This window comes from Candidatus Hydrogenedentota bacterium (genome assembly GCA_012730045.1).
Lineage (GTDB): Bacteria > Hydrogenedentota > Hydrogenedentia > Hydrogenedentales > CAITNO01 > JAAYBR01.
This window is the reverse complement of sequence record JAAYBR010000096.1, coordinates 1-43,328: the sequence shown is the minus strand read 5'-3', so window position 1 is coordinate 43,328 and position 43,328 is coordinate 1. Positions and strand designations below refer to the sequence as shown.

The 43,328-nt window shown below is 68.2% G+C and carries 36 protein-coding genes; 18 read left to right on the top strand and 18 right to left on the bottom strand.

Features of this window, described 5'->3' with window-relative positions; genetic code table 11:
* Nucleotides 1-569: 569 nt before the first annotated feature.
* Complete coding sequence (locus GXY15_10010) at nt 570-3,188, top strand: DEAD/DEAH box helicase (protein NLV41544.1); 2,619 nt, start codon at nt 570-572, stop codon at nt 3,186-3,188.
* 4 nt (nt 3,189-3,192) lie between these two features.
* On the opposite strand, the gene GXY15_10005 is transcribed toward GXY15_10010, so the two are convergent.
* Entirely contained in the window at nt 3,193-4,137 is a 945-nt protein-coding gene (locus GXY15_10005) for an ADP-ribosylglycohydrolase family protein (protein ID NLV41543.1), read from the bottom strand.
* Nucleotides 4,138-4,494: 357 nt separating this feature from the next.
* Here GXY15_10005 and serC point away from each other — a divergent pair, with 357 nt between their 5' ends.
* Both serC and GXY15_09995 read left to right on the top strand, forming a co-directional pair.
* Entirely contained in the window at nt 4,495-5,580 is a 1,086-nt protein-coding gene (serC, locus tag GXY15_10000; GenBank protein ID NLV41542.1) for a 3-phosphoserine/phosphohydroxythreonine transaminase, read from the top strand.
* Nucleotides 5,581-5,606: 26 nt separating this feature from the next.
* Nucleotides 5,607-6,467, top strand: a complete 861-nt coding sequence (locus tag GXY15_09995) for an SDR family oxidoreductase (GenBank protein NLV41541.1) — start codon at nt 5,607-5,609, stop codon at nt 6,465-6,467.
* Here GXY15_09995 and GXY15_09990 read toward each other — a convergent pair.
* The 4 genes from GXY15_09990 to GXY15_09975 all read right to left on the bottom strand — a co-directional run bounded on the left by GXY15_09990 (nt 6,461) and on the right by GXY15_09975 (nt 11,550).
* Nucleotides 6,461-7,006, bottom strand: a complete 546-nt coding sequence (locus tag GXY15_09990) for a hypothetical protein (protein NLV41540.1) — start codon at nt 7,004-7,006, stop codon at nt 6,461-6,463. The genes GXY15_09995 and GXY15_09990 overlap by 7 nt on opposite strands.
* A gap of 31 nt (nt 7,007-7,037) precedes the next feature.
* Complete coding sequence (locus tag GXY15_09985; GenBank protein NLV41539.1) at nt 7,038-8,105, bottom strand: glycosyltransferase; 1,068 nt, start codon at nt 8,103-8,105, stop codon at nt 7,038-7,040.
* 19 nt (nt 8,106-8,124) lie between these two features.
* Nucleotides 8,125-9,291, bottom strand: coding sequence for a sulfate adenylyltransferase (gene sat / locus GXY15_09980; GenBank protein ID NLV41538.1), 1,167 nt, complete (start codon nt 9,289-9,291; stop codon nt 8,125-8,127).
* Between the two features lie 207 nt (nt 9,292-9,498).
* Nucleotides 9,499-11,550, bottom strand: coding sequence for a UvrD-helicase domain-containing protein (locus GXY15_09975; protein NLV41537.1), 2,052 nt, complete (start codon nt 11,548-11,550; stop codon nt 9,499-9,501).
* A 248-nt stretch (nt 11,551-11,798) separates the two neighbouring features.
* On the opposite strand from GXY15_09975, the gene GXY15_09970 reads away from it, so the two are divergent.
* A complete protein-coding gene (locus GXY15_09970; protein NLV41536.1) occupies nt 11,799-12,878 on the top strand; it encodes a hypothetical protein in 1,080 nt (359 codons plus the stop codon).
* A gap of 24 nt (nt 12,879-12,902) precedes the next feature.
* On the opposite strand, the gene GXY15_09965 is transcribed toward GXY15_09970, so the two are convergent.
* The 8 genes from GXY15_09965 to GXY15_09930 form a co-directional block, all read right to left on the bottom strand.
* Complete coding sequence (locus GXY15_09965; protein ID NLV41535.1) at nt 12,903-14,258, bottom strand: hypothetical protein; 1,356 nt, start codon at nt 14,256-14,258, stop codon at nt 12,903-12,905.
* 42 nt (nt 14,259-14,300) lie between these two features.
* On the bottom strand, nt 14,301-15,419 hold the full coding sequence (locus tag GXY15_09960; protein ID NLV41534.1) for an aldose 1-epimerase family protein: 1,119 nt from the start codon (nt 15,417-15,419) through the stop codon (nt 14,301-14,303).
* Between the two features lie 95 nt (nt 15,420-15,514).
* Nucleotides 15,515-16,531 (bottom strand): tRNA (adenosine(37)-N6)-threonylcarbamoyltransferase complex transferase subunit TsaD, encoded by a 1,017-nt coding sequence (gene tsaD / locus GXY15_09955; protein ID NLV41533.1) that lies wholly within the window; start codon nt 16,529-16,531, stop codon nt 15,515-15,517.
* Nucleotides 16,528-17,925 (bottom strand): hypothetical protein, encoded by a 1,398-nt coding sequence (locus GXY15_09950; protein NLV41532.1) that lies wholly within the window; start codon nt 17,923-17,925, stop codon nt 16,528-16,530. The genes tsaD and GXY15_09950 overlap by 4 nt, the downstream gene beginning before the upstream one ends.
* Before the next feature lie 259 nt (nt 17,926-18,184).
* Nucleotides 18,185-19,003: a glutamate racemase gene (locus GXY15_09945; protein ID NLV41531.1), complete on the bottom strand. Its 819-nt coding sequence runs from the start codon at nt 19,001-19,003 to the stop codon at nt 18,185-18,187.
* Nucleotides 19,000-19,665: a GerMN domain-containing protein gene (locus GXY15_09940; GenBank protein ID NLV41530.1), complete on the bottom strand. Its 666-nt coding sequence runs from the start codon at nt 19,663-19,665 to the stop codon at nt 19,000-19,002. The genes GXY15_09945 and GXY15_09940 overlap by 4 nt, the downstream gene beginning before the upstream one ends.
* A 19-nt stretch (nt 19,666-19,684) precedes the next feature.
* Nucleotides 19,685-20,962, bottom strand: coding sequence for a hypothetical protein (locus GXY15_09935; GenBank protein NLV41529.1), 1,278 nt, complete (start codon nt 20,960-20,962; stop codon nt 19,685-19,687).
* Nucleotides 20,963-21,119: 157 nt separating this feature from the next.
* Nucleotides 21,120-24,374 (bottom strand): sigma-70 family RNA polymerase sigma factor, encoded by a 3,255-nt coding sequence (locus GXY15_09930; GenBank protein ID NLV41528.1) that lies wholly within the window; start codon nt 24,372-24,374, stop codon nt 21,120-21,122.
* 286 nt (nt 24,375-24,660) lie between these two features.
* On the opposite strand from GXY15_09930, the gene GXY15_09925 reads away from it, so the two are divergent.
* Nucleotides 24,661-25,143, top strand: a complete 483-nt coding sequence (locus GXY15_09925; protein NLV41527.1) for an SHOCT domain-containing protein — start codon at nt 24,661-24,663, stop codon at nt 25,141-25,143.
* A 157-nt stretch (nt 25,144-25,300) separates the two neighbouring features.
* Here the strand turns inward: GXY15_09925 and GXY15_09920 are convergent, their stop codons facing one another.
* Both GXY15_09920 and GXY15_09915 read right to left on the bottom strand, forming a co-directional pair.
* Nucleotides 25,301-25,909: a transposase gene (locus GXY15_09920; protein NLV41526.1), complete on the bottom strand. Its 609-nt coding sequence runs from the start codon at nt 25,907-25,909 to the stop codon at nt 25,301-25,303.
* Between the two features lie 193 nt (nt 25,910-26,102).
* Nucleotides 26,103-26,762 carry a hypothetical protein gene (locus GXY15_09915; protein ID NLV41525.1) on the bottom strand — a complete coding sequence of 220 codons (660 nt, stop codon included), beginning with the start codon at nt 26,760-26,762 and terminating at the stop codon, nt 26,103-26,105.
* 433 nt (nt 26,763-27,195) lie between these two features.
* Between GXY15_09915 and GXY15_09910 the strand changes: the two genes are divergently transcribed.
* The 3 genes from GXY15_09910 to GXY15_09900 all read left to right on the top strand — a co-directional run bounded on the left by GXY15_09910 (nt 27,196) and on the right by GXY15_09900 (nt 31,340).
* On the top strand, nt 27,196-29,079 hold the full coding sequence (locus GXY15_09910) for a family 20 glycosylhydrolase (GenBank protein ID NLV41524.1): 1,884 nt from the start codon (nt 27,196-27,198) through the stop codon (nt 29,077-29,079).
* 154 nt (nt 29,080-29,233) lie between these two features.
* Complete coding sequence (locus tag GXY15_09905; GenBank protein NLV41523.1) at nt 29,234-30,829, top strand: thiamine pyrophosphate-binding protein; 1,596 nt, start codon at nt 29,234-29,236, stop codon at nt 30,827-30,829.
* Entirely contained in the window at nt 30,816-31,340 is a 525-nt protein-coding gene (locus GXY15_09900) for a pyruvate ferredoxin oxidoreductase (GenBank protein ID NLV41522.1), read from the top strand. Before GXY15_09905 ends, GXY15_09900 begins: the two co-directional genes overlap by 14 nt.
* A 9-nt stretch (nt 31,341-31,349) precedes the next feature.
* On the opposite strand, the gene GXY15_09895 is transcribed toward GXY15_09900, so the two are convergent.
* The 3 genes from GXY15_09895 to GXY15_09885 are packed head-to-tail and all read right to left on the bottom strand — an operon-like array spanning nt 31,350 to nt 35,023.
* Complete coding sequence (locus GXY15_09895; protein ID NLV41521.1) at nt 31,350-32,552, bottom strand: Gfo/Idh/MocA family oxidoreductase; 1,203 nt, start codon at nt 32,550-32,552, stop codon at nt 31,350-31,352.
* Between the two features lie 10 nt (nt 32,553-32,562).
* Nucleotides 32,563-33,438 (bottom strand): sugar phosphate isomerase/epimerase, encoded by an 876-nt coding sequence (locus tag GXY15_09890; GenBank protein ID NLV41520.1) that lies wholly within the window; start codon nt 33,436-33,438, stop codon nt 32,563-32,565.
* Between the two features lie 49 nt (nt 33,439-33,487).
* The gene (locus GXY15_09885; protein NLV41519.1) at nt 33,488-35,023 is read right to left on the bottom strand and encodes a long-chain-fatty-acid--CoA ligase; all 1,536 of its coding nucleotides are present in this window, start codon (nt 35,021-35,023) and stop codon (nt 33,488-33,490) included.
* Here GXY15_09885 and GXY15_09880 point away from each other — a divergent pair.
* The 10 genes from GXY15_09880 (at nt 35,022) to GXY15_09835 (ending at nt 43,133) form a co-directional block, all read left to right on the top strand.
* On the top strand, nt 35,022-35,561 hold the full coding sequence (locus tag GXY15_09880; GenBank protein NLV41518.1) for a helix-turn-helix transcriptional regulator: 540 nt from the start codon (nt 35,022-35,024) through the stop codon (nt 35,559-35,561). The two genes, GXY15_09885 and GXY15_09880, sit on opposite strands and share 2 nt — an antisense overlap.
* Nucleotides 35,562-35,577: 16 nt before the next feature.
* Entirely contained in the window at nt 35,578-36,888 is a 1,311-nt protein-coding gene (locus GXY15_09875; protein ID NLV41517.1) for a hypothetical protein, read from the top strand.
* 44 nt (nt 36,889-36,932) lie between these two features.
* Nucleotides 36,933-37,166 carry a thioredoxin family protein gene (locus tag GXY15_09870; protein ID NLV41516.1) on the top strand — a complete coding sequence of 78 codons (234 nt, stop codon included), beginning with the start codon at nt 36,933-36,935 and terminating at the stop codon, nt 37,164-37,166.
* 30 nt (nt 37,167-37,196) lie between these two features.
* Nucleotides 37,197-37,577: a zinc-binding protein gene (locus tag GXY15_09865; protein NLV41515.1), complete on the top strand. Its 381-nt coding sequence runs from the start codon at nt 37,197-37,199 to the stop codon at nt 37,575-37,577.
* Between the two features lie 9 nt (nt 37,578-37,586).
* Complete coding sequence (locus tag GXY15_09860; GenBank protein NLV41514.1) at nt 37,587-38,411, top strand: thioredoxin family protein; 825 nt, start codon at nt 37,587-37,589, stop codon at nt 38,409-38,411.
* Between the two features lie 13 nt (nt 38,412-38,424).
* Complete coding sequence (locus GXY15_09855) at nt 38,425-39,126, top strand: cytochrome C biogenesis protein (GenBank protein ID NLV41513.1); 702 nt, start codon at nt 38,425-38,427, stop codon at nt 39,124-39,126.
* Between the two features lie 21 nt (nt 39,127-39,147).
* Nucleotides 39,148-39,606, top strand: coding sequence for an arsenate reductase ArsC (locus tag GXY15_09850; GenBank protein NLV41512.1), 459 nt, complete (start codon nt 39,148-39,150; stop codon nt 39,604-39,606).
* Entirely contained in the window at nt 39,599-40,408 is an 810-nt protein-coding gene (arsM, locus tag GXY15_09845; protein ID NLV41511.1) for an arsenite methyltransferase, read from the top strand. The genes GXY15_09850 and arsM overlap by 8 nt, the downstream gene beginning before the upstream one ends.
* Nucleotides 40,409-40,448: 40 nt before the next feature.
* Nucleotides 40,449-41,594 (top strand): ACR3 family arsenite efflux transporter, encoded by a 1,146-nt coding sequence (arsB, locus tag GXY15_09840; GenBank protein NLV41510.1) that lies wholly within the window; start codon nt 40,449-40,451, stop codon nt 41,592-41,594.
* A 174-nt stretch (nt 41,595-41,768) separates the two neighbouring features.
* Nucleotides 41,769-43,133, top strand: coding sequence for a Gfo/Idh/MocA family oxidoreductase (locus GXY15_09835; GenBank protein NLV41509.1), 1,365 nt, complete (start codon nt 41,769-41,771; stop codon nt 43,131-43,133).
* The last annotated feature ends 195 nt before the right edge of the window (nt 43,134-43,328 follow it).

Sequence of the window (43,328 nt, the reverse complement as noted above, 5' to 3'; positions counted from 1 at the left end):
CCCCGCACGCGACTAAGGGCGCAGGCATGCCTTGGCGGCTCCCCCCTATTGTGCGAGTGGTTCCGGAGGGGGGAACCACCGATGAACACCGATGAACACCGATAAAGCGTGCGGAGGCAGGGGGGGGGCGGGGCCAGAGGAGCCCTTTCTTCAACAACATTCCCGCCTTCGGCGGTCTGGGGCTCGCCATGACGCGGTTGCCGCTGCGGGAACGGAGGGGACTCGGCTGGCGGGATGCCTGCGGTACGGGAGCGCGCCCCGCAGGCCTCCTCCGTACCGTCGGCGTCCCGCCGGCCTTGTCTTTTTTTTAGCGCGTGAGACGGTCACGCCGTGAAATGAAGAGGGCGCGGCAAGCAGCGCCTCTACCAGCCCATGCCCCGGGCATACACGAAAACACCGGGCCATCCTCTTGCAGGGGCGCTGCTTGCTGCGCCCTGGAGCGTAGACGACGGCTGTCCTCCTGTCCGGCACTCTGGGCCGCGCATTCTTCTTGACAACTGAAAGGATTTTCAGTATACTACCCTTTGGACGCCGGCCGCGGGGTGCGGGCGGCTCTGGAGGATGGTGCAATGGACATGATGCGGCTGGCGGAATACGGGGCTTCGGGACGCGCGGTGGCGCGGTGGCGGGAGACGCAGGGGGAGCGGCTGCTGCCGCTGCAGGCGCGGGCGGTGACGGAGTATGACCTGTTCCGGGGGGGCAACCTGCTGGTGCAGGCGCCGACGAGTTCGGGGAAGACCTTCATCGGCGAGATGGCGGCGGTGGACGCGGCCATGAGCCGGGGCAAGGCGGTGTATCTGGTGCCGCTGAAGGCGCTGGCGGAGGAGAAGTTCACCCTGTTCCGCGAGCGCTACGGCGCGCTGGGGCTCCGGGTGATCGTCTCGTCGCGGGACCACCGCGAGCATGACGAGGCCTTTTCCAGGGGCGGGTTCGACCTGGCCGTGGCGGTGTATGAGAAGTTCGCCCAGCTGCTGACCACGCGGCCGGAGCGGCTGAACGAGCTGGGGGTGGTGGTGGCGGACGAGATGGACCTGCTGGCGGACCCGGACCGGGGCGCGGAGGCGGAGGTGCTGCTGACGGCCCTGGCGGTGTCGGGGCGGCGGGTGATCGGCCTGTCGGCCTCGCTGGGCGGGGCGGACCGGGCGGCGGAGTGGCTGGGGGCGCGGCTGCTGCGCGAGGAGCGGCGGCCCGTGGAACTGCGCTACGGCGTGCTGCACGACGGGGTGTACAAGTACCGGACGCACAACGACCGGTCGGAGGGCGAGGAGCGCCTGGTGGAGACGCCCGGCGCGTCCACCTGGGAGGCCCTCACGCAGAACGTGCGCGCCCTGGCGGAGGCGGGGGAGGGCTGCCTGGTCTTTGTGAAGTCGAAATACGAGGCGCGCCGGGGCGCGGAGCTGCTGGCGGGGCGGGTGCGCCTGCCCGCCGCGCCTGCGGCGCAGGAGGCGCTGTCCGCGCTGGAGCCCACGCGCTGCCGCGACCTGCTGCGCCACACGCTGAACGGCGGGGTCGCCTTCCACAACACGGACCTGACGCCCGCCGAGCGCCGGGTGGTGGAGGCGGCCTTCCGCTCCGGGGAGGCGCGCATCCTCGTGTCCACCGGCACGCTGGCGGCGGGGATGAACCTGCCCGCGGCCAACGTGTTCCTCAGCGCGGACAAGTGGATTTACCACCCCCGCTTCGAGCTGCCCTGGCGCGCCCCCATCGAGTACGGCGAGTACGAGAACATGAGCGGCCGCGCGGGCCGTTTCGGCGCGGGGCGCGCCTTCGGGCGCTCCGTGCTGGTGGCGGCGGCGCCCTTCGACCAGGAGAGCCTGTGGCGGTGCTATGTGCAGGCGGCGCGGCCCGCGCTGGAGACGCCGCTGGCCGGCGCGCCCCTGGACGACCTCTCCCTGCGGCTGGTGGCCGCGCGGATGTGCCGTTCCGCCGCGGAACTGGAGGCTTTTTTCGCGCGCACCCTGGCGGCCCGGGTGGCCTGGGCCGGGAAGCGGCGTCCGGAGGAGCTGGGGTTCCGCGTGGAAAACGCCGTGCGGCGCTGCATGGAGGCGGGGGCGCTGCGGACGGCCGCCGGGGAGGGCCGCGCGGCGGCGGACGCGGCCTTTTCGCGGGAGACGCCCCTGGAGACCACGCCCTTCGGGCGGGTGACGGCGGCGCGGGGGATCAGCCTGGCCACGGCGGACGCGCTGCGCCGGTGGGTGCGCCTGTCCGGCGACCGGACCTGGCTTGACCTCGACTTCCTGCTGGCGGCGGGATTGACGGCGGAGGGCCGCATGCTGCATGTGACCCTCACGGCGCGGGAGTACGAGCACGCCGACTATCCGGGACGGATCAAGTGCGCGGCGGCCTCGCAGGAGATGCAGGCCGACACGCCGCTCAACCGCCTGCGGTCCTGCCGCCTCACGCCGTTTTTTGACGAGGTGCGCGCCGTGAAGGCCGCCCTCATGCTCGACGAGTGGCTGCGCGAAACGTCCCTCGCGGACATCGAGGAGGCCCTGGAGACCACGGCGGGGCAGGTGCTCGCGTCGGCGGAGCAGGCCGCCTGGCTGGCCGACGCCGCCGCGGGCCTGGCCGACGCCCTCGCCGCGCCGCAGGCGCTGGTGGACCGGCTCGACGGCCTGTCCGCGCGGCTGGCGCGCGGCGTGGGGGACGCCGCGCTGGCCCTCGCGCGCGGGGTGGGCGCGCCGCTGGACCGCGCCGCGCTTCTCGCGCTGGGCGCCGCCGGGCTGACCACGCCGGAGGCGGTGCATGCCGTGTCCGACGAGGCGCTGGGGCGGCTGCTGAACCCGGCGCAGGCGGCGGCCCTGCGCAAATGGGCGGGCACCCCCGAATCCGCCGCGCCGGAGACGGCCCCCCCGGAGGCCGTGCTGGTGGTGGACGACCGGCGGCCGGGGGAAATCCGCATCCGCGGCCGGGTCGTGCTCCTTCAGGACAAGCAGTACCGGCTCATCCGCGCGCTGGCGGCGGCCCCGGGCGAGTGCGTGCCCTACGACCGGCTCTACGGCGAGGTGTGGGGGGACGCGGTGGTGGAGGACAACCAGATGCACTTCCAGAAGAACATGCTGCTCAAGCGGATCGCCGCGGCGGCGGGGGACTGGCGCGGCGTCATCCGCACCGTGCCCCGGCGGGGCTTTCTGCTGGAACTGCCGCCCGAACAGGTCCGTTGCCTGCTGCTGGACGGCGTGGCGTGACCGCCTACCGCGCGAGGAGGGCCTCCGCCAGTTCCAGGGCGTCCACGGGCCAGTAGCATTCCGGCCGCGCGCGGTGCACGCCCGGCCTGCCGGCTTCGGGGCGGCAGTCCAGGATGTCGTCCACCCACCGCTGGGGCACGGCGTCCAGCCCGTGCACCGCGCCCAGCAGGGCGCCGCAGATGGCCGCGTTGGTGTCCGTGTCCCCGCCCCGCATGACCGTGTCCACGATTCCGTCCTCCAGCGAGGGGGCGTGGAGCATCTGCCACACGGCGTTCTGAAACGCAATGAGCACCCACCCCATCTGGGAAAGGTACTCGGCGGGCGGGTTGTCGGCGGCGGCCGTGAGGGCGTCGCGGAGCGGCGCCGGCACTTTCCATTCCTTTGCCCACGCGAGCATGCGGGCGTACAGCGCGTCCGGGGCGGGCCCCGCGTCCACGGCGTGCGCGACGGCCAGGGTGTACAGCACATTGGCCCCGACGCAGACGGGGTGGGGGTGCGTGAGGGCGGCGTCCGCGGCGGCCCACGCCGCCACATCATCCTCCGGCCGGCCCGCGCCGAAGATGCCCAGCGGGCTCACGCGCATCAGGGCCCCGTTCGCCTGGCTGTCCCGGTTCAGAAAGCCGCGCAGCCCCGAGGAGACCGTGTTCCCGATGTCAAAGGGGTGGGAGTGCAGCCAGTCCACATACGCCCCGCGCACCGCGCCCGGGTTGAAGACACCCCGCTCCGCCAGCGACCGCGCCAGGGCCAGGGCCATTTCCGAGTCGTCCGTCGGCTGCCCCGCCAGGGTGTTCCAGGAGCCGCCGTCCTCCAGATCCCACACCCCGTCCGGGTGCTCCTCCCGGATTTCCCCCGGCCGCATGAACTCCACCAGCGATCCCAGAGAGTCCCCCGCGAGCTGCCCCAGCAGACACCCCCGCGCCCGGTCCAGCCGGGCCGCATCCACACCCATGTCCTTTGCCACCGGTCCATCCTCCACATTCAAGGCCCCAGACCATGCCCCGGGCAGTGCCGCCCGTCCATGATAGCACGTTCCGCCCGGCATAACGCCGCGCGCGCGGAAAACGCGGACAGGGAGGCGCAAGATGCCCGCCCCCCCGTACATCTTGTCCATGCCGTCCCCCTCGTCCACGCCGGCGAAGCGTCAACTTGGGAACGGAGGGAACACTGGGGTATAATTCCGCCCATTCAGCGCGGCGACGGCCATCCCGCCCTTGGGGCTGGTCACTCCCTTCCGGCACCGCCGGGAGGCGGGACGGGTGACCGATCTCCGCGCCAACCCGCACGAACAACAGGGAGACCCCCACAGATGGCACGCGTTTTTAACTTTTCCGCCGGCCCCGCCACCCTGCCCCTTCCAGTGATCGAACAGGCCAAGGCCGACCTTCCGGTTCTTCCGGGGGCGGGCGCCTCCATCATGGAGATCAGCCACCGGTCCAAGACCTTCCTCAAGATTCTGGAGGAGACCCAGGCGGACCTGAAGTCCCTGCTCGGCCTTTCCGACGATTACCATGTGCTCTTCACCCCCGGCGGCGCGACGCAGCAGTTCACCATGCTGGCGATGAATTTCCTCGCGGGGAAGAAGGCGGACTATCTGCACGTCGGCTCCTGGGCCTCCAAGGCCATGAAGGACGCCGGGCGCTTCGGCGCGGTCCGCGCCGCGTGGTCCGGCAAGGCGGACAACTTCGTGCGCATGCCCGGCGATGCCGAGCTGGACCTCGACCCCGGGGCCGAATACGTCCACATGACCTCCAACGAGACCATCCAGGGCATCCAGTTCGCCGCCGAGCCCGACGTGAAGGGCAAGCCGCTCTTCTGCGACGCCTCGTCCGACTTCCTGTGCCGCCCCTTTGACCCGCGCAAGTACGCCCTCATGTACGCCGGCGCCCAGAAGAACGTCGGGCCCTCGGGCACGGCGGTCGTGCTGCTGCGGGCGGACATGCTGGAGCGCGTTCCGGCCAACCTGCCGCCGCTCCTCGACTACAAGGTGCTGGTCGAGAACGACTCCATGTACAACACGCCGTCCACCTTCACCATCTACATCATCGGCCTGGTCATGAAGTGGCTCCGCGACGAGATCGGCGGGCTGGAGAAGATGGGCGAGCTCAACCGGATGAAGGCGGCGATGGTGTACGACGCCATTGACAACAGCGGCGGCTTCTACCGCGGCCACGCCGAAAAGGCGCACCGTTCGATCATGAACGTGACCTTCCGCGCCGGGACCGAGGAGCAGGAGGCGCTGTTCATTGACCAGGCGAAGAAGGCGGGCCTGGACGGGCTGAAGGGCCACCGTTCCGTCGGCGGCGTGCGCGCGTCCATCTACAACGCCATGCCCGTCGAGGGGGTCAGGACCCTCTGCGACTTCATGGCCGAGTTCCAGCGCGTCAACGGCTGACGCGGAGAACCGGGAGACACCCGCGCATGGCGAATGCCTACATTGCCGGGTTTGGATATGTCGGGGCGGCGCTGGGCGCCGCCCTGACCGTTTCAGGCCACACCGTCTGGGGGCTGCGCCGCCGCGCCGAAACGCGCGGTGACGGTGTCCGCATCCTGACCGGCGACCTGTGCGCGGCGGGTGGGCCGCCCCTGCCCGATGTTCCGCTGGACTGGGTCTTCTACACGGCCTCGGCGGACGCCTCCACGCCCGAGGCCTACCGGCGGGCCTACGTGGACGGACCGCGCAGCCTCCTGCGCGCCCTCGCTGCGGCGGGACAGTCCCCCCGGCGGGTCCTCTTCACCTCCAGCACCGGGGTTTACCACCAGCAGGACGGCGAATGGGTGGACGAGACGTCGCCCACAGAACCCCAGACCTTCTCCGGACAGATGCTTCTGGAGGGGGAACGTGTCTTTCTGGAGGGCCCCTTTCCCGCCACGGTGGTCCGGCTGGCGGGCATCTACGGCCCGGGCCGCACCCGGCTTCTGGATGAGGTGCGCTCGGGTCGGGCGGTGATTTGTCCCCACGAGCGCCGCATCCTCAATCTGGTCCACCGTGACGACTGCGCGGGGGCGCTGGCCTTTCTGGCGGCGCAGGACGCGCCCACGCCCGTCTATTGCGCCGTGGACGATGCGCCCGCGCCGCGCGCCGAGGTGTTCTCCTGGCTGGCCGCGCGGGCGGGTGTGACACTTTCGGTGGACGCGTCCCCGGCCGAAACGGGGGCGCCGGTCATGCACGGGGGGTGCCGCCGCGTCTCGAACGGGCGGCTGCGGGGGGCGGGCTATGCGTTTCGCTTCCCGACATGGCGGGACGGCTACGGCGCGCTGATGACGGGAAGCGCTCAGTAGTCCTCGCGGACCAGCGCGGCCTCCATGTCCCAGGGCCGGCCGGTGGCCGGGCGGTTGTAGCCGAGGGAGAGATAGGTGCCGAAGGTGACCTCAATGCTGTAGATGCCCGGCGCGGGCAGTCCGGAGGCGAGACTCTCCAGAAACACAAGCAGTTTCTGCGCCGCGTGCACATCCGCCGAGGTTTCGGCGGCCGCGAGCATTTCCTGGTGGAGCTCGTTTGCCTGAACAATGGAGAGCCGCCGCCAGGTTCCCTTCCTGCCCCCGTCTCCGGAGAGGGTGTACCTGATTTTGCGCGCGGTGAAATCCACCTCTTTCGGATTGGCGTCGGGGTTCACGGTGTAGTCGCCGACCACGGTGAACGTTCCCGCCGAGAAGGCAAAGTCCAGGGTGAACCGGCTCAGCCGGAAGTCCACCCGCGTCTCCTCGTCCCCCCACTCGCCCAGCGACAGGATCGGGTCCTGGAACCCGGGCAGGGAGCAGCCCGCCGCCGTCAGCAGCAGGCAGAGGAACAGGGCGCGTGTGGCCAGCCGTGTCATCATGCCGGTATTCTGGTGCATTGGCGGGGAAATGTCAACCGGCCCGCTTGGCCGCCGACAGCAGTTTCCACGCGCACCGCCCCCATTCGTGGTCCTGCGCGACCACCCGCCCCGTGGCGACGCGCTCCCGCCGCTCGCGCGGCGTCTCCTCCGCCAGCCGCCGGAGGGTCTGCACGAGGGACGCGCTGCTCTCCGGGTCGCAGAAGAACGGCACGCTGCCGGACACCTCGGGGAGCGCCCCCGCGCGTGATGTGACCACGGGCGTCCCGGCGCGCAGCGCTTCCAGCACGGGCATGCCCGACAGGTCGTGCAGCGCGGGGTAGAGGAAAAACGCGGCGTGCTGCAGCAGGGCCGCGCGCGCGCGCGGCGGGCACGACTCCACCCGGATCACGGGCATGCCCCAGTCCTTGGGCTCGTCCGGCATCGGGGGGCCGGTCACCACCAGGGTGGGAGGAAAAAGCTCGGGGCGCTTCTTCGCCGTTTCAAGGACCGCCGGGAGCAGGGGGGCGGTGTAGGGGGTGAGCGCGGTCACGCAGTAGGGCGGGGCCACCAGGGGCGGCATCGGCTCGGAAAACAGGGGATGCACCCCCGGCGGGGCCACGGTAATGCGCTCCAGCCCGACGCCCAGCAGGCCCGCGCAGATGCGCTGCGCCTCCCGCGAGGGGCAGACAATGCCCTGCGCGTCCCGGCAGACTTTCGCCACATGCCGGGGCAGCGCGTATTCCACCACGCCGGACGGCCCCGTGCGCTTTCGCCAGGGGAGGAGGTCGAAGATGAACGCCACCCGGTCGTGGTCGGCCTTTCCGGCGGACAGCACGGAGGGATGCGCGACCAGCACATCCACCCGCGCGGCGGACGCGGCCCTGCGGAGACCGGGCCGGTAGGAACGGGAAAAAGGGAAAACGACACGCGGGGAAACCGGTGTCACACCGTCCCCCGCCGGGCCTCCGGGGGCGACCCCCGAGAAAACCCGGCATTCAATGTCCGCGTGTTTGGCGGCAAGCGCCTCGACTGTGCGGGCGAGGTACTCGGCCTCCAGCGGGTTCTCCACCGCGCCGGCACGCAGGGTCGCGTCGTTGGCCGTGCAAACACCAAGCAGCATGCAGTCTCTTTCCGCCGTGTCAGGTCGCGGACCCGTTTGCCCCCCGCGCCCACTCGATCAGCACGCTGGCCACCTCGGGGCGTGTGAACTCGGCCGGCGGCATCTCGCCGCGCGCGAGCATCTCCCGCACCTTGGTCCCGCTCAGGGTGACGCGGTCCTCCGGGCCGCCCGGGGCCGTCTTGGAGGTCGCCATTTCCCCCGTGCGCTTCGAGTAGAAGGAGTGGTCGAAAAACATGGGCGTGATCGCCAGCGCCGCCGGGTCAATCTCGTCGAAGATGTGATGCGCGTCATAGGTGCCGTAATAGTTGCCGACGCCCGCGTGGTCGCGGCCGACGATGAAGTGGGTGCAGCCGTAGTTCTTGCGCACGATGGCGTGCATCACCGCCTCGCGGGGCCCCGCATAGCGCATGTTCACCGGCATGATGGACAGCATGACGTGCTCGCGGGGATAGTAGTGCTCCATGAGCACCTCGTAGCATTTCATGCGCACGTCGCCGGGGATGTCGTCGCTCTTTGTCGTGCCCATGAGCGGGTGGATCAGCAGGCCGTCGCAGGTCTCCAGCGCGCACTTGGTGATGTACTCATGCGCCCGGTGGATCGGGTTGCGCGTCTGGAACGCCACGATGCGCCGCCACCCGCGCTCCGCGAAGGCCGCCCTGGTCTCCACGGGCGTCAGGTTGTGCTCCTGATGCTCCACGCGGCGGTCCTTCAGCACGTCGAGTTCCCCCGACAGAAACACGTCGCCCAGCCCCATCGTGTACGCCACGCCCGGATGCGCCGTGTCCCGGGTGCGGTACACCTTCTCCGAGACCTCCCCCTTGTCGAGGGAGAACTTCTCCGCCAGGTGCAGCACCGCCACCGCCTCGTCCCGGTCGTCCCGGATGAGTACGGGCGCGCCGGTCTCCAGCCTGTCCGCCTGCTCCGCGGACACGGCCAGCAGGATCGGAATGGTCCACGGAATCCCCGCAGCCAGCTCCATCGTGTCCAGCACCCGCCGGGTCTGCTCTTCGTTCATGAACCCGGTCAGGGGGCTGAAGATGCCCTTGGCAATGCAGTCCATGTCAAAGGCGGTGTACGCGTCCACCTGAATGCTGGCCATGCCGGCGGCGGATTCAACGATGTGTGCGGCCGCGTCGGCGGGCAGAAAACGGTTGACAAGCGTTCCCCCGTGGGGCTGTATGGACATGTGGTTTCTCCTAACGGTGAAAGGCCGAGGGCGAAAAGGGGAGTATAGCAGATGGCCGGTTTGGCGCGAAAGACGCGGTGCGTTTGCCAAAGAACACCGGCAGCCGGGAGGCTGCCGGGGGCAAAGGCGTCATTCAGCCAGATCCGGGGGCAATGCAGGCGTCTGGCTGAAGATCGCCGCATTTTCAGGGTGCTCCTCTGCCCGGAGTCACCGCTGTCGCCGCGGGCCGGATTTTCGCTTGCGCGGCGGCGGCGTGTCGGCAGGGGCCGGTTCCATGAGCGTGCGCGCGGCCTGCACACGGGTGTTCACCAGTTCCTGCGGCAATTCCAGCAGGAAACGGCTGGGTTTCGTGGTTTTCTCCCGGCCCCGGATGGTGCGCAGCACGGCCTCAAACAGCGTCACATGGCGCTGTCCGCGGGTGAGGGCCACGTAGAAGAGCCGGCGCTCCTCCTCCAGGCCGCCCTCCTTAACGCTGCGGTCGTGGGGGAGGGTGCCCTCCTCCATACCCACGATGAACACGAAGGGGAACTCGAGGCCCTTCGCGCTGTGGATGGTCATCAGTGACACAGCGTCCTGCCGCTGGTCCCCGTTGCGGTCGGGCCGGTCGCCTCCGTTCAGGCTGGAGGTGTCCAGGAACCCGGAAAGAGAGGGGTGGTCCGTGTCGGCCTCGTAGAGGGCGGCGGCGTTGACCACCGCCTCCACGCATTCCTTGCGGGCCTCGTACTGTTCCGGCGTGCGGCTGGTGCGCTCCAGCTCCTCCAGATAGCCGATCTCGGCGACCAGGTCGCGCAGGATGGCGCCCATGGCCCCGTCGCGTTCCCGGAAGCGTTTTCGGAAATGCGCCAAAATGGAGAGGAAACGGCGGATGCCCATCTCCGCCGCCCTGGGGGCGCTTCCGCGCTCCAGCATGGCGGCCAGCGCCATGCCCAGCGATTTCCCCTCGGCGCGGCAGAGGTCGTGGGCCTGGTGGAGCACCGCGTCCCCGATGCCGCGCCGGGGCATGTTGACCACCCGCAGGAAGGCCGCCTCGTCCCGGGGGTTCGCGATGATCTTCAGGTAGGAGAGAATGTCCTTCACCTCGGCGCGTTCAAAGAACTCCTGGCCGCCGTAGACGGCGTAGGGGACACCCGCGCGGCGCAGGGCGATTTCAAAGGGGCGCGACTGGAGGTTGGACCGGTAGAGAATGGCGAAGTCGGCGGGCTTCGCCCCGGCCTTCTCGCGGATGGTGCCGAGCCATTCCACCACCGCCCGCGCCTCCTCCTCCTCGTCCGCCACCACAAAATGGTCCAGCGGGCGCCCCTTGCCCAGGGCCGACCAGAGGTTCTTGGGGCGGCGCGCGGTGTTGTGCCCGATCACCTGGTTTGCCGCGGCGAGAATCGTCTCCGTGGACCGGTAGTTCTGGTCCAGGGTGATGACGCGGGCCTCGGGGAAGTCCTTCTCAAACCCCAGGATGTTGCGCACATCCGCCCCGCGCCAGCCGTAGATGGACTGGTCGTCGTCCCCCACGACGAAAAGGTTGCGGCGCTTCCGGACCAGGGCGGTCAGCAGCTCGTACTGCACCTTGTTCGTGTCCTGGTACTCGTCCACCATGACGTAGCGGAACCGTTTCTGCAGGGCGGCCAGCGAGTCCGGGTGCTCGGTCCACAGCCGCAGGGTCAGCGACAGCAGGTCGTCGAAGTCCAGGCTGTTCGCCGCCCGCAGGGCGGAGTCGTAGCGCGTGAAGACCTCCCGCATGTACTGGGCGTACTTCTCGTCCTTTCCTGCGGCGCCGTCCGCCGCCTGGTCCAGGGACTTGCCCGTGTTCTTGGCGAGGCTGATGGCGGACAGGAACAGGCCGGGGTCGAAACGCTCGTGCTGCGCGCCCAGGTCGTCCAGCACGCGCCGCAGCAGGGTGCGCGCGTCGCTCTCGCTGCTGATCGTGAAGTTGGACCGGTAGCCCAGCGCCGTGATTTCCCGGCGCAGCACCCGCACGCAGAAGGAGTGGAAGGTGCTGACCACCGCCCGGGCCGCCGCGTCGCGCCCGATCAGCTCCGCCACCCGCTCGCGCATCTCGCCCGCCGCCTTGTTCGTGAAGGTCACCGCGAGGATGTTCTCCGGCGCGGCGAGCCCGGAGGCGACCAGATAGGCGATGCGCCGCGTGATCACCCGGGTCTTCCCGCTGCCCGCCCCCGCCAGCGTCAGCACGGGCCCCTCCGTCTGTTCGACAGCGGCGCGCTGGGGCGGATTGAGGCCTGCAAGAAGCTTTTCGATGGAGGGCAAAAGAACACCTGTCCGGAAAGGATGTTTTGGGGGAAACGGCGGGGCCGTCGGGCCGCGTGTATTTTAGTGCATGAGAACGCGCGGATGCCATGTCGGCCGGAGGGGAACTTCCCCGGTTCGCGTTGTCCATGCCGTCCATAGGGTCCATCTCGTCCATCCTCCCTCTCCGGCACTTCGCCGCGGCGGCTCCGCATGCGGTAAAATGCCCCCGCGGCGCGCGGTCCACCGCCGCCGCCCAGGAGGTTCCCATGCGTTTGTTGTCAGCCGTGTTTGTTGTGTGCGCCCTCTCCCTGTCCGCAGCGGCTGGTGACGTGCCGGTGCTCTATTGCACCGACCTCTTTCATCCCCACGACGACCCCGACGACCACTTCGATGTGGCGACTTTGTATGCCCTGCCGGGCGTCAGGATTCTGGGGATTGTGCTGGATCAGGGCATGAAAGGGGAGCAGGCCCGGCGGCCCGGCGCCATCCCCGTGGGGCAGATGAACGCCCTCACGGGAAGGAAGGTTCCCGTGGCCGCGGGGCTCTGGCCCGCGCTCACGAGTCCCGATGACAAGGGGCTGGACCGGGGGCCGGAATGGCAGGGGGGTGTGGAGCTGATCTTGAAGACGCTGCGGGAGAGCCCCGAGCCTGTGGTCGTGCTGTCCGTGGGAAGCATCCGCGACGTGGTGGCGGCGTTCAACCGGGATCCGGAGCTGTGCCGCAAAAAGATCCGCCGCATTGGTGCCTTCATCGGCGACGCTTCCAGCCCCGACTTCGTCGAGTACAACGTCATGATTGACCCGCAGGCCTATGTCGGCCTGATGCGTTCCGGGTTGCCGGTCTACTGGGTGCCCTGTTTTGACGGCGGCGCGTGGCAGAACCAGGGCCACGCCTCGTTCTGGCAGGCGAACCACGGGGACCTGCTGCGCGGCGCGCCGCCGGAGCTGGTGCAGTTCTTTATCTACGCCCTGGAAAAGGAGACCGACGATCCCCTTGCCTTCCTGCGCCAGCCGGTGGACCCGGCGCGCCGCGACAAACTCTTCGCGGAAACGCGCAACCTGTGGTGCACCGCCGTGTTTGCGGCCCTGTGCGGGCAGCCCATCGTCAAGACGGACGCGGGATATGCGGTCCGGCCCGGCGGGGATGCCGCCACCGTGCCCGCCAACGACCTCTTCACCTTTTCCCCCGTGCGCGTCTCCGTGACCGGCGACGGGTTTGTCCGATATGGGGCCGGGGCGCGGGAAATGATGCGCTTCGAGGTCCGGGACCCCGGGGCCTACACGCAGGGAATGACAGCGGCCACCGCCGGGGTGCTTGCGGCGTTTCCGGTGCGCCCGGCGCGTTAGGGAAAGACCCGGAGCGGTGCGCGGCTACCCGTGCAATTCCCCCACACCGGCGGGGGGCGCGGTCTCGGCGATGAAGACCGGCGGCGGGCCGGGGTGTCCCGAATAGCAGACGCGGGCCATTTGCTCAATGAAGGAGAAGGTCTTCTCGCGCCAGACGAGGTTGACGGTGGCGCCGCCGAAACCCGCTCCGGTCAGGCGCGCGCCCAGGGCCCCCGCCTTGAGGGCCGTGTCCACCAGCCGGTCGAGTTCGGGGCAGCTCACGCCGAGGTTGTCGCGGCAGCTGTCGTGCGAGGCGACCATGAGGCGGCCGAAGGCCTCCGGGTCGTTCGCGATGAGGGCGTCGCGGGCATGCTCCACCCGGCGGTACTCGGCGGCCTGGTGGGTGACCCGGGCGTGCAGGTCCACCCCTTCAGGGGGCACGGTGACGTCCGGGAGGTGTTTCCGCGCCGCGTCTTCGGGGGAGAGGCCCAGGAGCCGCGCGATTTCCGGCAGGGTAAGCCGCCCCTCGGGGATGGCGCTCATGAACAGGTTTTCCGCCTCGCGCGTGGTGAGGCAGAGGGGGCCGGACCACAGGTCGCCCAAACGTTCCAGGGGCACCTCCTCGCCGAAGTCCTCGCGGAGCTGCCGGCGCACCAACGCGCAGGCCAGGGCGCACAGGCGCGGGTTAAGGTTGTATTTGCCCCGCGCCGCGCCGCTCTTCTCCGCCTTCACCAGGGAGTCGCACACCACCACGGCGCAGTCGTCGGGCAGGGGCGCGTGCTCCACGCGCAGGGGGAAGAAGTCTATCTTGCAGGCGTGGCCCGCGCTCCCGAGCAGGAGGACCGCGTGGTCCATGCCGCCTCCGCGCGTGCCCACGAAATGCTCCGCCTCCGCCAGGGCGGAGGCCAGCCGCAGCCGGTCCCGGATCGTTGCCGGGGCGCGGCCGGCGGCGTCCAGAAAGGCGAGGGCAGCGGCCACCACCAGGGCGGTGGACGAACTCAGGCCCGCCCCGGCGGGCAGGGTGGCGTCCACCAGCAGGTTCAGTCCGGCGTCCGGCAGGCCGGGGGCATACTGGCGCGCCCCGAGAAGCGCGGCCTTCACATAGTTCTCCCACGACCCGGCGGGGGAGGGGGACGGCTTGCCGGCGCCGTCAAACTCCACAGGCGGGTATTCGGGCCGCAGGTTGCGCAGCAGCACCCGGGTGTCGGCGCGGGGGGAGAAGAGCAGGCGCACCTCGTGCGCCAGCGTCATGGGGAGGACGGGAAGGCCGTTGTAGTCGGTGTGCTCCCCGATCAGGTTGACCCTGCCGGGGGCGCGCGCGAGACGCGGCGTCTCCCCGGGGAAGAGCCGCTGAAACGCCCCCCTGAGCGTCTCCTCTGAATGGACTGCCGTGTCGTTCACTGAAAAAAGAACCTCGGTGCGGATTCCGCCTCCCGCCGCGCGCTATTTGCCGCCCTTGAGCAGGTCGAGGGGTTTGCGGACATATTCGGTTTTGACGCGCCGCCGCATCTTGCGCAGCGCCTCGAGCTCCTCCGGCGACTCCACAACGCCGAACTCCAGGCCGAAGGCCCGCGACTCGCCGGGCTCCAGATATTCCAGCAGGCCCTGTTTCTCCGTCTCGGCGCGCCCCGCCACGCCGGAGGTGCACGGCTCCAGCCCGCAGACGTAGTCCTGCTCGCCCATCATCTTCCACTGCACGAAGCGCGGCAGCTCGTCCTTGAAGTACTTCACATAGACGCCGAAGCCGTCCCTGTTGACGATGGCCGCCGTGACCGCGCCCTCCTCGTCGGGCTCCATGTCGTGGTAGTAGCATTTCTCGGCATAGTCCGGCGTGGGCGGGTCCATGACGTTGTGCTTCTCCTGGCCGTCGCGCGCGTGGTCCGTGACCGGCGCCACCCGGCGGCTGGGCGCGTAGAGCCGCGACCCGCCGTCCACGGCGGGCCACCCCACGTTGCAGTGGTACAGCAGCATGAACGGCGACCGGCGGAAGCCCTCGTTGGTGAGCGTGTCCTGCACCCAGAAGCGCTTCTCGCCCATCACGGTGAAGACGTTGCGGGTGAGGGTGAGGTTTTCGCCGAAAACCACGGCCTCGCGCATCGTGCCCTCGACAGAGAGGAGGTAGTAGCCGTCCTCATCCCAGTCCTGCTCCACCTGGACGTTCCGCGCCGGGGCGTTGCCGATGCGGCCGTGCAGGCCCACGCCGCTCACGGCGCTGTCCGCCGCGGGCCCCCCCACATTGGAGAGGCCGCAGGTGGTGAGCAGGCCGCCGAAATAGCTGCGCAGCCAGCGGAAGCCCTCGGGCTCGTAGTACTGCGGCGCCACGTCGCCGCACACCGAGCGCCAGCCCATCGCCTTGCCGCAGAAACTCGCGGCGGAGATGTCCAGGCACCGGTCCAGCATGACCGTGAACTCCAGGCCCGAGCCGGTGTGGAAGACCGCCGCGCGGCTGGGCCGCTCGTTGCCATCCTCCAGCGCCACCATGCGGACCCCCGCGATCTGGTCCATGTTTCCCACGCGCCTGCGCAGGTCGTTGGGGCTGTGATTCTTCTTGGATGCTGCCATGGTTCGCTCCTCCTTGGGGTTGCCTGCGGCGCGCCGGCCGCTGTTTCGTCCACCAGCATACGAAGCGGCGGCGGTCAAGTCAATCGGAAAGGGACTCAGTCTTCCCGGGACGCGCACAGGGGCAGGGACGGGTCCGCCGCCGTGTCCAGCCCCCCCTCGACGAGGCCGTGCTCCAGCCGGGACGCGGCGGCGGCGCCGATCATGGCGGCGTTGTCCACGCAGTACTTCATGGGCGGGAGGAACAGCTCCGCAGGCAGCCGCGCCGCGCGCTCGCGCAGCAGGCGGTTGGCCGCCACGCCCCCCGCGATCACGAGGCGCTCCGCGCCCGTCCGGTCGAGGGCGCGCTCCGTCTTGGCGATCAGCAGGTCCACCGCCGCCTCCTGGAAACTCGCCGCCAGGTCGGCCCGGCCGGCGTCGGGGTGGTCGCGCAGGGTGTACAGCACCGCCGTCTTCAGCCCGCTGTAACTGAAGTCCAGGCTCTCGTCGCGGAGCATGGCCCGGGGAAACTTGAAGGCCTTCGGGTTGCCCCCCTCCGCCGCGCGCTGGATGGACGGCCCGCCGGGGTAGGGCAGGTCCAGCAGGCGGGCCACCTTGTCAAAGCACTCGCCCACGGCGTCGTCGCGCGTGGTGCCCAACAGGACATAGTGGTGCGGGCGGCCGCATTCGATGAGCTGGGTGTGCCCGCCGCTGACCACCAGCGCGAGGAAGGGGAACTTCGGCGGCTCGGCGTCGAGGAATGCGGAGAACAGGTGCCCCTCAATGTGGTGGACGGGGATGAAGGGCTTTTTCCATGCGTAGGCCAGTGCCTTGGCGAAGCCCAGCCCCACCAGCAGCGACCCCATCAGGCCGGGGCCGTTGGTCGCCGCGACGGCGTCCACCGCCGGGGTTTCGCCGGGGGCGGGCGTCAGTCCGGCCTCGTCCAGCGCGGCGACGGCCAGGGGGTATATGGCCTTGATGTGCTGGCGCGACGCGATCTCGGGGACCACCCCGCCGAAGACGCGGTGGATCTCAATCTGCGAGATCACCAGGTTGGACCGCACGGTCCGGCCGTTTTCCACCACGGCCACGCCGGTCTCATCGCAGGAACTCTCAAAGGCAAGCACCACGCTCATTGCACCAGCTCCGACATGCGTGTCAACACCACGCCCTCCTTTTCCAGTCCCGGAAGGATTTCCTCCAGCACGGTGACGGTGTTTCGGCGGAAGTGGCCGATGGCCACGGCGCTGCCGCGCGTCCGCGCGCGCTTGACCAGCTCCCGCACCTGGTTGCGGATGTAGGGAAGGCTGGCGTCGTTGTCCAGGAACACATCCCGGCGCGCCGCCTTGAGCCCCGCCGCCCCGGCGGCGGCGTGGGCCGCAGACTTGGCGGTGGTCATGCTGTCCACGAAGTACAGGTTCTTCTCCCGCAGCACCTCCATGAACCAGCCCATCCGCTCCGCGTCCTGCGTGAACAGGGTGCCGGTGTGGTTGTTCACCCCCACGAGTCCCGGAACTTGGGCCACGGCCTCGCGGGCGAGCCGGTGGATGGTTTCCCGGTCCATGGACGTCTCAACCTGGCCGGGGAATTTCCGCGCCGTCAGGCTGGATTCCATCGGCATGTGCAGCATCACCTCGAAGCCCTTCTCCGCCGCCTCCCTCGCCAGCGCCTCCGTCTTTGGCGCGTTCGGCAGGATCGCCAGCGTCAGCCGGTTGTCCAGCGTCAGCACCCGGCGCGTCTCCGGGCCGCCCCAACCGCCATCGTCGAGGATGATGGCCACCCGAACCGGCCCCTTCCCCCCGGCGGGGGGGGCCTTTTTCGCCGGTGCGGGCACCAGCGGAGGGGCGCTTTCTTGTGCGGGCGGAACCGGCTCCGGAAGGGGCGCGGGGGGCGGGGATGCAGGCGGCACGGGTTCGGCGGCGGTGCCCGCCACCGCCCAAGGCTCCTGCGCCTCCGTCACGCAGACGAGCTCCAGGCAGGAGCTGTGCTCCTGGCTTACCCGGAGGATGGCCCGGTGGGGCCCCCCCTGATAGGTCTCCAAATAGAACCCGTATTCGGCGGTCGCGGATTCCACCCATTCGGCCACCTGTTCCACGGCGATTTCCGGCGGAAGGGTGACGGTTAATTTCGGCGGCTGCGCCGCCGGGGACTGCCCTTCGGGAGCAAAATGGTCCTCCGGAACACCGCCTGTCAGGAGGACATGACGGACCAGGTCCGTGACGGCTTCACAGGCCGAAGGATCGGTCGGCGCGGATTCGGGTTCCTCGAGGGGGGGGGAGGAGCTTTCGGGGTCCGGGTCCGGAGGGAGGGAAAGCGCTTCCTGAGCGGCAGTTGGCGGTTCAGGCGGTGCTTTCACAACGGCGGGGACCTCCTCGGGCACCTCCGTCTCTTCGGGCTCTTCGGTCATCTCCACCGGGAGAAACACCACCTCCCCGATCAACTGCCCCCCCCGGAAGAGATGCAGGGCGGCATAGTCGTCCAGCCCGGGTGCCTCCACCACCGTCACCCCCAAACGGACGAATTCCGCCACAAACGCCGCCCGGGTGTCACCCCAAGAGCGCGCCCCGGAAAAGGGTGCGTTGAGAACAAAGGAGTCGGACGCATCCACACGGCCCTCCCGGATGGTGTCCGGGGCATAGCCCAGCCCTTCCAACAGGACGTGGCAGCGTTGCGCAATGGCGGATGCGCTTGTTGGGTCATCGGCATGGCCAGCGGGTACTAACAGGCAAATAAAGACAATAATAAACACAAACATGTGTGTTTTTGGCAACAAACTGGGCGGCATGAATCTAAACATCCACCCATTCCACCTGCGCGAGGGGGGTGCGCGGGCCCAGCATCCGGGCCCCCACCTTGGCAAAACTCTCCGGGGCGTCACTCGCGTAAAACTCCCGGCGGCCAGGGCGGGTTCCCGTCTGGAGCATTGCCCGGTCCTGGAGGGTTTCCACAACCGCCTTGGCTGTTTCTTTGGCGCTGTCCACGAGGCAAACCTTCGGACCCATGGCCTTGGCAATGACCCCGCGCAGGAGGGGGTAGTGGGTGCATCCCAGCACCAGAGTGTCCACCCCCCTTGCGGCCAGTCTGTCCAAATACCGCGATGCCACGGCTTCGGGGACGGGACCGGTGGTCCAGCCGTCCTCCACCAGCGGGACGAACAGCGGGCAGGCCTGGGAATAGACCCGGATGTCCGGGGAGAGGGCGGCAATGGCGCGGACATAGGCGCCGCTGGCAACCGTGCCCGGGGTGCCGATGACGCCCACGCGGCCCGTCTTGGTGCGGGCGATGGCGGCGCGCGCGCCGGGTTCGACCACGCCGATCACGGGAAGGGGCAGCTCATCGCGGAGGACTTCCAGCGCGTAGGCGGAGGCGGTGTTGCAGGCGACGACCAGCATCTTGATGCCCCGGGCCCGGAGGTGGGCGGCGCAGGAGCGGGCGTAGCGGATGACCGTGTCGGCCGACTTGGTGCCGTAGGGCACCCGGGCGGTGTCGCCCAAGTAGCAGAGATGCTCGCGGGGGAGGGCCTCGGCGATGCGGCGGAAGACCGTCAGCCCGCCGACCCCGGAATCGAACACGCCGATGGCGGGCTCTTTGGGGCCCCCCCCGCTCATTGCATCTGCGCCTGCACCCAGCCGGGGTCGGGCAGGACGGGCTGCGACCAGTCCAGATGCGCGGGGAACTGCTCCAGGGGCGGGGCACCCTCGATCAGAATGCGCACGGACCGGAGGCTTTGGTCGTCCGTGCCGCGCAGGGCCTCCTGCACGAGGGTGGTCGCGATGGCCTGGGTCAGCAGGGCCTCGCGGGCGGCGCTGCGCTGGCGCATCGCGCCCAGCGAAATCTCGTTCGAGAAGTCCACCACCAGCTCGCCGCCGTCCAGCAGATAGACGCCGCGGACGCGCGTGCCCTCGGGGAACACGGCGGCCAGTCCCGGCTGGCGGGGCCCCGCCACCAGCGCCGTCAGGGCCCTGCGGCAGTTCTCCACCGTGCGGGGGCCCCACTCCAGCGAGGCCGGCTCGGGCGCGAGCCCGCTCTCGTCCTCGGCGGCGAAATACAACTGGGCGGTTTTCAACGTCTCGGGCGTTGCGTTCGCAGCCCGCTCCCCGGCCGCGTCCCCGGCGGGGAGGGGGGCGGTGAGCGCCGTCATGGGGCTGCGCCCTGTCTTGATCATTTCGGCGGCCATCGCCGCGACGACCACGCACAGCACCAGCGTGGCCAGCGCCCACAGGGAAAGGGCCAGCCGGAACAGGATGCTCTTTTTCGCTCCGCTCTTCACGTGTGTACCATGCCTTTTGTCACGGGGTTTGTTCCCGGGCGTTGAACGCCTCCAGGGTCTGCGCCAGGGCGGCCGCCAGGGCGTCCGCGAGGCTTGCGGCCGCCGCCTCATCCGTCAGGGCGGCCTCGCCCTCCGCCGTGGCCAGGGTGCCGCACTCCAGGAGGATGCAGGGCACCGCCGCCGCCGTCTGCACCCGCAGGGGGGCGCTGTGCACGGCGGCCGGCTGGTTTGCGCCGGTGAGGGCGGCCGCCAGGCCGGCGGCCAGATCCGCCGCGCGCGCCGCGAGACCGTCGGCGTCGCCGCCCTCCCCGCGCACGGCGGGATGCAGCACGGTGACCGGGGCTGCGGGCGCTGAGGAGGCGCCGATGTGGATGCTTACGATCAGCGCGCCGGGCCGCACCCCCTGCGCCACCGTCCGCTCGCCGGCGGTCATGGTCTGGTCGTCGGCCCGCGTGAGGGCTGCGGGGATTTGGGAAAGCTCCGCGAACTTTGCGGCCACGCGCTGGGCCAGTGCCAGGGTCACGCCCTTTTCCTGGAGGCCGTTCGGGCCGGTGGAGCCGGCATCCGAGCCGCCGTGGCCGGGGTCCAGCACGAGCGAAACCACCGGACCTTTGACAAGCACCTCCACTGCGGGCCGTTCGGATTCCTCCTCCGCCGGGGGGGGCTGCGTTTCGGGTGCCGGGGTCATCTCCGGGTCTGCCGCCTCCGGCGGTTCAGGAACGAGCGGTTCCAGTGCGGGCGGTTCCTCCACGGGGGGGGCTTCGGCGGCGGGGGCTTCGGCGGCGGGGGTCAACGGCTCCACCGTTTCCAGCAGGGCGGCGGGATCCTCCTCCTCCAGGGGGGCCTCCAAAGGCGTGGACGGGGCCAGCAGGGCGGTGTCCGCGGGGGCGGGCCCGGCGAGCGAAACCGCCACCCCGAAGGCCTGCTGGAAAAACGGCGCGGCGTCCGCAAGGGACACAAAGGCGGTCCCCTGCTCGGCAATCAGGGGATGGTTGAGGGGGAAACGGGTCTGCCCCGCCGATACGGCGGGGTCGTTCAGCAGGGCGACAGCCTTGGCGCCCTCCAGCGACACTTCGACGCCGCCGTTCGCCACCAGCACCGTCGCCCCCAACTGGTCGGCCAGCTGGGAGAGGGAGACATACGTCACGCCGCCGATGTCCCGCTGCGCGGCCGACAGGCGCGCGGGGGTCTTCGCGGCGTCCTGCGCGGAAAGGGGCGGGCAGAGCGCCGCCAGCAGGGCGGCAAACACCACCGCAAGCAGCGGCGCAAAGGGCTTTCTTTCAGCAAGGGGACGCACTTGGGGGGGCTCCAGTGAAGACAATCCAACCCGACGGCGCACAAACCGCCGCTATTCTACCGGAAGCCGCCGCCCCGCGCAAAAAGCGGCGGAGCGTGCGGAAAGGAAAGGGGGGACGGCAGCCGTGCCGTCCCCCCGCCCGTCCGCTTCCCCTGGATTATTTTTCAAGGTTCTCCACCCGCACGAAGGGCGCGGTCCGCCGCGCCTCGGCCTCCCGGGCGGGTTCGTAGGAGATCCCGAACTGGTCATGACGCATGACACCGGCTGCCCCGGTGTCCGCCGCCGCGTCGTAGGCGGCGAGGGCCTCCTCGCGCCGCCCCAGCAGGTCCAGCAGATATCCCTGCCAAATGAGGGCCGAAGCCCGGAGAAGGGGGGTGTCCCGCGATTCTTCCTCCAGCAGGCCGAATACGCCGAGGGCCTCCTCATAGCGCTCCAGGTCGTAGAGGGCAAGCCCTGTCTTCAGCACCGCGTCCGGATCTGGAAGGGTACCGAGCGCCTCCGGCGTGTAGTTCTGCGCGATGGCAGTGTTGGAGGTGTGGTCCCAGCCCACGGCGTCCACAACCCGCGCCAAATCCGTTTCCGCCGCCGCCGCCAGCGTTCCTAGGCTGGTCAGCGTCCCGGCGGCGATCTCCACCTCTTCGGCTGTGTCCGTATAGGCCGTGGCGGTTTCCCGGTCGAGGAACTCCACCACGATGCCCGGATGCCGGCCTTCAGGCAAACTGGCGGGGAGCTGGAAGTAGCCCGAAGCATCGGTGGTGGCGGAGGCCCCGGCGGTGTTGGCTTCCCCCTCCTGCAAGCGGCACCGCAGTGCCGTGTTTGCCGCAGGGCGTCCGTCGGGATAGGTGAGCAGGCCTTCCACGCCTCCGGCAAGACGGCAGACCACGGTGACCTCGGGCACCGTCTCGCCCGGTTTTCCCGTGAACGCCCCGCTCACACCGATGGTGTCGGTCCTTGATCCGGTGCCCAGCCAGGCGAGGGCCTCAAGGCTCACGCCGGGCCGCAGGCCGTGGAAGACCACCCGCCCGTCCGCGCCGGAGACCAGCGCTCCGCCGCACCCTCCCCGGGCGCCCGCCATGCGCATGGCGGCCGCAATGCCCTGCCGCGGTTTGCCGTCCAGGCCCACATAGCGCACCGGGGCGGTGACGGGCGCATCCACCGCCAGGTCCAGCTCCCGCGTTTCCCCGGGGCCCAGGGTGACCGTGGCGAGTTCCTCTTCCGGCTGGTCCCAGGCGCTGCCGCCCTCCGTCATGTACAGGTGCCCCACGCTGAACTCCACGGGCGCGGTCAGGTTCGAGAGGCGCAGCTCATAGCGGCCGTCCGGAAGCGTCACGGCGGAACAGCCCCGCTTCGCCTGGAAATAGTCTTTCGCGCCGCCGCCGTAGACGGCAGCTGTGACGACCACGGGGCATGCCGGCCGGCCCGTGGTGCGGTCGGTGACCCGTCCGCGCAGCGTGGCGAAGGAGGTCGCCCCGAGGATGAGGTCTGCTCCCGCCGTCTCCCGCCCTGCCTGCACCCGGAGCCCTTTCTTCCCCGCGGAAACCTCCTCAACATGCATGGATTGGTCGTGTTGGCGCATCATTTCGGCAATCCGGCGCACCCCCTGTTCCGTGGGAAGCGTTCCGGTGTCCTCCTGTTCGGGGGGGATAACGGCCACCGAATAGGAGAAATCCGCGCCCAGGTCCGCCGCCCGGTAACCGCCGTCGGCCCCGGTCACAACGGTGACGGGGGGCGCCGGCAGCGGCTGAATCTTCGCCAGAACGAGGGACAGACCGCCGGGCCGTGCCTCCCCGGCAATGCGGACGGGGACGTTGGGCACGGGCCGTCCCTCGGTGTCGGTCACGGTGCCGGAGAGCACCCCGCCGGGGTTCAGGGCGAACATCGCGTTCTCTTCCCCTGTCGGCACCCTGGGGAAGAAACCCGTTCCATGCCCCTCCCCGACCACGCGGAAATCGCACAGGCCGCCATGCGGCAGGGCGACGCGGAACGCCCCGTCCTCGCTGGAGGCGGTGAAGACTAGCTTGACGCCCCCAATGTTTCCCGTGGTCACGCCCGTTTTCGCGGTTTCCGCGAGGCCCTCCAGATCGTATCCATAGTACAGGCAGTCCACGGAGGCCCCGGGCACCGGCGCGCCGTTCCCGTCAACGACCCGGCCCGCCACGAAATGGACCGCCGGGGACAGTTCCACGTTCACCCCCCGCAGGCTGCCGCCCTCCGACGGGTCGCAGAGGTGAAACGCCATGCAGAATCCGTCAGCGACGGCGTACAGCACCCCCGGCCCAAAGTCCCCCACTCCGGCGATCTGGTATCGGCCGTCCTGGCCGGTCCGGGTATGATAGTGCCCACACACATCGTTCCGGTCCAGTCCCCGGCCCACCTCCAGGAACACATCCGCGTTCGCAAGGGGATTGCCCTCGCCGTCAGTGACGCGTCCGGACACATGGGCCGGTGCGGCATGGATTTCCCGCGCGACGGCGGGCGCGGGGGACGCGGTCTCCGCCGCAGGCGTGACACCGGGGACCGCTTCCGGGGACGGCAACGCGGCGGCCGCGTCGGCCGGTTCGGGGGTTGCGGAAACGGCGGGGGCCGCCTCCGACTGATCCGTTTGATCCGTCTGCATCGCGAGGGGTGGCGGTGTCGCGGCATCCGGGGCGGAAGCGAACTGCAACGCCGCCTTTCCCCCGAGCAGGGTGAGTGCGATGGCGCCCGCCATCAGGGTGATCTTTCCGAACATAGTGCTGGTCCCTCCCTTCATTGAGGTTACTGACACGGCCGCGCCCCCCGTTCCCGCCGCACCCAGCCAGGGCGCGGTGCCGAACGGAATGGCGGCCAGAATGCCCCTCTCCAAGTCCCCGCTGTGCCTGCGCTTCTCCAGCGCCGGGGTCATGCGCTCCCACAGGGCGTCGCGCAGCAGGTTCCTCGCGCGTTCGGTGCGTTTTCGCAGGGCGGCGGCCGATATGCCCAGGGCCGCCGCAGCCTGCTCCGTTGAATAGCCCTCGGCGTAGCGCAGCAGGAGCGCCTCCCGGTACAGCTCCGGCAGCCCGTGCAGGGCGTCCCAGACCGCCTCCTCCAGTTCCCCGCGCGCCCCGGACCCGCTGTCCGGCACGGGCGCGGGAAGCGTCTCCCCGTAGCGGGCCAGGGAGTGCTCGCGCCGCGCCGCGCCCCGCAGCCACATCAGCGAATGGCGGCGCGCCAGCTGGCACAGCCACGCGCCGAGGGCGCGCGGGTTGCGCAGCGTGTCCAGCCGCCGGTATCCCTGCACGAACACCTCCTGCGCCACGTCCTCGCACTCGCTCGGGTTCCGCACATAGCTGGAGCAGACCGCCCACACGCACCCGCTGTAGCGGGACACAATCTGCGCGAACAGGCTTTCCTCGCCCGCAAGGATCCGTGTGACCAGTTCCGACTCGTTCATGCCAGCGCTCCCGGTTCGGCCGGTGTTTCCGGCCTCCATTATAAGGATGCCGCCGGGGGGACGGAATGCGACAAGTCGTGGATGGGATTCACGAGAGGACATCACGGGAAAAAAAGCGGCCAGGCTGGAGCCAAATCTCCCCAACAGTAGTTTCGTTGACTGGTCCGTGGAGGAAACGGCGCTTGATTTTCTGCCGCCTCTGCCGTATCCTGGTTTGCGGTGTGTGGGTGCCGCTTGTGGCGCGCCCGGGTGAAAACAGGTCTCAGCCGTATGAAGGAGGGGAGTGATGAAGAGGCAAAACATCTCGCCGGAGCGAAAGACGGTCTACTACGTTGGCCTGACGCTGATTATCCTGGGTTTCCTGAGTTTTGGATCCACCTTTGTGTCGTTCATCACACACTTTGGGGACTTCACCCACATGCAAGTCATCGCGAAATCCATCATGATACGGGCCTTCGGAGGCTTGGGCATGATGATGGTGGGGATGGTTCTTGCGGGCATCGGCTCCCGGGGGCTGGCCGGGTCCGGCTTGGTTCTTGATCCGCAGCGGGCGCGGGAGGACGTGGAACCCTGGGCCAGAATGGCGGGCGGCGTGATCAAGGATGCGGTGGAGGAGACAGGCATCCGTCTGGGAAGCGCGCCGCCGGAGAATGCCGACAACCCGGATTTCGACGAGAAGCTGAGAAAGCTGCACCAGCTTTACAAGGATGGGATCATCACCGAAGAGGAGTACCTGAAAGGGAAGGAGGAGATCCTCGGAGCGCTGTGACAGGATGTGCGGGCAGCCCTTCCCCCTTCGCGTTCTCGCATGCCGCCAGGAGGCGCACGCTCTGGAGTTATGCCGAGACCGTCGGCCCTTCATTTCCCTAAACCGCGCGCCCCCTGGGATCGCCAGGCTTCCCCCCGGCAGGTCTTTCTCCTTGTATTCACTCTCCTCCATAGCGGAGGACACCCCGTCCGGCACTGCTCCATTCATACTCCTGCGGAGACCGCGCCAGCCCCGCCTTTACGGGATTCCAGTGGATGTATTCCACGACATTGCGGAAATGGTCTGCGTTCCTGACAAAACGGTCCCAATACTCCCGGTGCCAGACTCTGCCAGCGGATACATTGCCCAACAACGGGGCCAGACGCCTTCCGGTGAAAGACTTCCATGACCACACAATTTTCCCCAGCGTCCAGCCGTTCAAGGGCTCCATCAGCGCATGCACATGGTTCGGCATGACCACCCAGGCCAGCATCCGGTACCTGTCCCCGTCAAACATCAGCAGGGCACTCTGCACAAGAAGGGCGGCGTCGGGCCGCCGCAGGATGCAAGAACCGTGGCCGGCGTCCGCAAGTTCCTCCAGCGACTTTCTGCGCTCCGGATCCCGCTGTTCCTCCGGCAGAAGAAAGAGTTCCCCCTCCATCCGGGTCAGGGCGGCGGCGGGCAGACTGTCCGCAAGCCGGAAGGTGACATGCTGCACGGTGTTTGGACAGTCGAAATGCGGCAGATAGCCCCGGGAATGCCAGTGAGGCTGTGTGATCTCCGTCATGGTGTTGCCTCCAGGAAAAGCAGAAGATGCCAGGCTGGAGCCTGGCGCTCCCAGGGTGCGCTCGCTCTGGGGTTATCCCCTGAGTTCCCGCCAATCCCGTATCGGGAGGTCGGCGAATGCTTCCCGACCATCGGTCCCTCCTTTGCCCAAAGCGCGCGCCCCCTGGGATCGCCGGGCTTCCCCCTGGCTCTTCTTATTGGTCATCGCCACCGCAGTCCAGATTGTTCCCTTTCCTTAATGGGGTTTCCGGTTTCTCGCCGAGGGACTCGGACGTCTTTTCCACCTCGTCAAGCGGTTTCTCTTTCTGAAGCATTCCCCTATACAATTCCCGGAGTCGCCATCGCGAGATCCTTCCCGAGTTCCCCGGCAACAGTGCTTTCACCATCATCTGTAGAGATAAAACAGGGATCACGATCAGGGTTCGCCACTTCCAGGCATGTCGCTCAAAGAGGGCACCAAAGAGTCTTTCTTGCGTTCCAGCTCCTTGCGGCAGATAGTAGCCAAGGTAATGCGCAGTCACACGGGAAACGTCCATGGGCATCGAAAAACTGTCGACCGGCATTCCTGCGAAGAACATATAGAATGGCCGCTTTCTACAAAGACTAAGGTGCTTTTCCGCCTTCTCCCGGAACCACTCGGGAAAGACCATCACAGCGGCTTCCGTTCCGCAGGGCGTCGGTTCGTCCTCCATGCACATGAACACCTCCCCGGGCCAGCGCACGCCTTCCGCAGACAGCATGGCCTCCACAAACCCGCGAAACTCCGGCACCACCTCCGCCAACATCGGGGTGAACCGGACGGTGACGGTGCCCTCGGGCCGTTCCACCCGTACGATGTGAACTGAATCATCCAAAAGCGGGACTCCCCTTGTTTGTCTCGATGATAGGTTCTGCGCGATGGTATTGGCAACTCTTTTGTTGCCTTGATAGCTCTGTGGTGAGAAGCGGCTCTTGGTGTTGTGGGGTGTCTATTCTCGAAAACCTCAAGAGGCCAGGCTGGAGCCTGGCGCTCCCAGGGGGCGTCCGCTCCCGGGTGTCCCTTGAGTTCTGGTCTTTCTTCTGTTGAGGCGGCGTCGGAATGTCCTAGACCATCGGCCCTTCGTTTCCCCGAACCGCGCGCCCCCTGGGATCGCCAGGCTCTAGCCTGGCAGGTCTTAATGCCCGCCAAAGCCGTTGGCGTGCAATGATCCGTTCCGACTCGCAACACATGCTTCTCCGCCGATATACTTGCGGTCTCACAGGGGAATCCCGGCGGGCGGGTTTCCCCAACCGGAGGAGCGTGGAACCATGAAGCACCTGGTTGTCGTATTGAGTGCGGGCCTTTTTCTGGCGGCGGGGTTGTCGGGGTGCCAGACGGGTGTGGGCACGCCGCCGCAGGCGGCGGGGGAGGGGGAGATGCACACCACGGCCGCGCCCACGGTGGACCTGGAAACGAAGCCCGCCACTTTTCCCGCGAACGAAGACCTGATCCTCCTGCCTATGCCGCGGTCGCTGGCGTTTCTTGAGGGTGCGCCCGTGAAGGCGGACGCGGCGGCGCCGGTGGTGGCGGTGGACGCGGCGGTGATGCCGCACGCGCAGGGGTACCTCCTGGAGGTGGGGGAGGGGGCCGCGCCGAAGGTGACGGCGCATGACGCCGCGGGGGCCTTCTACGCGCGGCAGACGCTGAAACAGCTGGCACGGCAGTATCCGGCGGGCTATCTGCCCCGGGTGCGCGTCGAGGACTGGCCGGATTTCCCGAACCGCGGGGTGATGCTGGACGTGGCGCGGGACAAGGTGCCGACGATGGACACCCTGCGCATGCTGGCTGACCTTTTCGCGGAGATGAAGTGCAACCAAATCCAGCTGTACACGGAGCACACTTTCGCCTACCAGGGCCACGAGACCGTCTGGAGGGATGCGTCGCCCATGACGCCGGAGGACATCCGCGCCTTCGACGCGTACTGCGGGGAGCGGTTCATCGAGCTGGTGCCCAACCAGAACTCTTTCGGCCACATGGGGCGGTGGCTTGACCACCCGGAATACGCGCATCTCGCCGAGAAGCCCGGTTCCGGCGACCTGTGCCCGGTGGACCCCGCCAGCGTGGAGCTGCTGCGCGGGATGTACGCCGACCTGCTGCCGAACTTCACCAGCGGGCAGGTGAACGTTGGGTGCGACGAGACGTGGAGCCTGGGCAAGGGCCGCAGCAAGGCGGCCGTGGACGCCCAGGGCGTGGGCCCCGTCTACCTTTCCTTCCTCAAGGAAATCCACAAGATTGTGTCCGGCCACGGGAAGACCATGCAGTTCTGGGGCGACATCATCATGCTGCACCCGGAGCTGATCCCCGAACTGCCGCGGCCCGTCATCGCCATGGAGTGGGGCTACGAGGCGGACCATCCCTTCGCCGACCACGGCAAGAAATTCGCCGCCTCCGGCATTCCGTTCTATGTGGTGCCGGGCACGTCGGCCTGGAACTCCCTGCTGGGGCGCACGGACAACGCGCTGGCCAACCTGCGCAATGCGGCGGTCAACGGCCTGGCGAACGGCGCCGTCGGCTTCCTGACGACGGACTGGGGCGACAACGGGCACTGGCAGACTCTGCCCGTCTCGATGGGGCCCTTCGCCTACGGCGCGGCGGTGAGCTGGTGCCAGACGGCCAACCTGGACCTGCCGCTGGCGAGGGCGCTCGACCGGCACGTGTTTATGGACGCCGCGGGAAAGACGGGACAGGCGGCGCTGGACCTCGGCAACGCCCACACGAAGACGGGGGTGGTCATCGGGAACAACACGGTGTACTACGCGCTCCTGCTCAACGCCCTGGGCGGGTCTCCGGCCAAGGGGCCGGCGAAGAACCTCACCGTGGCCTCCGCCGAGGCGGCGCAGACGATGTTGCGCGATGCCCTGGCCCGGGTGCAGGACAGCGCGATGGCCCGCCCGGACGCGGAACTGGTGAAGCGGGAGTTTGCCCTGAACACCGACCTGGCGCTGCTGGCGCTGGACCTGGGGCGCGAGCGCATTCTTGCGGGGAACGTGCCCACCGCCGGGCTTCCCGCGGCGGTGAAGGGCAAACTGGCCGAACGGCTCCGCGACATCATCGCGCGCCACCGCGCGGTGTGGATGGAGCGGAACCGGCCCGGTGGTCTGCGCGAGAGCGCCGGACGCATGGAGGCGCTGCTGGCCCTTCTGGAGCGCTGACGCCCCTTCCACTGTGGAAAATATGGTAAAATCCGGCAACCTTCGGGAGAGCACCCGGAGGGTATTTTGGGAAGAAGCCGCAGCGTGGGCGGCGACGCGGCGGGCAACGCTGCCATCCCCCTGAAACAGGGGTCCGGGTGGCCAGGAGTTCTGTATGACCGAAGAACGTCAATTGCTGAGCGGCAACGAGGCCATTGCCCTCGCCGCGCTGCACATGGGAGTCTCCCTGGGGACCGGCTATCCCGGCACCCCGTCCACGGAAATATTGGAGCGGTACTCCGCCCTCGGCGGACGCGCCCAGTGGGCGCCCAACGAGAAAGTGGCCCTGGAGGTCGGCATCGGCGTGGCCTACGGGGGCGCGCGCGCCCTGGTCACCATGAAGCACGTCGGGGTGAATGTGGCGGCGGACCCGCTGTTCACGCTGGCCTACACGGGGGTGCGCGGGGCGCTGGTGCTGGTGTCGGCCGACGACCCCGGCATGGCCTCCAGCCAGAACGAGCAGGACAACCGGCGCTACGCGAAGGCGGCGGGGGTGATGATGCTGGAGCCCGCGGACGCGCAGGAGGCCTACGACTTCACGCGCACCGCATTTGAGCTTTCGGAGACCTGGAACCTGCCGGTGATGCTGCGGGTGACCACCCGGGTGTGCCACTCCAAGAGCATCGTGACGCCGAAGGGGCCGTCGCCCTCCGAGAAGCCCCTGGAATTCGTGCGCGATTTCCAGTCCTATGTGATGGTGCCCGCCTACGCGCGTCCGGCCCACCGCCGCCTGCGCGCGAAACTGGAGAAGATCACCGACTGGAACGAGCACGCCCCGGTCAACCGCGTCGTGAAGGGGTCCAAGTCCCTCGGCATCGTCACCTCCGGCGTGTGCTACCTGCACGTGCGCGAGGCGGTCCCCGATGCCAGCGTGTTCAAGGTGGGCATGAGCCACCCGCTGCCGATCCACCAGATCCGCGCCTTCGCGCAGACGGTGGACCGCTGCGTGGTGATCGAGGAGGGCGACCCCTACCTCGTCGAGCAGCTGCGCACCGAGGGGATCGCCTGCGAGGACAAGCTGGACATGTACCGCTTCGGCGAGCTGAACGTCACGCGGGTGCGCCGGATCATCGCGGGCGACGGCAGCCCCGAGCCCATGGCCCCGCGCGGCAAGCCGCCGCAACTGTGCGTGGGCTGCCCGCACCGCATGGCCTTCGCCGTGCTCAAGAAGCACGACTGCGTCATCGCGGGGGACATCGGGTGCTACACCCTGAGCGTGCTGCCGCCCTTCGAGACGATGGACACCTGCGTGTGCATGGGCGCGAGCATCGGCGTGGGCCTGGGGCTGCGCCACGCCCTTCCGGACGACAAGGCGCGCCGCGTGGTCAGCGTCATCGGCGACAGCACCTTCATGCACAGCGGGCTCACGGGCCTGGCCGAGATGGTGTACAACCCGCCGAAGACGGGGCATGTGGTCATCATTCTGGACAACGGCACCACCGCCATGACGGGCATGCAGGAGCACCCCGGCACGGGGCGGAAACTGGACCACACCTGGACCAACCAGGTGAAGGTCGAGGAGGTTGCCCGGGCCATGGGCGTGACGAACGTCACCGTGGTGGAGCATCCGCCCGCGCTGGAGGCCGCCATCACCGGCGCCCTGTCGAAGGACGAGCTGTCCCTCATCATCATGCGCCGCGTCTGCCGCCTGGCGGAAAAGCGGATCAAGGCCCTTGAAGCCGACCGGGAGAAGTGCCATGACGACAAATAGCGGCGGTGTGACCGATGTGGTGGTTGCGGGGCTCGGCGGGCAGGGCGTAATCCGCGCGGCGGACATTCTCGCGGAGGCGGCCTTCCTCTCCGGCGCGGACGTGAGGCAGAGCGAAATCCACGGCATGAGCCAGCGCGGCGGCTCGGTGACGAGCGATGTGCGCTTCGGCGCGTGCGTGCACAGCCCCATGGTGCCGACGGGCGGGGCCGGGTTCCTGCTCGTTCTCCACCCGACGCAGCTGGAAAACAACCGCCATCTCCTGCGGGAGGGCGGGGTGCTGGTCTCGACCAAACTGATTCTCGGGAACAGCGAGAATCTGGAAGACCTCGACAAGGACGCCACCCCGCTCACGTCCCGGAACTTCAACGTCGGGCTGCTGGGGACGCTGAGCGCCCTGCTCCCGATTCCGGAGAAGGCGTGGATCGAGGCGATCCACCGCCATCTCGCGCCGAAGTTCCACGCGGAGAACGAGGCGGCCTTCGCCTACGGCAGGACGCTGACCGCCGGCTGAGGCGCCGGGTCAGGCCTTCGTGTCCGGCCCGTCCCCGGGCAGGCGGAGCTTCGCGTCCAGCGGCGTGAGGTCGGCCATCATCTCGTCCCAGGTCACGGTCCGCTGCTCGTAGGCGGCCTTGCGCCCGAGGATGGAGGACAGGTTGCTCTCCACGGCCGTGCGCGCGTTGTTGACCGGATTGCCCGATGTGATGGCCGCGTGGAAGTCGCGGATGTTGTTCACCGCGCCGTCCTGGTAGATGGTCGCCGTGCTGCCCCCGGGCCAGTTCTCCTTTTTGCCGCCGATGGAAACCTGCCCGCCATAGTGCGTCTCGACGGTGCCCTCGGTGCCGTAGACCTTCACGAACAGGTCGTCCGTCGAGCCGAGCTGGAACTGCACCGAGCTGAAATCCGCCACCACGTCGTCCGCGTAGCGGAAGGTGACCACGAAGTGGTCCCAGCAGTCGCCCACGTCCACCCGCGCCTTCCGGCCCCCGGTGCCCGTGGCGGACAGGGGATGGCCGTTCAGCAGCCAGTTGGCCACGTCAATGACGTGGATGTTCTGCTCGACGATGATGTCACCGGAGAGGGCCTTGTCAAACACCCAGTTCCGCAGGCGGGCGGTCTCGGTGTCCGCCTTGGACTGCGGGTTCAGGCGGCCGCAGTGGTAGAAGACCTGGGCGAGCACCGGTGCGCCGATTGCCCCGGCGTGCACCTTTTTCGCGGCCTCGCGGTAGAACTCGTTGTTGCGGGTCTGGAAGTCCACCAGGGTGCAGAGGTTCTTCGCCTTGTCCGCCGCCTCCAGCACGCGCAGGCACCCGACGGTGTCCACCGCCACCGGCTTCGCCAGATACAGGTGCTTGCCCGCCGCCAGGGTGTTCACGGCCTGGTCCGGGTGGAAATACGGCGGCGTGATGATGGCCACCGCGTCCACCGGCTCCGCGAGCAGGGCCTGGTGGCCGTCCAGGCCGGTGAACAGCTTCTCCTCCGGAATCTCGATGTCCCGGGCGGCCTGGCGGGCCCGGTCGCGGAAGTAGTCATGCGCCGCGACGACCTTGAAGTCGGAAAACTCCTGGAACAGGCGGCCGATCCAGCGGCCCCGCCCCCCGCAGCCGGACAGGCCGAGGGCGATCTTGGCGTTCTGCGCGTAGCTGCTTGCCGCGCCCGCGGAGACAATGGTGAACGCGGCCGCAGCGGCCGATTTCGACAGAAATTCACGTCTTCCGATGCTCATGGATTCTTCCTCATGCGTTGGCGGCGAAAACGCCTTTTGTGTACTCGAGGTTCGCCTTGAAATCAGCCTGCATGTCGCCCGAGGGCTTCGCCGTTTCCAGAATGATCCAGCCGGCGTAGCCGATTTCCCTGATGGCCTTCACCGCCGCCGCCACGTCCACCTCGCCCTTGCCGAGGTAGTTCGCCCCGTCCTTGAAGTGGATCTGGGCGATCTTTCCGCCAAGGGCGCGGATTTCCGCCGGCACGTCGTAGTCGTTGTAGGTGGAGTTGCCGATGTCGTAGTAGACGCGCACCGAGGGCGCGTTGATCATGTCGAGGAACTTCACGTTGTCCGCGCCGGAGAGGGTGTTTTCCACGGCCAGGACAACGCCCTTGTCCGCCGCGCGGGGGGCGGCGGCGCGGATGCGCTCTGCGGCCGACTTCATCTCCCCCTCCTTCAGTTTGCGCCGCTTGCGGAGGTCGCCGTTGCCGAAGAAGGCCATCAGCAGGGTCTTGGCACCCAGATCGCCGCAGGCGTCAATGGACTGTTCCAGCCAGGCGGGTCCGCGCGGGTCCGTGGCGAGCGGCGAATTGTTCAGGAACCCCATGGCCATGGAGCAGGCCGTGATTCCCGTCTCGGCCATCGCCGCCTTGTACTTCTCCCGGAGCGCCGGGTCGGCGATTTCCAGGGTGTCCTGCGGGGTGCCGGCGGAGAGTTCCACCCCGTCGAGGCCGATGGCCTTGGCCACCGCCATCACCCCGGGGTCGAAGCCCATGCCCATGGACCAGTCGCAGGCGCCGATACGGGGGGCCGCCCCGCCCCCGGCCCGGGCGCTGAACCCCAGCGCCGCCGCGCCCGCGAGGCACGCGGCCTGTCCCAGGAAACCCCTTCTTGTGCACCGGTCCATCCTGTCTTCCTCCTTGCGTTCACCCCGGCGTCCGCCGGGAGTTGTTTCCTCAGCCGCCCGAACGGCGCAGCGCGACGTCGGCGTACTGGCGCACGAGCTCGTTCTTGCGCACCTTGCCGATCGGGGTCTTGGGCAGCGCGTCCGCAAAGCGGACATAGCGGGGCACCTTGTACGCCGCGAGGTGCTCCTTGCAGAAATCAATGACCTGCCGCTCCGTGAGGGTGCATTCGGCCTTGAGCTTGACCACCGCGAGGACCTCCTGGCCCCAGGTGGGCTCCTCCACGCCGATCACGGCCACCTCGTCCACCTCGGGCATGCGCATGACAACATGCTCCAGCTGGGCCGAGTAGATGTTGAGCCCGCCCCGGATGATCATGTCCTTCACCCGGTCCAGAATGTACAGGTACCCGTCCCTGTCCACCCGGCCGATGTCGCCCGTCTTGAGCCAGCCGTCCACCATGACCTCGGCGGTGGCCGCCGGGTTCTTGTAGTAGCCCTTCATGACCGTGGGGCCCGCGATCAGGATTTCCCCCGCCTCGCCGATGGGCATGTCCAGGCCCTGCTCGTCCACAATCCGCACGCTGGTGTAGCGCAGGGGCGGCCCCACGGAGTTCCAGCGGACCGGGTCGGCGTGGTCGGCCACGGCGCTGGCGCAGGTGGCCTCCGTCAGGCCATACCCCATGATGAGGGGCTTTTTGAAGACCCGCTGCACCGCCTGGTAGATGGCCTCGGACAGGGGGGCCGCGCCGGACACGAAGAAGCGGACCGAGCTGACATCGTGGGATTCTGCCTTGGGCAGGCGTGCCAGCAGCCCGTAGATGGTCGGCACGGCGCTCATGATGGTGATCCGGTGTTTTTCGATCATCGGAAGGATGGCGTAGGGGTTGAACTGCCCCCCCCCAAGAACGATGGTCGCGCCGGCCATTATGGGCGTGAGCACGGAAACCACCTGCGCGTTCACATGGAACAGCGGCAGGATGCACAGAAAACGGTCGTTTTCGTTCAGGTCGTTGGACCGGAACATGGACAGGGTGTCCCACAGGTAGTTGCCGTGGGTCAGCTCCACCCCCTTGGGGTCTCCCGTTGTGCCGGAGGTGTAGATGATCGCCGCGTCACTGGTCTCGTCAACGATGATTTCGGGGATATCCACCGGTTCCAGCAGGTCGTCAAAGGACTCGGCGCCCCAGCCCGCCTCACCCACCACGAACACCCGGCGCACCAGGGGGAGCGACGCGAGAATCGTCTGGAGGGACGGGAGGAACTCGGGGACCACCACCATCACGGAAGCCTCGGCATTCCCGACAATGTAGACATATTCCTCGAAGGTGAGGGTGGGGTTGACGGGGACCATGACGGCCCCGATCCGCCCCAGCCCCAGGAAACAGTAGAGGTATTCCGGGCAGTTGCCCAGGAGCAGGGCCACCTTGTCCCCCGGGCCCACGCCCCGCTTCTTGAGGTTTCCGGCCACCCGGCCGGCCCGGTCGCAGAAGTCGCGGTAGGTGTGCTCCTGGTCGTCAAACACCACCATGACGCGGTCGCCATGCATGCGCGCCCGGTCGTCCAGCAGCTGGGGTATGGTCATCATGATTTCCGCGTTCTCTCCCAATGGGGCGCGCGCCGCAGGGCCGGGCCCTCCCGGTCCGCGGACGCGCGCGGAAAAAGACCGGGGTAGGATAGCGCAAACCCCTGCGCAAAAGAAAAAAAAGTGCAAGAAACCCGGAGTCGGGAAGAACCGGGGGCTTGACAGCTGTTTGGCTATTTGGTTATACTGCCAAGCAGGCAACCAGAAGGAGCCGACCGTGGACGCACAACGGAAGCAGGCACTCACCGCCCGCGCGGACATTCTCAAGGCCATGGCGCACCCCACACGCCTCTATATCTTGGAGGAACTCGCCCAGGGGGAGCGCTGTGTCTGCGAGCTTCATGCGGGCACGGGGGCGGACTTTTCCACCGTGTCCAAGCACCTCTCGGTGCTGAAGAACGCGGGGATCGTGGAGGATGAGAAACGGGGGCTTCAGGTCTTCTACCGGCTGCGCTGCCCCTGCATCCTGTCCTTCCTGGGGTGCGTGGAGAACGTGATCCAGCAGAACGTGGACCGCCAACTCGCGGCGCTGGGCAGGTGAGCGGGACGGGACTGAAGTGACAGATGACTGGAGAAAAGAAGGAAAAGCCCTGGCGCTGATTGTCGGGGTGTTCCTCGCCTGTTTTTACCTGCCCGTGGGGGCGGCCCGTTTCGACAACGCGGTCATGGAGTCCCTGCACCTGGTCCGCTGGTACGCGCGGGAGCATGTGCTCCTGTGCCTGATCCCGGCGTTTTTCATTGCCGGGGCCATATCCGTCTTTGTCAGCCAGGCCTCCGTGATGAAGTACCTCGGCGCCGGCGCGCCCAAGGTGCTGGCCTACGGCGTGGCTTCCGTGTCGGGCACCATTCTGGCCGTCTGCTCCTGCACGGTCCTGCCCCTCTTCACGGGGATCTGGCGGATGGGGGCGGGGCTGGGACCGGCCACGGCCTTCCTGTATTCCGGCCCCGCCATCAATGTGCTGGCCATCGTGCTGACCGCGCGCGTGCTCGGCATGGAGCTGGGCGTCGCCCGCGCCGTGGGCGCGGTCGGCTTCAGCGTGGTGATCGGCCTCCTGATGCATTTGATCTTCCGCCGGGAGGAGCAGGAGAAGGCGGCCGTGCAGGCGGCGATGCCCGACGCCGAAGTGACGCGGCCCCTCTGGCAGAATGCGGTCTACTTCGCCCTGATGGTCGCCATTCTGGTCTTCGCGAACTGGGGCAGGCCCGCCGAAGAGGCCGGGCTCTGGCACGTCCTGTACAGCGCCAAGTGGGCGGTGACCGCCGGGTGCGCCGCGGGGTTCGGTGGGGTGCTGACCCTGTGGTTTGGCCTGCCCTGGGGAAAAACGGCGCTGGTGGCGCTCCCCACGGCCCTGCTGGCGGTGCTGTTCCCCGGCCGTCCGGAGCTGGCCTTTGCCGCCGGGTCCGTGGGCCTCGCCGTGGCCACGGCCACCAGCGGCGGCGAGATGGGCGAGTGGTTCGGTGTGACCTGGGGGTTTGCCAAGCAGATTCTGCCGCTGCTCCTGTTCGGCGTGCTGGTGGCGGGGGCGCTGCTGGGCCGTCCGGGCCACGAGGGGCTGATTCCCAACGCCTGGGTGGCCTGGGCGGTGGGCGGCAACTCCCCGGCCGCGAATTTTCTGGCGGCCCTGCTCGGGGCGTTCATGTATTTTGCCACCCTGACGGAGGTGCCGATCGTTCAGGGTCTTATCGGCTCCGGCATGGGCAAGGGGCCTGCGCTGGCGTTGCTGCTGGCTGGACCGGCGCTCTCGCTGCCCAGCATGCTGGTCATCTACAGCGTCATGGGATTCAAAAAGACCTTTGTGTTTTGCTTCCTCGTGGTGGTGCTGTCCACCGCCGCGGGGATGATCTTCGGGGCCCTGGCGGGTGTCTAGCCGCCCGTCTCCGCTTGCGGAAACAGCCTGGAAAGGACGATGCGATGAAGAAGATTCAGATACTGGGCACGGGGTGCCCCAAGTGCAAGAAACTGGCGGAAAACGCCGAAGCCGCCGCCAAGTCGGCGGGGGTGGACTACGAGATGGAAAAAGTGACAGACCTTAATGCCATCATGGCCTTCGGGGTTATGATGACCCCCGCCCTCGCCGTGGACGGCGTGGTGAAGGTTGCGGGTAAGGTCCCCGAACCCGTGGAAATCGTGAAACTGCTGGCCTGAGGCCGGCGCCACCAGGGAAGGGACAGACCCATGTCAGAAGAAAAGAGGGACTGCTGCTGCAGCACGGCGCCGAAACTTGTCTTCTCGTGTTCGGGCGCCGCGGACGTCGGGGAACTGTGCGACCACGCGGCGCGCGCCCTGACCCGCGAGGGCGCCGGGAAGATGTACTGCCTGGCCGGGGTCGGCGGCGGGGTGGAGCCCATTCTGGCAAACACCGCGTCGGCGGCGAAGCTGCTCGCGCTGGACGGGTGCCCCATGGACTGCGTGAAGAAGACGCTGGAGAAGGCCGGATTTGAGGGTGCGGCCCATCTGCGCCTGACGGACCACGGGTTCGAGAAGGGCGCCTCCCCCGCCACGGAGGAGAACCTCCAGAAAGTGCTCGAACTGGCCCGGCCCCTGCTGGGCTGCTAAGGGACCCCCATGAAGAATGCGATCTTTCTGTTGCTTTTGGCCGGCGGACTCGCCGTCCTAGCCTGCTCGGAGACGCCTGCAGCGTCCGCGCCGGAGGCGAAAAAGGAGTCTGCGGCCGCTCCGGCAACGCCGGTGCTGGTCGTCTACTATTTCCACCGGACCCTGCGGTGCCCCTCCTGTCTGACCATCGAGGAATGGACCAAACGCGCCGTCAACGACGGATTCCCCGTGGAGCTGGAGTCGGGCCGGATCGCGCTGAAGGTGTCGAATCTGGACGAGCCGGGAAACGCCCATTTTGACAAGGACTATCGCCTGAACACGCAGTCCGTGGTGCTGTCGGACACCCGGGACGGTCGGGAGACCCGGTGGAAGAATTTGGAGGAAGTCTGGGAGCTTCTCGATGACGAGGTGAAGTTCCTGGAGTACATCCGCGCCGAGATTCGGGAGTTTCTGGCGGAGACCGGGGCCGGCAACGCCGCAAGCCCCGCCGCCCCGGCGGGGAGCGCGCCCGTGAAGGCGGAGGCGGCGGCCGGGACGACCGCCGGCCTGCCCACCCTGATGGAACTGGGCGCGGACAAGTGCGTGCCCTGCAGGGCCATGGTGCCGGTGCTGGACGCGCTGAGGAAGGAATACCCCGGACGCCTGAACGTGCAGTTTATTGACGTCTGGAAGAATCCGGAGGAGGGGAAGAAGCACAGAATCCGGATGATTCCGGTGCAGCTCTTCCTGGACGCCGATGGAAAAGAGCTGTTCCGCCACGAGGGCTTCTACGCCAAGGAGGACATCCTGGCGAAGTGGAAGGAACTTGCGGTGGACCTGGACGCCAAGAAATAGGCCGGAGGAATTTGTGTTGGAGCAGCTTTTCACGACCCTGTCGCAGGCCGTCGAGGGATCGGCGGCTGTCGCCCTGGCCGCGGCGGCGGGTTGGGGTGTCCTGAGCATCCTGCTGAGTCCCTGCCACCTCGCGAGCATTCCCCTGATCGTCGGCTTCATTGACAGCCAGGGGCGCATGTCCACCGCGCGGGCCTTTTTGGTCTCGCTGCTCTTCGCGTCGGGCATCCTCGTGACCATCGGCCTGATCGGCGCGGCCACCGCCGCCGCCGGGCGCATGATGGGCGACGTGGGACGCTATGGAAACTGGTTTGTGGCGGTGATCTTTTTCGTGGTCGGGCTGCATCTTCTCGGGGTGATCCCCCTGCCGTGGTCCGGACCCGGTCAGGTGGGCATGAAGCGCCGGGGGCTTCTCGCCGCGCTGGTGCTGGGTCTGGTGTTTGGCGTGGCACTGGGGCCGTGCACCTTCGCCTTCATGGCCCCCGTGCTGGGCGTGGCCTTCCGCACGGGCGCGGAGCATCCCCTGTACGCGGCGGCCCTGCTGCTGGCCTACGGCGTGGGGCACTGCTCCGTCATCGTCGCGGCGGGCACCTCCACGGAGGGGGTGCAGCGGTATCTGAACTGGAGCGAGCAGTCGCGGGGCGCCGTCTGGGTGAGGCGCGTCTGCGGCGTGCTGGTGATTCTGGGCGGTTTTTGGATGATCCACACCGCGCCGTGAACGGTGGAAAGGAACTTTGGCATGGCGAATCCGGGAAGGCGCCGGGTGCTTTTTCTATGCACCGGCAACTCCTGCCGGAGCCAGATGGCCGAGGGCTGGACCCGTCACCTGAAGGGCGACCGGGTCGAGGCATGGTCTGCGGGCATTGAGAAGCACGGGATGAACCCCCACGCCGTCCGTGTGATGGCGGAGGCGGGGGTGGACATTTCGGGCGGAAGCTCGAAGACCGTCGCCGAACTGCCGACCCGGGACTTCGACTATGTGGTCACCGTCTGCGGCCACGCCCACGAGCACTGCCCCCTGTCTCCCGGAAAGGCCCGCGTGGTGCATGTGGGATTTGACGACCCGCCCCGGCTGGCGGAGGCGGTCGAGGGGGAGGAGGCCAAGCTGGATTGCTACCGGCGGGTCCGCGACGAGATACGCGCCTTTGTCGAGGGCCTGCCTGAATCGCTGGAAGAAAGGAACATTCCCCATGAGTGACCGGGAGAACGACGCCCTGCGCGACCTGGTGCGCAAAACCTATGCGGAGACGGCCACCGGTGGCGGGTCGTGCTGCGGCGGCGGAGGGACGGCCAAGGCCGGCGGATGCTGTTCGGGCGCCCCGACCCCGCCCGCCGTGGCGGCGGAGACGCTGGGATATACCGCAGGAGACGCCGATGCGGCGCCGGACGGGGCCTATCTCGGCCTCGGCTGCGGGAACCCGCAGGCCCTCGCGGGGCTCCGGCCCGGAGAGACGGTGCTGGACCTGGGGTGCGGGGGCGGTTTCGACTGCTTCCTCGCCGCGCGCCGGGTGGGGCCGTCCGGACGGGTCATCGGCGTGGACATGACGCCCGAGATGGTGGCCAGGGCCCGCGAGAACGCCCGGAAGGGCGGCGTGGAAAACGTAGCCTTTCGGCTCGGCGAGATCGAACACCTGCCCGTGGCCGACGCCTCGGTGGACGTGATCATCTCCAACTGCGTCATCAACCTGTCGCCCGAGAAGGGCCAGGTCTTCCGCGAGGCGTTCCGCGTGCTGAAGCCCGGCGGACGGCTGGCGGTGTCCGACGTGGTGCGGACCGGCACCCTGCCGTCCGCCCTGGCGGGGGACGGGGCGGCCTATTGTGGGTGCGTGTCCGGGGCGGTGCCCGTTCAGGAACTGGAGAAGCTGCTGCGGGACGCCGGATTCTCCACCGTGACGGTGGAGATCAAATCCGACAGTGCGGCGATTGTGGGCCAGTGGCTGCCCGGTTCCGGCGTGGAGAATTTCGTTGCCTCGGCCAGCATCACGGCAACAAAGGAGTAGCATCGTGGAATGCGCGCACCCGCCGGTGGAAGAGCGGAAAATGACCAGCATTTTTGAGCGCTACCTGACGCTCTGGGTGGGCCTCTGCATTGTCGGGGGCATTGTGCTGGGGAAGGTGGCCCCCGGCCTGGCCGGGTATCTGGACAGCCTGTCCCTGAATGTCAACGGGGCGCCCGTGGTGTCCGTCCCCATCGCCGTGTGCCTCTTTTTCATGATGTACCCCATCATGGTCAAGATAGACTTTGCCAGCGTGGTTCGGGCAGGGAAAAGCGGAAAACCCGTGCTGCTGACCCTCTTCGTCAACTGGTGCGTGAAACCCTTCACCATGTACGCCATCGCCCTGCTGTTCCTGGGCACCCTGTTCCGGGGTCTCATTGGCGCGGAGGCGGTGGACCTGGTGAAAATGCCCTTCGGACTGGACCTGCCGGTGGGCGCGGAACACGGCGCGGGCGTGGTAGTGATGGCGGACGGCGTCAAGATGCTCCAGATTCCCCTGTGGCGCAGCTATCTGGCTGGGTGCATTCTGCTGGGCGTCGCCCCCTGCACGGCCATGGTGCTGGTCTGGGGATACCTTGCCCGCGGCAACGACGGCCTGACGCTCGTGATGGTGGCCGTGAACTCCCTGACCATGCTCGTGCTCTACGGAGTGCTGGGCGGGTTCCTGCTGGGCGTGGGGCGGCTGCCCGTGCCGTGGCAGGCCCTGCTGCTGTCCATCGCGGTCTATGTGGCGCTGCCCCTCGTGGCGGGGTACCTCACCCGCCGCTGGATCCTCGCGGCGAAGGGCGAGGTGTGGTTCCGCGAGAAGTTTCTGCACGTCCTGACGCCCGTGACCATCGCGGCGCTGCTGCTGACCCTCGTGCTCCTGTTCTCCTTCAAGGGCGAGATTATCGCGGCGAATCCGCTCACGATCGTGTGGATTGCTGTGCCGCTGTTCCTCCAGACCTGCCTGATTTTTGCGCTGGGCTACGGGCTGGCGAAAGTGCTGGGGCTGCGCTACGAGGACGCGGCCCCGGCCGCCATGATCGGCGCCTCCAACCATTTCGAGGTCGCCATCGCCACGGCGGTCATGCTGTTCGGGCTCTCCTCCGGGGCCGCCCTGGCCACCGTGGTCGGCGTGCTGATCGAGGTGCCCGTCATGCTTATGCTCGTTGGATTCTGCAAACGGACCGCCGGCTGGTTCGCCTGAGCGCGCCGCCCGCAAGCAGGGCTTGCGGGAAGAAAGGCGGCGGCAAGCCACCGCACTCCAAGGCGCTTCGCGCTGTGCAACACCTGGGACATGTTCCGCTTTTTTGACTCCCGGGCGGTTGTGTTATAGTGACCGGGCGTCCGTGGACGCGCACAACCTAAAGGAGTCTGTCCCATGATTACCCGCCGCACCTTCCTGAAGACCGTGGCCGCCTCCGCGCCGCTGATCATCTCCGCCGACGCCCTGGGGGCGACATCGCCGGGGGCGAACGACATTGTGAACGTGGCCTTCATCGGCCTCGGGGGGCGCTGCAACGACATCGCCATCGCCTGCCTCGGCATGAAGGGGATCCGGGTTGCCGCAGTGTGCGACTGTTTCCGTCCGCGGGTGGACTCCAGCCTCGCCTACCTGGAGAAGAACGGCGTGCAGGCGAAGGGCTACACGGACTTCCGCGAGATGATTGAGAAGGAGAAGCTCGACGGCGTGATGGTGGAGACCACGACCCACGCGCGGGCCTGGATCGCCTGCCATGCCATGGCCATGGGCGTGGACGCGTACATTGAGAAGCCCATGTGCCTGACCATCGCCGAGGGCCGCCACATGGTGAACGTCGCCCGGAAATACAAGCGCGTCACGCAGGTCGGCACGCAGCAGCGCTCCATCGCCCTGAACAACTGGGCAAGCGACCTGGTGAAGAACGGCGCCCTGGGGAAGGTCAAGGAGGTGCTCGCGCCGAACTTCATGAGCCCCGATCCGTGGAAGGACCAGCCCGGCGAGCCCCTCCCCGAGGGCGGCGACGAGGGCTGGTGGGACATCTGGACCAACCAGTCGGGGTTCCGCCCCTACCACACGCAGCTCCACCGCAACTGGGCGCAGTGGTGGGACTACGACGGCGGCGGCCGCTGCTACGGCGTGACCGGCTGGGGCACCCACAGCTACGACCAGATCCAGCGCGGCCTGGGCACCAGCGAGACCGGCCCGGTGGAGGTGCTGCTGGAGGAGCCGGTCCAGCTCATTCCCTGCGGCAAGTTCGAGAAGCGCGAGATTTCCCCCGATGAGACGGGTGCGCCTTATTACGGCATGGCGAAGGACCAGGTTGGCCCCCGCGCGAAGGTGCGCATGAAGATGGCGTCGGGCACCGAGCTGCTGCTCAACATGGACGGCGACTTCGCCCCCGGCCTCGGCGCGGTTTTTGTGGGCGAGAAAGGCCGCATTGAGATCAACCGCGACGCCATCTCCTCGGACAATCCGGAGCTCATCAGCGGGGCGGACCGCCCGCCGAAGCTGTCGGTGAACGAGACGGAGCCGCACATCCAGAACTGGATTGACTGCATCAAGTCGCGCGGCCGCTGCAACGCCGACATCGAGTACGGCCAGCGCAGCTCCAGCCTGTGCTACCTGGTGAACATCGCCCGCGAGGTCGGCCAGGTCGGCAAGGCGCTCCAGTGGGACCCCGAAAAGGAGCGCTTCACCAACTGCGACGAGGGCAACGCCCTGCTGTCGCGGCCCCGCCGCGAGGGCTGGGAACTGCCGGCGTAAGGCGGCGTGCCGGGATATTCGAATGGACGCGCGCGCGGAGCGGTGGCGGGCACGAGGTCGCTTCGCTGCGCTGCTAAGAAAGTACCGCCTCTGTGGCGGGTCAGGCGGGGATGGGAGTTATGGGAAGTATGGGAGGGTGGAAACCATTCTCTCTTCATTATCGGTGTTCATCGGTGTTCATCGGTGGTTGCTCTT

What these genes read in the sequence shown, in the direction of transcription:
- GXY15_10010 (NLV41544.1), top strand. Translation starts at nt 570, where the DNA reads ATGGACATGATGCGGCTGGCGGAATACGGGGCTTCGGGACGCGCGGTG.
- GXY15_10005 (NLV41543.1), bottom strand. Translation starts at nt 4,137, where the DNA reads ATGGGTGTGGATGCGGCCCGGCTGGACCGGGCGCGGGGGTGTCTGCTG.
- serC (NLV41542.1), top strand. Translation starts at nt 4,495, where the DNA reads ATGGCACGCGTTTTTAACTTTTCCGCCGGCCCCGCCACCCTGCCCCTT.
- GXY15_09995 (NLV41541.1), top strand. Translation starts at nt 5,607, where the DNA reads ATGGCGAATGCCTACATTGCCGGGTTTGGATATGTCGGGGCGGCGCTG.
- GXY15_09990 (NLV41540.1), bottom strand. Translation starts at nt 7,006, where the DNA reads ATGATGACACGGCTGGCCACACGCGCCCTGTTCCTCTGCCTGCTGCTG.
- GXY15_09985 (NLV41539.1), bottom strand. Translation starts at nt 8,105, where the DNA reads ATGCTGCTTGGTGTTTGCACGGCCAACGACGCGACCCTGCGTGCCGGC.
- sat (NLV41538.1), bottom strand. Translation starts at nt 9,291, where the DNA reads ATGTCCATACAGCCCCACGGGGGAACGCTTGTCAACCGTTTTCTGCCC.
- GXY15_09970 (NLV41536.1), top strand. Translation starts at nt 11,799, where the DNA reads ATGCGTTTGTTGTCAGCCGTGTTTGTTGTGTGCGCCCTCTCCCTGTCC.
- GXY15_09960 (NLV41534.1), bottom strand. Translation starts at nt 15,419, where the DNA reads ATGGCAGCATCCAAGAAGAATCACAGCCCCAACGACCTGCGCAGGCGC.
- tsaD (NLV41533.1), bottom strand. Translation starts at nt 16,531, where the DNA reads ATGAGCGTGGTGCTTGCCTTTGAGAGTTCCTGCGATGAGACCGGCGTG.
- GXY15_09945 (NLV41531.1), bottom strand. Translation starts at nt 19,003, where the DNA reads ATGAGCGGGGGGGGCCCCAAAGAGCCCGCCATCGGCGTGTTCGATTCC.
- GXY15_09930 (NLV41528.1), bottom strand. Translation starts at nt 24,374, where the DNA reads ATGAACGAGTCGGAACTGGTCACACGGATCCTTGCGGGCGAGGAAAGC.
- GXY15_09925 (NLV41527.1), top strand. Translation starts at nt 24,661, where the DNA reads ATGAAGAGGCAAAACATCTCGCCGGAGCGAAAGACGGTCTACTACGTT.
- GXY15_09920 (NLV41526.1), bottom strand. Translation starts at nt 25,909, where the DNA reads ATGACGGAGATCACACAGCCTCACTGGCATTCCCGGGGCTATCTGCCG.
- GXY15_09910 (NLV41524.1), top strand. Translation starts at nt 27,196, where the DNA reads ATGAAGCACCTGGTTGTCGTATTGAGTGCGGGCCTTTTTCTGGCGGCG.
- GXY15_09905 (NLV41523.1), top strand. Translation starts at nt 29,234, where the DNA reads ATGACCGAAGAACGTCAATTGCTGAGCGGCAACGAGGCCATTGCCCTC.
- GXY15_09900 (NLV41522.1), top strand. Translation starts at nt 30,816, where the DNA reads ATGACGACAAATAGCGGCGGTGTGACCGATGTGGTGGTTGCGGGGCTC.
- GXY15_09895 (NLV41521.1), bottom strand. Translation starts at nt 32,552, where the DNA reads ATGAGCATCGGAAGACGTGAATTTCTGTCGAAATCGGCCGCTGCGGCC.
- GXY15_09890 (NLV41520.1), bottom strand. Translation starts at nt 33,438, where the DNA reads ATGGACCGGTGCACAAGAAGGGGTTTCCTGGGACAGGCCGCGTGCCTC.
- GXY15_09880 (NLV41518.1), top strand. Translation starts at nt 35,022, where the DNA reads ATGATTTCCGCGTTCTCTCCCAATGGGGCGCGCGCCGCAGGGCCGGGC.
- GXY15_09885 (NLV41519.1), bottom strand. Translation starts at nt 35,023, where the DNA reads ATGATGACCATACCCCAGCTGCTGGACGACCGGGCGCGCATGCATGGC.
- GXY15_09870 (NLV41516.1), top strand. Translation starts at nt 36,933, where the DNA reads ATGAAGAAGATTCAGATACTGGGCACGGGGTGCCCCAAGTGCAAGAAA.
- GXY15_09865 (NLV41515.1), top strand. Translation starts at nt 37,197, where the DNA reads ATGTCAGAAGAAAAGAGGGACTGCTGCTGCAGCACGGCGCCGAAACTT.
- GXY15_09860 (NLV41514.1), top strand. Translation starts at nt 37,587, where the DNA reads ATGAAGAATGCGATCTTTCTGTTGCTTTTGGCCGGCGGACTCGCCGTC.
- GXY15_09850 (NLV41512.1), top strand. Translation starts at nt 39,148, where the DNA reads ATGGCGAATCCGGGAAGGCGCCGGGTGCTTTTTCTATGCACCGGCAAC.
- arsM (NLV41511.1), top strand. Translation starts at nt 39,599, where the DNA reads ATGAGTGACCGGGAGAACGACGCCCTGCGCGACCTGGTGCGCAAAACC.
- arsB (NLV41510.1), top strand. Translation starts at nt 40,449, where the DNA reads ATGACCAGCATTTTTGAGCGCTACCTGACGCTCTGGGTGGGCCTCTGC.
- GXY15_09835 (NLV41509.1), top strand. Translation starts at nt 41,769, where the DNA reads ATGATTACCCGCCGCACCTTCCTGAAGACCGTGGCCGCCTCCGCGCCG.